51 protein-coding genes and 1 other annotated feature (1 of these 52 only partly in view) are annotated in these 57671 nt (G+C 41.6%); of the genes, 37 read left to right on the top strand and 14 right to left on the bottom strand.

Translation table 11 applies throughout. The features are described 5' to 3' along the window. Positions 1 to 1629: the 5' portion of a cytochrome c/FTR1 family iron permease gene (locus tag AAEY93_RS08010; protein ID WP_233768629.1), read on the bottom strand. 372 nt of this gene lie to the left of the window's left edge; only the first 1629 of its 2001 coding nucleotides appear in the window; it begins with the start codon at positions 1627 to 1629; the stop codon falls past the left edge of the window. 668 nt (positions 1630 to 2297) lie between these two features. Between AAEY93_RS08010 and AAEY93_RS08005 the strand changes: the two genes are divergently transcribed. Next, positions 2298 to 2909 carry a flagellar brake protein gene (locus tag AAEY93_RS08005; protein ID WP_351075978.1) on the top strand — a complete coding sequence of 204 codons (612 nt, stop codon included), beginning with the start codon at positions 2298 to 2300 and terminating at the stop codon, positions 2907 to 2909. Between the two features lie 178 nt (positions 2910 to 3087). Here the strand turns inward: AAEY93_RS08005 and AAEY93_RS08000 are convergent, their stop codons facing one another. Together AAEY93_RS08000 and gltB are read right to left on the bottom strand one after the other, a co-directional pair. Beyond that, a complete protein-coding gene (locus AAEY93_RS08000) occupies positions 3088 to 4494 on the bottom strand; it encodes a glutamate synthase small subunit GltD family protein (RefSeq protein ID WP_351075976.1) in 1407 nt (468 codons plus the stop codon). Between the two features lie 4 nt (positions 4495 to 4498). After that, positions 4499 to 8947 (bottom strand): glutamate synthase large subunit, encoded by a 4449-nt coding sequence (gene gltB / locus AAEY93_RS07995; protein WP_335687916.1) that lies wholly within the window; start codon positions 8945 to 8947, stop codon positions 4499 to 4501. Between the two features lie 523 nt (positions 8948 to 9470). Between gltB and mnmL the strand changes: the two genes are divergently transcribed. The 3 genes from mnmL to oxyR all read left to right on the top strand — a co-directional run bounded on the left by mnmL (position 9471) and on the right by oxyR (position 12211). Beyond that, positions 9471 to 10439 (top strand): tRNA modification radical SAM protein MnmL/YtqA, encoded by a 969-nt coding sequence (gene mnmL, locus AAEY93_RS07990; RefSeq protein ID WP_124012248.1) that lies wholly within the window; start codon positions 9471 to 9473, stop codon positions 10437 to 10439. A gap of 291 nt (positions 10440 to 10730) precedes the next feature. Next, the gene (locus tag AAEY93_RS07985; protein ID WP_124012247.1) at positions 10731 to 11096 is read left to right on the top strand and encodes an Hpt domain-containing protein; all 366 of its coding nucleotides are present in this window, start codon (positions 10731 to 10733) and stop codon (positions 11094 to 11096) included. A 191-nt stretch (positions 11097 to 11287) separates the two neighbouring features. Then, a complete protein-coding gene (oxyR, locus tag AAEY93_RS07980; protein ID WP_101034519.1) occupies positions 11288 to 12211 on the top strand; it encodes a hydrogen peroxide-inducible genes transcriptional activator OxyR in 924 nt (307 codons plus the stop codon). A 602-nt stretch (positions 12212 to 12813) separates the two neighbouring features. Here the strand turns inward: oxyR and AAEY93_RS07975 are convergent. Both AAEY93_RS07975 and mutH read right to left on the bottom strand, forming a co-directional pair. After that, complete coding sequence (locus AAEY93_RS07975; RefSeq protein WP_232772184.1) at positions 12814 to 13839, bottom strand: adenylate/guanylate cyclase domain-containing protein; 1026 nt, start codon at positions 13837 to 13839, stop codon at positions 12814 to 12816. A gap of 233 nt (positions 13840 to 14072) precedes the next feature. Further along, the gene (gene mutH / locus AAEY93_RS07970; protein WP_124012246.1) at positions 14073 to 14741 is read right to left on the bottom strand and encodes a DNA mismatch repair endonuclease MutH; all 669 of its coding nucleotides are present in this window, start codon (positions 14739 to 14741) and stop codon (positions 14073 to 14075) included. 818 nt (positions 14742 to 15559) lie between these two features. Here mutH and rppH point away from each other — a divergent pair. From rppH to AAEY93_RS07955, 3 genes are all read left to right on the top strand, one after another. Next, on the top strand, positions 15560 to 16078 hold the full coding sequence (gene rppH, locus AAEY93_RS07965) for an RNA pyrophosphohydrolase (protein WP_101034833.1): 519 nt from the start codon (positions 15560 to 15562) through the stop codon (positions 16076 to 16078). Positions 16079 to 16102: 24 nt separating this feature from the next. Next, a complete protein-coding gene (gene ptsP, locus AAEY93_RS07960) occupies positions 16103 to 18343 on the top strand; it encodes a phosphoenolpyruvate--protein phosphotransferase (RefSeq protein ID WP_124012245.1) in 2241 nt (746 codons plus the stop codon). Between the two features lie 88 nt (positions 18344 to 18431). Continuing rightward, the gene (locus AAEY93_RS07955) at positions 18432 to 19232 is read left to right on the top strand and encodes a sulfite exporter TauE/SafE family protein (RefSeq protein WP_124012244.1); all 801 of its coding nucleotides are present in this window, start codon (positions 18432 to 18434) and stop codon (positions 19230 to 19232) included. Between the two features lie 77 nt (positions 19233 to 19309). On the opposite strand, the gene AAEY93_RS07950 is transcribed toward AAEY93_RS07955, so the two are convergent. Continuing rightward, a complete protein-coding gene (locus AAEY93_RS07950; RefSeq protein ID WP_101034524.1) occupies positions 19310 to 20161 on the bottom strand; it encodes a thymidylate synthase in 852 nt (283 codons plus the stop codon). A 245-nt stretch (positions 20162 to 20406) separates the two neighbouring features. Here AAEY93_RS07950 and nhaA point away from each other — a divergent pair, with 245 nt between their 5' ends. The 5 genes from nhaA to AAEY93_RS07925 all read left to right on the top strand — a co-directional run bounded on the left by nhaA (position 20407) and on the right by AAEY93_RS07925 (position 23727). Beyond that, the gene (gene nhaA, locus AAEY93_RS07945; RefSeq protein WP_124012243.1) at positions 20407 to 21642 is read left to right on the top strand and encodes a Na+/H+ antiporter NhaA; all 1236 of its coding nucleotides are present in this window, start codon (positions 20407 to 20409) and stop codon (positions 21640 to 21642) included. Next, complete coding sequence (locus AAEY93_RS07940) at positions 21578 to 21967, top strand: hypothetical protein (RefSeq protein ID WP_124012242.1); 390 nt, start codon at positions 21578 to 21580, stop codon at positions 21965 to 21967. The genes nhaA and AAEY93_RS07940 overlap by 65 nt, the downstream gene beginning before the upstream one ends. Before the next feature lie 105 nt (positions 21968 to 22072). Continuing rightward, positions 22073 to 23002, top strand: a complete 930-nt coding sequence (nhaR, locus tag AAEY93_RS07935) for a transcriptional activator NhaR (protein WP_124012241.1) — start codon at positions 22073 to 22075, stop codon at positions 23000 to 23002. A gap of 22 nt (positions 23003 to 23024) precedes the next feature. Then, complete coding sequence (locus tag AAEY93_RS07930) at positions 23025 to 23273, top strand: FAD assembly factor SdhE (RefSeq protein ID WP_101034528.1); 249 nt, start codon at positions 23025 to 23027, stop codon at positions 23271 to 23273. A 37-nt stretch (positions 23274 to 23310) separates the two neighbouring features. Beyond that, the gene (locus tag AAEY93_RS07925; RefSeq protein ID WP_124012240.1) at positions 23311 to 23727 is read left to right on the top strand and encodes a protein YgfX; all 417 of its coding nucleotides are present in this window, start codon (positions 23311 to 23313) and stop codon (positions 23725 to 23727) included. A 35-nt stretch (positions 23728 to 23762) separates the two neighbouring features. Here the strand turns inward: AAEY93_RS07925 and nadB are convergent, their stop codons facing one another. Beyond that, entirely contained in the window at positions 23763 to 25376 is a 1614-nt protein-coding gene (nadB, locus tag AAEY93_RS07920) for an L-aspartate oxidase (protein WP_124012239.1), read from the bottom strand. 233 nt (positions 25377 to 25609) lie between these two features. Between nadB and rpoE the strand changes: the two genes are divergently transcribed. The 12 genes from rpoE to AAEY93_RS07860 all read left to right on the top strand — a co-directional run bounded on the left by rpoE (position 25610) and on the right by AAEY93_RS07860 (position 36183). Further along, positions 25610 to 26188, top strand: coding sequence for an RNA polymerase sigma factor RpoE (gene rpoE, locus AAEY93_RS07915; RefSeq protein ID WP_011638383.1), 579 nt, complete (start codon positions 25610 to 25612; stop codon positions 26186 to 26188). A 26-nt stretch (positions 26189 to 26214) separates the two neighbouring features. Next, entirely contained in the window at positions 26215 to 26832 is a 618-nt protein-coding gene (locus AAEY93_RS07910) for a sigma-E factor negative regulatory protein (protein WP_124012238.1), read from the top strand. Between the two features lie 41 nt (positions 26833 to 26873). Further along, a complete protein-coding gene (locus tag AAEY93_RS07905) occupies positions 26874 to 27806 on the top strand; it encodes a MucB/RseB C-terminal domain-containing protein (protein WP_124012237.1) in 933 nt (310 codons plus the stop codon). A gap of 198 nt (positions 27807 to 28004) precedes the next feature. Then, positions 28005 to 28475: a SoxR reducing system RseC family protein gene (locus AAEY93_RS07900; protein WP_164839552.1), complete on the top strand. Its 471-nt coding sequence runs from the start codon at positions 28005 to 28007 to the stop codon at positions 28473 to 28475. Positions 28476 to 28808: 333 nt separating this feature from the next. Continuing rightward, a complete protein-coding gene (lepA, locus tag AAEY93_RS07895; protein ID WP_101034534.1) occupies positions 28809 to 30599 on the top strand; it encodes a translation elongation factor 4 in 1791 nt (596 codons plus the stop codon). Between the two features lie 188 nt (positions 30600 to 30787). Continuing rightward, the gene (gene lepB / locus AAEY93_RS07890; RefSeq protein ID WP_124012664.1) at positions 30788 to 31702 is read left to right on the top strand and encodes a signal peptidase I; all 915 of its coding nucleotides are present in this window, start codon (positions 30788 to 30790) and stop codon (positions 31700 to 31702) included. Next, complete coding sequence (gene rnc, locus AAEY93_RS07885; RefSeq protein WP_124012235.1) at positions 31702 to 32382, top strand: ribonuclease III; 681 nt, start codon at positions 31702 to 31704, stop codon at positions 32380 to 32382. The genes lepB and rnc overlap by 1 nt, the downstream gene beginning before the upstream one ends. After that, a complete protein-coding gene (era, locus tag AAEY93_RS07880) occupies positions 32379 to 33383 on the top strand; it encodes a GTPase Era (protein WP_351075957.1) in 1005 nt (334 codons plus the stop codon). The genes rnc and era overlap by 4 nt, the downstream gene beginning before the upstream one ends. A gap of 45 nt (positions 33384 to 33428) precedes the next feature. Continuing rightward, entirely contained in the window at positions 33429 to 34142 is a 714-nt protein-coding gene (recO, locus tag AAEY93_RS07875) for a DNA repair protein RecO (protein ID WP_164839450.1), read from the top strand. Positions 34143 to 34253: 111 nt separating this feature from the next. Next, the gene (gene pdxJ, locus AAEY93_RS07870; protein ID WP_101034537.1) at positions 34254 to 34991 is read left to right on the top strand and encodes a pyridoxine 5'-phosphate synthase; all 738 of its coding nucleotides are present in this window, start codon (positions 34254 to 34256) and stop codon (positions 34989 to 34991) included. After that, positions 34991 to 35377, top strand: coding sequence for a holo-ACP synthase (acpS, locus tag AAEY93_RS07865; protein WP_124012232.1), 387 nt, complete (start codon positions 34991 to 34993; stop codon positions 35375 to 35377). Before pdxJ ends, acpS begins: the two co-directional genes overlap by 1 nt. A 284-nt stretch (positions 35378 to 35661) precedes the next feature. Next, entirely contained in the window at positions 35662 to 36183 is a 522-nt protein-coding gene (locus tag AAEY93_RS07860) for an Mpo1 family 2-hydroxy fatty acid dioxygenase (RefSeq protein WP_351075992.1), read from the top strand. Positions 36184 to 36243: 60 nt separating this feature from the next. Here AAEY93_RS07860 and AAEY93_RS07855 read toward each other — a convergent pair whose 3' ends face one another. Then, positions 36244 to 37524, bottom strand: a complete 1281-nt coding sequence (locus AAEY93_RS07855; protein ID WP_101034540.1) for an HlyC/CorC family transporter — start codon at positions 37522 to 37524, stop codon at positions 36244 to 36246. 153 nt (positions 37525 to 37677) lie between these two features. Beyond that, on the bottom strand, positions 37678 to 38466 hold the full coding sequence (locus AAEY93_RS07850) for a cytochrome C assembly family protein (RefSeq protein WP_101034541.1): 789 nt from the start codon (positions 38464 to 38466) through the stop codon (positions 37678 to 37680). Positions 38467 to 38747: 281 nt separating this feature from the next. On the opposite strand from AAEY93_RS07850, the gene ffh reads away from it, so the two are divergent. The 8 genes from ffh (at position 38748) to AAEY93_RS07810 (ending at position 45555) form a co-directional block, all read left to right on the top strand. Continuing rightward, entirely contained in the window at positions 38748 to 40121 is a 1374-nt protein-coding gene (gene ffh / locus AAEY93_RS07845; protein WP_124012231.1) for a signal recognition particle protein, read from the top strand. Between the two features lie 229 nt (positions 40122 to 40350). After that, positions 40351 to 40602 carry a 30S ribosomal protein S16 gene (gene rpsP / locus AAEY93_RS07840; protein ID WP_101034542.1) on the top strand — a complete coding sequence of 84 codons (252 nt, stop codon included), beginning with the start codon at positions 40351 to 40353 and terminating at the stop codon, positions 40600 to 40602. Positions 40603 to 40623: 21 nt separating this feature from the next. Continuing rightward, positions 40624 to 41154, top strand: coding sequence for a ribosome maturation factor RimM (gene rimM, locus AAEY93_RS07835; protein WP_101034543.1), 531 nt, complete (start codon positions 40624 to 40626; stop codon positions 41152 to 41154). A gap of 15 nt (positions 41155 to 41169) precedes the next feature. After that, positions 41170 to 41916, top strand: a complete 747-nt coding sequence (trmD, locus tag AAEY93_RS07830) for a tRNA (guanosine(37)-N1)-methyltransferase TrmD (protein ID WP_101034544.1) — start codon at positions 41170 to 41172, stop codon at positions 41914 to 41916. Positions 41917 to 41949: 33 nt separating this feature from the next. Further along, positions 41950 to 42306 carry a 50S ribosomal protein L19 gene (gene rplS / locus AAEY93_RS07825; protein ID WP_101034545.1) on the top strand — a complete coding sequence of 119 codons (357 nt, stop codon included), beginning with the start codon at positions 41950 to 41952 and terminating at the stop codon, positions 42304 to 42306. 366 nt (positions 42307 to 42672) lie between these two features. Next, positions 42673 to 43764 carry a 3-deoxy-7-phosphoheptulonate synthase gene (locus AAEY93_RS07820; protein WP_351075945.1) on the top strand — a complete coding sequence of 364 codons (1092 nt, stop codon included), beginning with the start codon at positions 42673 to 42675 and terminating at the stop codon, positions 43762 to 43764. 11 nt (positions 43765 to 43775) lie between these two features. Continuing rightward, a complete protein-coding gene (gene tyrA, locus AAEY93_RS07815) occupies positions 43776 to 44915 on the top strand; it encodes a bifunctional chorismate mutase/prephenate dehydrogenase (RefSeq protein ID WP_101034547.1) in 1140 nt (379 codons plus the stop codon). Positions 44916 to 45210: 295 nt separating this feature from the next. Then, the gene (locus AAEY93_RS07810) at positions 45211 to 45555 is read left to right on the top strand and encodes a hypothetical protein (protein WP_101034548.1); all 345 of its coding nucleotides are present in this window, start codon (positions 45211 to 45213) and stop codon (positions 45553 to 45555) included. A gap of 177 nt (positions 45556 to 45732) precedes the next feature. On the opposite strand, the gene AAEY93_RS07805 is transcribed toward AAEY93_RS07810, so the two are convergent. Next, a complete protein-coding gene (locus tag AAEY93_RS07805; RefSeq protein WP_351075941.1) occupies positions 45733 to 47679 on the bottom strand; it encodes a chorismate mutase in 1947 nt (648 codons plus the stop codon). Between the two features lie 58 nt (positions 47680 to 47737). Further along, positions 47738 to 47859 (bottom strand) — a sequence feature (Phe leader region). A 124-nt stretch (positions 47860 to 47983) separates the two neighbouring features. Then, positions 47984 to 48337: a ribosome hibernation-promoting factor, HPF/YfiA family gene (hpf, locus tag AAEY93_RS07800; RefSeq protein ID WP_101034550.1), complete on the bottom strand. Its 354-nt coding sequence runs from the start codon at positions 48335 to 48337 to the stop codon at positions 47984 to 47986. A 517-nt stretch (positions 48338 to 48854) separates the two neighbouring features. Between hpf and AAEY93_RS07795 the strand changes: the two genes are divergently transcribed. After that, positions 48855 to 49520 carry a cytochrome b/b6 domain-containing protein gene (locus tag AAEY93_RS07795; RefSeq protein ID WP_124012228.1) on the top strand — a complete coding sequence of 222 codons (666 nt, stop codon included), beginning with the start codon at positions 48855 to 48857 and terminating at the stop codon, positions 49518 to 49520. A gap of 135 nt (positions 49521 to 49655) precedes the next feature. Here AAEY93_RS07795 and AAEY93_RS07790 read toward each other — a convergent pair whose 3' ends face one another. Then, complete coding sequence (locus tag AAEY93_RS07790; protein WP_124012227.1) at positions 49656 to 50105, bottom strand: c-type cytochrome; 450 nt, start codon at positions 50103 to 50105, stop codon at positions 49656 to 49658. A 300-nt stretch (positions 50106 to 50405) separates the two neighbouring features. Here AAEY93_RS07790 and trpR point away from each other — a divergent pair, with 300 nt between their 5' ends. After that, on the top strand, positions 50406 to 50684 hold the full coding sequence (gene trpR / locus AAEY93_RS07785; protein WP_101034553.1) for a trp operon repressor: 279 nt from the start codon (positions 50406 to 50408) through the stop codon (positions 50682 to 50684). A gap of 301 nt (positions 50685 to 50985) precedes the next feature. Here the strand turns inward: trpR and AAEY93_RS07780 are convergent, their stop codons facing one another. Beyond that, the gene (locus AAEY93_RS07780) at positions 50986 to 51363 is read right to left on the bottom strand and encodes a hypothetical protein (protein ID WP_101034554.1); all 378 of its coding nucleotides are present in this window, start codon (positions 51361 to 51363) and stop codon (positions 50986 to 50988) included. 249 nt (positions 51364 to 51612) lie between these two features. Continuing rightward, entirely contained in the window at positions 51613 to 52173 is a 561-nt protein-coding gene (gene slyD / locus AAEY93_RS07775; RefSeq protein ID WP_124012226.1) for a peptidylprolyl isomerase, read from the bottom strand. 718 nt (positions 52174 to 52891) lie between these two features. Between slyD and thrA the strand changes: the two genes are divergently transcribed. From thrA to thrC, 3 genes are read left to right on the top strand one after another with little or no spacing between them, the layout of a single operon-like run. Next, positions 52892 to 55360, top strand: coding sequence for a bifunctional aspartate kinase/homoserine dehydrogenase I (gene thrA / locus AAEY93_RS07770; protein ID WP_124012225.1), 2469 nt, complete (start codon positions 52892 to 52894; stop codon positions 55358 to 55360). After that, entirely contained in the window at positions 55357 to 56316 is a 960-nt protein-coding gene (thrB, locus tag AAEY93_RS07765) for a homoserine kinase (protein WP_206191822.1), read from the top strand. Before thrA ends, thrB begins: the two co-directional genes overlap by 4 nt. 48 nt (positions 56317 to 56364) lie before the next feature. Then, positions 56365 to 57648: a threonine synthase gene (thrC, locus tag AAEY93_RS07760; protein WP_124012224.1), complete on the top strand. Its 1284-nt coding sequence runs from the start codon at positions 56365 to 56367 to the stop codon at positions 57646 to 57648. Positions 57649 to 57671: the final 23 nt, after the last annotated feature.

Here is a 57671-nt window from a genome sequence, read left to right as displayed (position 1 = left end):
ATAGAACAAAATGGTTTCAAATACTTCTCGATATACCGAAATAAAGGCCAATCCAGTCAGTCCCCATAAGGTTCCGGTGTTTAAATGACGATCGACATTCTTTTTAAGGTAACTTTGCCATTTTGAACCTTGAGTTTTACTGTGCATCCAATAGCCTACATAAAACAGTACTAACGCGGCTAACAGTGCTGCACCACCTTCCATTACCTCCCGAGATGCACCGCTAATGCTGATGAGGTTATCTGCCGCCCACCAGGTTAATACGCCAGCGGCTAATGCAGATATCCAACCAAAATGAACAAATTTAATAGCGTCATGACGTTCGGTTTTGATTAACACTGTCATTAAGGCAATGATCACCAATAGGGCTTCTAAGCCTTCGCGTAACAGGATAATTAACGCCGCCGAAAACATAGCGTTATTTGATAGTGATTGTCCGGTTAAGACAGTGTCGGCTTGATTGAGCTGTGTCAGTATGCTGCTCAACTGTTGATTTACCAGCGTGTTTTGACCTGTTGTTTTCAATAAGTTTCTAAAATTAAGCAGCTTGGTTTCGATTGATTTACGCAGACCACTGTCGTGAGCATCTAAATTGTTTTCAATTAATTCAAAACCATCTAAGTAAGCACTTACCGCCAAGGTTTGTGCTTGTGCTAATTCATTAGCTTGATAGGCTTTTACTGCTGCCTGCAAGTTTGTGCGCGTTACCGAAATAGGTGACTCTGCATGTTGGAATAGCAACTCAGGTTGTGAGCGTAATCGTTCTAGTTGACTGCGATCAATGCCGACATTTTGCTGAAGTAATTGTGTTGGATTACTATTGACCCATTGTTGTAATTCAATATTAGCATCTTGCTTAATGTGCTTCGTTGTGACAGCCGTTGGCTCAAAAGCTAAGCTGCCAACATAGAAAGTCAGAGACCAACGCTGTTGATCATTTAACTCACTAAAAGCACGCATAGCACTGCCATCTAAGCCATCAGAAATCGCATCAAAAAGTCCCAATAACGAACGATTTAATGCCCGTTCTTGGTCAGTAAAATTAGTCGGCTGAGGTGATAAGGATTTAGCGAGTGGCCCATTCCCTTGGCCTAAATCACCATGACAGCTTGAGCAATTTTCAATAAACAGTTGCTTAACATTATCTTTGGCTATCAGCTGTGATGGCAGTACTAAGGCGGGAGACTGGCTTAGTAACTGTTTGCGAATTTTTTGACTAAACTGTTGAATAACATCCAGTGATGATTTGTCTGCTATGGCTTGTTGTAATTGAAGTGCATCTGTCATTAACGAATTTGGCTTATCATTAGCGAGCAGGCTGGTTTTTTCTATGATGATACTGGCGAATTGCTGCATTTCAGCAAACTCATCGGCATTATTAATTTCTCCTGCGCTGATGGCTTCAGAATAATCCACACCAATGTATTCCGCTAATTGGAGAATTTGTCGTGTTTGTTTTAGGCGATCTTGAGATGTCTCTGGTGATATCTCTTGTGACGTGACTGCCGGACTTTGCGCCCATAATGAGGTTGAAAACACCGAACTAATGACAATTAGTAGGCACTTATTGAAGACTGAAGATGTAAGCTGTTGTCGCCATAACGTGATGCTGCTTAAGAAAGTATTCAAGGTATTGCCTTAATAGGAATGAAAGAATTATTCTGTAAACTAATTGAATAAATGATAATGATTAGCATTCTACTTTCTTGTTGGCGGCTTATCAATCATTCTGAAACTGTGCTGGTGAGGGCGGTTAGTGGCAACAAGGGTTATCTGCGAGATTATTGTGGATAGAAAATAATTTAATAATCAGTTTTTGGTTATTATTTATTTTTGAAACAGCGGGTTATGTTTTTTATGGGTGGGTGAGGTGATTCGCTTTGTGACGGATTGATAAACCGTAGTCAGTATCCATTATCACTGTTTAGTATAAGTAACCTCTACTTGAGATAATAACCGCTGATTAAATAGGCCTTTGTTCTGCTGTCGGCATTGACTAAAATAGACACCTAATTTTGCAGCTTGTTAGCAAAACGAATGACATGGTTGATATGACTATCCTGAACATATTTGACCGTTACCTAGTTTCCCTAGCTTTTATTGTGAGTTGAGATTAACTAGAATCAACAAGGCTATTATTATTTTTGAGCTACATCTGATATGTTTACATTATTGATTTTTATGTTTTTTTTGATAAAAAAGAGCGCTATTATGACGAGTTACACTATGGCAGGTAAATGATGAAAAACCCCATAAGCGTTACGTTGTATGAAGACCTTCGCCTGATTGACATAGGCATGGAATTATTCATTGAGATTCATTTTGCCAATGGTAAAACCGTGCAATCACGTTCGAGCATGATTGGATATCAACTGGAGCGTTTTATCTTGATTGAGTATCCAAATAAAGGTTTTTCTGAGGCTTATCAGTACATGCTAGCTAACGCTGAAATTGTTGTCAGAGCGATAACTAATAGTGGCTTTAAAGACATTATTGCTTTTAAGTCGACCATATTATCTGTGGTAAATCATCCGATTAAAATGTTGTGTCTTAGTGTGCCCAAAGCCATCACCAAGAAAAAGGTCAGAGATCAGCCCAGAGTCAATATAGAGCAAGCCGTGTTTGTTATTCACAACGAGAGTAAAGTTAGCGCTACCATGGTTGATTTTTCATTTTCGGGTTGTTTACTGACATTAGATGCTAACGCCGTGAGTATTGAGCAGGGCGAGCAAATGCATGTGGCTATTTCGATTAATACTGATCTTTCTGGCATCTTAACTGGCAGTGCGGTTAAAATTCAACATGTCGACGGTATACTGCATGTTGGGATTAAATTCTCAGATGAACATCCTGAGTTAACCGACAATATTTTCAGTTATTGTTTGGTGAATTCGACTAAACAATCGTGATCTAAAATGAGTCATTTTTGCAAAAAAAGATGAAAAAAAGCGCATCAGAAGATGCGCAAAATTCACAAGCAAACACGTTATGGCGACTTTTATTATCAAGCTAACTTATTAACTTATTAACTTGTTAACCTTTGAACGCTACCCTTTAGCCCATTGCAGGCTAGAGGTTAGTAAGTCGTTAATTTAAATAATTTAAAATACCTAATGCAGCGTCTCGGCCTTCAGCTATTGCTGTAACAACTAAGTCAGAACCCCGCACCATATCACCACCGGCAAACACTTTAGCATTAGTGGTTTGGAAAGGATTATCATCTGTTTTATTAGCTTTAACTAATCCCCATTCGTTGGTTTCGATACCAAACTCACTAAACCAAGATGCAGGACTTGCTTGGAAGCCAAAGGCAATGATCAGCGCATCGGTTGCTAATACTTGCTCACTACCTGCAATGATTTCAGCGCGTTGACGTCCGCTGGCATCAGCTTCGCCCATTTTGGTTTCAACGCACTCAATACCGACCACATGACCATTTTTAGCTTTAATTGCCACAGGTTGACGATTAAATAAGAAATTGACCCCTTCTTCGCGGGCATTTTTTACTTCACGACGTGAACCGGGCATGTTGGCTTCGTCACGACGATAAGCACATGTGACACTTTTAGCACCTTGGCGCACTGCGGTACGTAAACAATCCATCGCAGTATCACCGCCGCCCAATACAACCACATTTTTACCTTCAAGGCTTAAATACGGTGTAGCGTCGTCTTGAGTGCCCATAATATGATGCGTATTACCGACAAGATATGGCAGCGCTTGGATCACGCCTTGCGCTTCTTCATTGGGCAGTTTCGCTTTCATGGCTGTGTAGGTACCCATACCAAGAAAGACAGAATCGTATTCGTCTAATAGACTCTGAAAGCTCACATCTTTACCAACGGTAATCCCCAATTTAAATTTAATCCCCATGCCTTCAAGTACTGAACGGCGAGTCGCCATCACCTCTTTATCAAGCTTAAAAGAAGGGATGCCATAAGTAAGCAACCCCCCAATTTGAGGATATTTATCATATACCACTGCTTGCACGCCATTGCGAGCCAACACATCAGCACAACCAAGACCTGCAGGACCGGCTCCAATAATGGCAACACGCTCTGTGCGTGGTGTCACCTTGGTCATGTCGGGGCGCCATCCTTGTGAGATAGCGGTATCGGTAATGTATTTTTCAACACTACCAATAGTGACAGCACCAAAGTCATCGTTTAAGGTACAGGCACCTTCACATAAACGGTCTTGTGGACACACTCGTCCACAAATTTCAGGCAGAGTATTGGTCTCATGTACCAAGTCTGCCGCTTCCATAATACGACCTTCTTCTGCCAGTTTTAACCAGTTTGGAATGTAGTTATGCAGTGGGCATTTCCATTCACAATAAGGGTTACCACAGTCAAGACAACGGTCTGCTTGTTGCTTGACTTCAGGTTGCGTATACGGCTGATAAATTTCAATAAATTGTGTAGCACGTTTTTTTGCTTCATGTTTAACGGGGTCTACTCGACCCACTTCGATAAATTGAAAGTCATTGCTCATAATGTTACCCCGCCTTTACCACTAATTCCGGACTCTTCTGCTCAATTTTTAGCAGGTCGGCAACGGCAATATTCTTTGGTTTTACTAATACAAAACAATCCAACCAGTTTTCAAAATCACTTAATATCAGGTTGGCATGCTCACTGCCTGTTTCAGCATAATGAGTTTCAATTAACGATTTTAAGTGTTGTTGGTGGATTTTTGATTCTATTTTATGGGTGTCGACCATTTCGGTGTTAACCCGGCGATTAAAACGACCAAATTGGTCGAATACATAGGCAAATCCGCCTGTCATCCCCGCGCCGAAGTTGACCCCCGTTTTACCTAAGATAACCACGATACCGCTAGTCATGTATTCACAGCAATTATCACCAGAGCCTTCAACAACCGCGATGGCACCAGAATTACGAACCGCGAAACGCTCACCCGCTTGTCCCGCTGCAAACAATTTACCGCCCGTAGCACCATACAAACAAGTGTTGCCCATGATGGCGCTGCGTTCACTTTGGAACGGGCTACCAATAGGGGGGTGAATTACGATCTTACCGCCAGACATCCCTTTGCCAACATAGTCATTGGCATCGCCGCAGAGCTTAAGTTCAAGGCCTGGACTGTTCCACACGCCGAAGCTTTGACCTGCGCTACCACTAAAGGCAAGTGTTAACGGCTGTTTTGCCCCTGCCACGCCTACGGTAGTTGCAATATAGCCTGACAATGTTGCACCCACTGAACGATCGGTATTATTGATTTGATATTGACAAGAGAAAGGCTCTCCAGTATCAACCGCTTTACGACAATCTGCTAATAGGGTTTGGTTTAACTGACCTACGTCTGACGGTGGGTTAGTTTCTTTCCAAGTGAGTGACGAGTTTGGCTGCACTTTAGGTTTATATAAAATCGGCGCTAAATCTAAACCTCGTTGCTTATCTGTTTGACCTTCGAGCGTATATAACCAGTCACTACGTCCGATCAGATCGTCAAATTTTGTCACGCCTAATGCCGCCATCCATTCACGCACTTCTTGAGCCACAAACTCAAAGTAGGTCATCACACGTTCTGGTAAACCGTGGAAATGGTTTTCACGTAAGTTTTTATTTTGGGTTGCCACACCGGTTGCACAGTTATTGAGGTGACAAATACGTAAGTATTTACACCCTAACGCAATCATTGGCACCGTACCAAAACCAAAGCTTTCTGCCCCGAGTAAGGCGGCTTTAATCACGTCGGTACCCGTTTTTAAGCCACCATCAACTTGCAGGCGAATTTTATGACGTAAGCCATTTTCTACCAGCGACTGATGCACTTCAGCTAAGCCTAGTTCCCAAGGTGATCCGGCATACTTAACCGAGGTAATTGGGCTTGCGCCAGTACCGCCGTCGTAACCGGATATGGTGATCATATCGGCATAGGCTTTAGCGACACCCGTTGCAATGGTGCCAACCCCTGGTTCAGAAACCAGCTTGACCGACACTAAGGCTTTTGGATTGATTTGTTTTAAATCGAAAATCAGCTGGGCTAAATCTTCAATTGAATAAATATCGTGGTGTGGTGGGGGTGAAATTAACGTTACGCCAGGACGAGCATGACGCAGCCCTGCAATTTCAACACTGACTTTATGACCAGGCAACTGACCACCTTCACCGGGTTTAGCCCCTTGGGCCACTTTAATTTGCAGCACATCAGCGTTAACAAGATAGTGCGCTGTTACCCCAAATCGGCCAGATGCAATTTGTTTAATGGCAGAGTTACGCTCGCTATTGAAACGACGCGCATCTTCGCCACCTTCACCAGAGTTTGAGCGTCCACCAAGACGATTCATCGCAACGGCTAAGGCTTCATGAGCTTCAGGGCTTAAGGCACCAATACTCATGGCGGCACTGTCAAAGCGAGAGTAGAGCTTTTCAGCTCCTTCAACGGTGTCTTGTTCCACAGCGTCAAGTTGACCTTTGATGCCAATTAAGTCACGTAACGTTGCCACTGGGCGGTCATCAACTAAGTGAGTAAACTTTTTATACTCAGCATAGTTTTTGTCTTTAAGTGATGCTTGTAGGGTATTGACTACGTCTGGATTAAAACAGTGGTATTCACCGCCTTCAACATACTTTAATAACCCACCTTGAGGTAACGGCATATGCGCGCGATACGCAGCAGTATGAAGTATCTTTTGGTCATCGGCGATATGGGTAAAGGTAACGCCTTCAATACGGCTAATGACGCCTTTAAAGCATAATTCAATGACATCACTGGCTAAACCCACGGCTTCAAATTGTTGACTACAACGGTATGACCCCACAGTGCTGATACCCATTTTAGACATGATTTTACGTAAGCCTTTTTCAATGCCAAAACGGAAGTTAAGCAATAAAGGCGTTACATCTTCTACTTGACGTGATTTCGCCATTGCAGAGATAGATTCATAGGCAAGGTAAGGGTAGATAGCTGTCGCGCCAAAGCCTAGCAGCACCGCAAAGTGATGCGGGTCACGGGCCGATGCCGTTTCAACAATAATGTTGGTGTCGCAGCGTAAACTTTTATCCACTAAACGTGTCTGCACAGAACCCACAGCCATAGCGGCAGGGATGACTTGTGCATTTTTCGCTACTGCACGATCAGACAAGACTAATAATGTTGTGCCACTGCGCGCTAGGCGTTCTGCTTCATCCGTTATACGACGGATCGCCTGCTCTAGGGTTTCGTGGGTATCATAGTTTAAATCAACCATATTAGCGCGATAGTTGGTGCTATCTAAGCCAAGCAGTTGATTAAAGTCACTGAATAATAAAATCGGCGAATTAAACATCACTCGGTAAGCGTTGCCAGTGGTTTCGCTAAATAGATTTTGCTCGCGGCCTACACAAGTGGCTAATGACATCACGTGTTTTTCACGTAATGGGTCAATTGGTGGGTTGGTGACTTGAGCAAATTTCTGACGGAAATAATCATACAATGAACGCGATTTTTTCGACAATACTGCCATGGGAGTATCATCACCCATTGAGCCGACGGCTTCTTCACCTTTACTGGCGAGTACCCAAATAACTTGCTCTAATTCTTCACGAGTAAAACCAAACTGTTTTTGGTATTGCAGCAGTGTTTTAGCATCAAAGCCACTTGAACCTTGTTTGCTGGGAGGCATTTGCTCAGCAGGAACTAGGGTTTGACTGTTTTTAGCCATCCATTCTTTATAAGGATGACGACGTTTTAAGTCGTTATCAATTTCAAAAGAGTGATGTAAATGACCGTTCAAGGTGTCCAATACTAATAATTCACCCGGCCCTACACGGCCTTTTTCAATCACTTCATCGGCTGCATAATCCCAAATACCGACTTCAGAGGCTAAGGTTAGGATACGATCCTTGGTTATAACGTAACGAGAAGGACGTAGGCCGTTGCGATCAACCGCACAGGCAGCATGGCGACCATTAGTCATTACAATGCCAGCAGGGCCGTCCCACGGCTCCATGTGCATTGAGTTAAAATCATAGAAAGCTTTTAACTCGTCGTCCATCTCTGGGTTTGATTGCCATGCTGGTGGAATAAGTAAGCGCATGGCTCGGTATAAATCCATCCCACCTGATAACAGCATTTCGAGCATATTGTCTAAAGAAGAGGAGTCTGAACCTGTTTCGTTAACAAAGGGTGCCGCTTGTTGTAAGTCGGGCAATAAAGGCGAATTAAACTTATAGGCACGCGCTCTAGCCCATTGACGATTACCGGTAATGGTATTGATTTCACCGTTATGGGCAAGATAACGAAACGGTTGGGCTAATGGCCACTTGGGATGTGTGTTGGTTGAAAAGCGCTGGTGAAATAAACAAATGGCACTTTTCAAACGTATATCTGCTAAGTCTGTGTAAAATGACGGCAGATCGGCTGGCATCATTAACCCTTTATAGACAATCACTTGCCCAGAAAGACTGGCAACGTAAAAGTCTTCATCATCAGTGATTTGCTGTTCAAGTCGGCGACGCGCCATATACAAGCGACGTTCAAGATCTTTTTCCCGCCAGCCAACTGGCGCGTTGATCAATACTTGATAAATCTGTGGCAAGCTTTCCCGACCAATCTCCCCCAAAACATCAGGATTAATCGGAACTTTACGCCAACCAGCGACACTTAACATTTCTCGTTGTAGTTCTTTTTCTAAGATAAGTTTGGCTTCATCAGCGCGTTGTTTATCTTGGCTGAGAAATAGCATACCCACGGCAAAATTTCGGCTCAAATGCCAATCATTTTCTGCCGCAATAGCTTTAAAAAACCCTGTAGGCATTTGCATTAATAGACCGCAGCCATCACCTGTGCGTCCGTCCGCTGCAATACCACCACGATGCTTCATTCGATCGAGACCATGAATCGCAGTACGCACAATGCGGTGACTCGCGTCACCATCCATTTGTGCAATTAAACCAAATCCGCAATTGTCACGCTCAAAACTGGGATGATACAAGCTCATACAAAAACCCCCTAAACCTCTACTAGAATACGACTCGGGGTAAATTCAAAGAATATCCATAGATATGCACCCGAACCATTCAAAATAAACTGAGATTGAATAAAGGTCAAACCAAAAAAATGCAACAAACTGAAATCTAAATACTCATAAAACGTAATACGCTACCAACCTTACGTTAACGTAAACTGTGATATATCACCTATAACCTTATGAATAAAAAGAATTTTAGAAAATGATAAAATAATCAGCTACTTTTTTGCAACAACAACAAAGAAGTGTTTTTGAAACAAAAATAGTGAATTTTATTTCAAACACAGTTTTTGAGTAAAAAATTATTCTAAATGACTAAATATTCATATCGAGTGTTTTGTAAGTTGATTAAATGGTGTTAACTGTTTTTAGCGTTAGCGCACAAGTTTACTGCCAGCGCCAATAGATAAACTATTTTATTGATTTAGCACCAAGACAGGTGTGTATCGGTTGACTAAACTGGCGAACTTTAAAGTAATGTTGAGAGTAAATTTTGGGTTTAGATGACTACGTTAATACATTTGGTTTACATTGCAAGCAACGTTATGGCCAACGCATAAAAAAATTAACTATAGATGCCCAATTTACTTGTCCTAATCGAGATGGCACCTTAGGCGTAGGCGGTTGTACTTTTTGTAATGTGGCTTCATTTAGCGGAGAACAAGACAGTGCTCAACCCATTGCAGTGCAATTATCCGAAGGAAAAATACGTGCCCAGTCAGCCAAAAAAAGTGTGCTTCCCACTGAAGTAGCCCCAGCGTCGACAGCAAAATATATTGCTTATTTTCAGGCCTATACCAGCACTTACGATGAGTACAAAGTACTCAAGCAAAAATATGATCAAGCCGTTGAAGATACCGATATTGTCGGGCTTCATATTGGTACTCGTCCTGACTGTGTGCCTAATGAAGTACTTGATTTATTGGTTGAGTATCAACAACGAGGCATCGAGGTGTGGCTGGAGCTTGGTTTACAAACGGCCAATAATCAGACCTTAAAGCGGATTAATCGTGGCCATCAATTATGCCAATACCGTCAAACCGTTAAAAAGGCTCGTGCTAGAGGGATTAAAGTGTGCACCCATCTGATACTAGGCCTCCCAGGAGAAACTTCCGTGGACTACTTTAATAGCTTACAAACCGTATTAGGGATAGGTGTTGATGGGCTAAAACTGCACCCACTACATATTGTAGAAGGCAGTATTATGGCAAAACAATGGCGTTATAATCCCATGCCATTGATCGGTCTGGACGAGTATGCTTCAGAGGTCGCAAAACTGATCCGTCACACCCCAAAAGACATTATCTTCCATCGCGTGACCGCTTATGCAAAAAAACCAATGTTGCTTGCGCCTGATTGGTGTGCTTTTCGTTGGGATGGTCTTGTTGCGATTGTTAATGAGTTACGAGACTTTGGCGGCCAAGGTAGCGCTTTAATGTGTAGCCAAAGTAAAACGGTTTAGTGTTAGAGATATCGATAGATTGGTCATGAGTCAGCTGAATACGATCAAAATAAAGGTCGGTTTTTATGACGTAATACAAGGGTGGTAACGATTATTTACTCATTATTGAATAAAACATTACCAATATGAGGTATTTTTAAACATTGGTAATACCAGTTGATCAGTTGTGTTAGTAAAATGTAATATTTATAATTAAATCGCAGCTAAATATTGGCAAGCCTTGCATAGGGTATTTTACTCGGTATCATATTTAAAATTCTAGAAAGTTATATTATTGATAGAGGTGCCTTTATGGCCACAACGCAGTTAGACTCAATATTGGATCTCAATACGCTTGAGCAATATATCAGTGCCATTGGTGCTGGAACGTTATTGAAAAGCGTAGTGTTATTCGAGCAGCTAATGCCTGAATATGTCAGTAGCCTAGTGAAAGCTGGCGATGCAAATGATAAAGATACGTTATGTGCAGAAGCCCATAAATTTAAAGGCGCTGCGGGATCTGTTGGCCTTAAACGCATTCAGCAATTCTCACAGTTATTACAGCACGGTGAAGAAACCCAATGGGACACTGAGCATAAAGTATGGCTTGCTGTAATTGTTGACCACGCCGCTGAAGATTTACAGCAATTGAAAGCCTATTTAGAAGCAAAAGCGTAATTGTCCGTCATGTAGGTAGCATAATGGATAGATATTAACCTCCATTAGTGCCTAAAAGCGCTTTTTTGAAATGCCTCTTATTAAAGAGGCATTTTTTATGGGCGTCTATTGACTATTACACATAGACGTCTTGTTATTTCGCCCGTTTTAATTCACTATTTGAATTAAAATAGATAAGGGCAATCGTTTATATGAAAAATCTTCCAAGCCTCAAAAACCTTTATTACTTGGTTCATTTACACCAAGAACAGAATTTTAATCGCGCAGCCAAAATGTGTTTTGTCAGTCAATCTACACTATCTAGCGGCATTCAAAATCTTGAAGAGCAACTGGGTTATCAGTTAATTGAACGCGACCATAAATCGTTTATGTTTACCGCCATCGGTGAACAGGTGGTGGAACGTGCTCGAAGTATTTTAACTAATGTTGATGATTTAGTAGAATTGGTTAAAAATCAAGGTGAACCTATGACCGGTGAGGTCCGCTTAGGGTGTATTCCGACTATCGCACCTTTTTTACTCAGTCGAGTGGTCAAGTTATGTCAGCAAGACTACCCTAAACTCAGTTTGTTATTAAAAGAAGACACAACTGAACGCTTATTAGGAGCGTTAGCAAAAGGGGAGTTAGATCTATTGATACTCGCTTTACCTGTCGACACAAGTGGTTTTCACAGCATGAAAGTCGGTATCGATCCATTTAAAATAGTAATGCATAAAGAGGTATCGCAACAATTTTTGCAACCGATTGATTATCAAAAAATGCCCGATGAAAGTATTTTTTTACTGCAAGCAGAACATTGTATTACCGGACACGCGATAACGGCTTGTCAGCTTGGTAATAGCGCTAAAATCAATCCATTTGCTGCCACGAGTTTGCACACTTTAGTGCAGATGGTAAACAGCAAACTGGGGACCACTTTTTTACCGCAAATGGCAATTGATACCGGGATTTTAACCGACACAGATCTTGTCGCAATGGATCCACCGGGTGAGGCACCCTATCGTGAGATTGGATTGGTTTGGCGACAAACGACTAGCCGGATTTCAACGTTTAGAACCTTAGGCCTAGCGATACAGCAAAAACTGCTCGCACAATCATTACCGAACAAACATTAACTAGGGTTGAGACATGGGATAAGTCGATAACAAAAGGTTTATTTACAGTCTCAATATCACACTGGCCAGTTGTTTTACTAACAAGGCGCACCCAGGGGTTAAAAGCCCCATCAACGGATATCTTTTACCCATAAGTCTATGCACAGAGCAGGGCTAAGAGCATTTGATAACCGTTTATTATGCCAAGTTGAGGTTAATTAACCTCAACGCGAGGGGATAGGTGGTGAATGTTATCGACATCAGCACAGTGGCAAGTCTTGTTTAGCAAACTTTCATTGTCTGCAAACAAGGTGCATTAACAAGCGTCTGTCGGTATAAGTGATTGCAGTAACCTAAACTCTCTTCACGCAACCTTGGGCCGTTTGATAACTGTTTATTATGCCGAGTTGAGGTTAATTAACCTCTATGTAAGGTGATAGGTGGGAAAATGTTAGCAACATCAGCACAGTGGTAGGTCTTGTTTAGCAAACTGTCATTGTCTGCAAACAAGGTGCATTAACAAGCGTCTGTCGGTTATAAGTGATGGCGGTAACGTAACCCTATTTACACAAGCTTAGGCCGTTTGATAACCGTTCAATGTCGCGAGTTGAGATTAACTCACCTTAACGAGGGGGATTGGACTGTATCGGGGCAACACCATAGACTTGAGTAGGAAGTTGCTTACCTTTAAGTATTATTGGGCCTAAGTCAGTGAGCTTATATTTGCTGTTTTGTTGCTCAAGCCGATGCACCACATCTCCTGATAACAACATCCTTTGACCTAATGGATTACATTGATCTTGTAGCCGCGCCAAGGTATTAAGGACATCACTAAAAAAGCTAATTTCTTGTTTATGTACGCCAACCACCGCGGCTACCACTTGACCACAATGTGCAGCAGATTTGAATTTAGGCACAAACCCATATTGCTGTTCAAAATACTGTCTTTGCCACTGTAACTGCTGACAAAACTCAAAATAGATATTCATGCACCTATCTTGTTTAATGCCTTGTTCTAACGGCCAGTGAATTAATACGGCATCGCCCATATAGCGGTAAATTTCAGCTTCATTATCTGTCACCGTGTCCGCGAGCAAACTGAAGCTATCTTGAATTAAACGACTAAAACGATAATCACCTAAGGTCTCTGCGTGGGCCGTGGATGACACCATATCAATAAATAAGAACAATTGTTGCTCGTAACGTGGTTTGTGGTATTTACCCAAGCCAATATTAAGTAATACTTTGGGGCCAACCAAGAGTGACATTTGTTCAATAAAAGCTAATCCGACCCGCACCACGACAAGATACACCACTAACGCCTGAAACGATGGGCTGTAAATAATGTGGACGGTGATCATTTGCCGTAACGTTAACATGTGGTTTTCAATCGCCCACATATTTAAAAACTGAGTGACATAGGCCAATGTGGTCGCGCCGAGTAGTAAAAATAACCCTTTAAACACGACGGAGAACAGATAAGGTAGGCGGCTGATGGCGCTAAAGTCTGCAATTAAATTCGACATCCAATGCAAACTGCCAAATATAAACCCCATAAATATTGCTAGTGTGGCTAAATCAGCGTTACCAATAGCCCATTCGGGCAACTGCGATGACTGTGAGTAGCGAAAAAAAACGAAAGAAGCCATTGCTACACACCAGGCAAAAATAGCGAACAATAATTTTTGAGTTTGACGGCGTGCTTTCACGGAGTATGTGGTTGCCTAAATGACCTAGTATATAAGGGTGGTAGTCTATAGAAGTTTTACTTACATGTGATAGTTTATTTGTGATTTAGATCAATAGAAGTGAAAAAATAAGTGCTCTAACGCAATCTTTTTCCAATATTGCTAACAATACCAAGGATTGTTATCGCAACAGATTATGAAAATGCATTGGTTAAAATCTGTTGAGTAAAATCAATTTTGAGATAAAACCCTCGGGGGTTTGATAATTGAATACTGCCGTCTTCGGCGATGCTTTCGGTGAGTATTTGACTATTAGCTGCTTTTGGACGTAATTGAAGTACTTCACCCTGACGCGCGGTAATTTTATCAACCTGACCTAGCGCAATGAGCTCCATTATCTCTTCCCAATCTTGTTGTAATTGTTTGGCTTGTTTAGTGTTGGGTTGCCACAGTATGGGGGTACCTATACGACGATCTCCCACCGGAATGCTTCGCTCCCCTTCAACCGGTATCCATAAAACCCGCTGCAGTTTATGATAAACCACACTGTTTTCCCAGGTCATACCCTGAATGTTTGTCAGTGGTGCGACTGTGACATAAGTGGTTTCAAGTGGTTTGCCTTTATGACCGATAGGGATCGTTTTGAGTTCAACCCCTAAATGGAGAAAGTCTTGCTCAGGTTTTGATCCCGCGAGCGCCCCTAATTCAGATTCAATAAGTTGGCCCACCCAACCTTTATCTCGGCGTAAATCCACCGGCACCAATATACGATTATCGGCTGCGATGTCAGCTAAACGAATACCTGCCATGTTGTGCGCTCTTTCCATTAATTCGCTAAGATTTAAGGGCGATGATTTAGCCATGAATGAGTCTTTGCCTCTGGGTAAATGGATTAGTCGACAATCAAAATCAACAGGTTATGCTATCAAGTAATATTCATCGATACCAAGTTTAGTTAATGTATAAAAAGGTCATAAATTTATACAAGGTTATTAATTTATAATAAGTTTAGTGAATTATCCACGAGCAGGTTATAAAGTAAACTATTATTGGTCACTTCAAACAGCTTGATTGAATTTAGTTCCAAGTTACTGTTTAATATTATATTTTTAATGTGTCGTTGTTTTTTTAATATACTTGTCCCGAGTTACACTCATTTTCCCCCTGTATTTCACACATACTTATCCACAGATTTAATGGATAACTGTCATAAAATGTGTCTTTAACTGATTAAAAACACCAAGTCAACGCAATAAAATGGCTTTTTAAGGGGTTTAATTTAAAATAAGCCTTGTTATTTGTGTATAACTTAAGTTGCTAAATGAGTGATTACCTATCTTAATTAGGCTTGTATGTTTTTTGTACGATAGTGGCGATCGGATATTTTGATAGTTTGTAAATATTTATAAATCATTGTTAATATAGTTTTATTTATAGTTATGTGCTGTTTTTCTTAAAAAAATCTCAATGGTTTTTTACCCTGTTATCAAGCCTCACTAAAGTTTCGAACAGAGATATCCACAGATTTTGTGGATAATCCACAGAGTGGCTTTAATCAATTGTTGATAATTCTGACTTATTAACATTGTTATTCAATTATCCACAGTAAATAGAGGTTTGCCGATAGGCATGCTTTGTGAAACAATCAGACGATATAAAAATTGCTATTTTCGGAGTCCATGTGATTGATAGCGACGGCTTTCGCGCAAATGTGGGCATCATTATCTGTAATAAATTTGGACAAGTTATGTGGGCCAGACGTTTTGGTCAGCATTCATGGCAGTTTCCACAAGGTGGGTTAGATGATGGCGAGTCACCAGAAGAAGCCATGTATCGAGAGCTTTACGAAGAAGTGGGACTCAGACCTGAACATGTTCAAATTCTAATGTCCACTCGTTCTTGGTTACGATATCGTTTACCTAAGCGTTTGGTTCGCCAAGAAAGCAAACCTGTTTGCATTGGCCAAAAACAGAAATGGTTTTTACTACAATTGAAAGGTCACGATAATACCATTAACTTGAATTCTTCTGGTCATCCTGAGTTTGATGATTGGCGTTGGGTCAGTTATTGGTATCCTGTTCGTCAGGTAGTGTCTTTTAAACGCGACGTATATAGAAAAGTAATGAAAGAGTTCGCATCGACGACATTAGCGCTACAAACGCGCGAGTTTAGTAAAAAACGAAGCAAACAACGGAGTTAACTGATTTCAAAGAGGATTGGAACAGTGTTAAATATGCTCAGGGATATCACTCAAGCTGTTGCCAGAGCAAGCAGCCTTGAAAGTGCATTAAATATATTAGTGTCACAAACTCGATTAGCAATGGAGACCCATTGCTGTTCTATTTATATCCTTGAAAAACAAAATCTTGTCTTATCGGCCACTGAAGGGTTACAACAATCTGCTGTGGGCAGAGTCAGCATGCCAATATCAGAAGGCTTAGTCGGCTTAGTTGCAGAACGTGAAGAAGCTATCAATCTCGCTGATGCACGTATTCATCCTCGTTTTAAATTATTTCCCGAAGCAGCAGAAGAAGAATATCGCGCATTTTTGGCTGTGCCGATTATTTTTCAAAAACAGCTTGTCGGCGTTATTGTCGTACAGCAACCTGAAGCCCGTCAGTTCAGTGAAAGCGAAGAAGCATTTTTAATGACCTTAGCCGCTCAACTCGCAGTGATTGTGCGCAGTTTGAAGCACAAAGCGTCAAATACCAGTGTACAACAACAAGTTGTTTTCAGTGGTATTAATGCATCTAGTGGTATTGCGATTGCTCATGGCCTGGTATTAGGTGGTGTTATTTCATTGGAACAAGCCGAGGTGGCTTGTGCCAATATTGATGTTGAGATTCAGCGCTTAAAGTCGGCTATGCAGCGTTGTAAAGACATCCTGTCGTCAATTTCGCAACGATTCGAACAAGAAAAATCGGCTGATGTTGCGTCTATTTTTACCGCATTTCAGTTACTGTTGGATGATTCTAGCCTTGGTGGCGAATATGCCCGTGAAGTCGCTTTAGGTTGGCAGGCTGAGTCTGCAGTAAGCCGGGTTTCATTACGCTATATCCAACAGTTTCTAGAGATGGAAGATCCTTATCTAAAAGAACGCGCAAGCGATATTCGCGAACTTGGGCAAAAGCTACTACGACAGCTTATAGAGCCAGGCAGGTTAGTATTAGAGCCTGAAAAACCGGTAATTTTAGTCGCCAAAGAGGTGGATGCCACTTTACTGGCTGAGTTTCCTCGTCAAAAGCTGGCGGGTATTGTTACTGAGCGTGGTGGCGTTAATGCCCATGCGGCCATTTTAGCGCGTGCGCTGGGTGTACCAGCCATTGTTGGTGTTGATGATGTTTTATCAGTAGATATTGATCAAAAGCTATTAGTTCTGAATGCCAATCGTGGTCAGTTATTGGTGTCGCCATCGCCTGCAGTGATTGAAGAGTACCAACTACTGATCGATGCAGATGTCGAAAAGCAAAAACAATTTTCTGCGGAGTTGAGTCTACCTTCTGTAACCACAGATGGTGAGCGGATACATTTATATCTCAATGCTGGACTATTGAGTGGTATTGATTCTGAAATCGCTGAATGTGCTGATGGTATTGGGCTGTATCGAACCGAAATCCCCTTTATGTTGCATCAACGCTTTCCAAGCGAAAGAGAGCAAATCAATGTATATCGTCAAGTATTAAGTGCAGCAGGTGATAGACCTGTTGTGATGCGTACTTTGGATGTAGGCGGCGATAAACCGTTGCCGTATTTTCCGATTAAAGAAGACAATCCGTTTTTAGGTTGGCGTGGTATTCGTTTATCTCTTGATCATCCTGAGTTATTTTTAGTGCAATTGCGTGCGATGTTGCAAGCCGCTGGCAATGGCAATCAATTGAAAATATTACTGCCAATGGTCAGTAATCTCGATGAAATAGATCAAACATTAAGTTATTTAGAGCAAGCGTTTACTGAACTAAACCAAGAATTAAATACCCGTTTGGTTAGGCCTCAAGTCGGCGTTATGCTTGAAGTACCCGCATTATTGTATCAGTTGCAAGATGTGGCGAAGCGGGTCGACTTCGTATCGGTTGGCAGTAACGATTTAACCCAATATTTACTGGCCGTCGATCGTAATAATCCTAGTGTGAGTTCACTATTTGATAGCTATCATCCTGGTATTCTTCGAGCCCTTAAACGAGCCGTCGATGAGTGTAAACAGTATGACTTGGATGTGAGTGTTTGTGGCGAACTTGCTGGTGAGCCTTATGGTGCATTACTTTTGGTGGCAATGGGTTATAACAAACTCAGTATGAACCAGGGCAGCTTAGCCAGAATAAATTTTTTACTTAGACGAGTATCAAAACAAGAATTAACTGAGTTGTTGGAGTCTATTTTACAACAGTCAACGGGTAACCAGGTTCGAGGGTTATTAGCACATTTCTTGCGAAAACATGATTTATCAGATTTAGTTAACATAGATTAGTCATACGATTGGAGCGGGTTGGGAAATGCTTAGATGATCTTTCGTATGGTTGATAATATAGTCAAACGTCATTTTTAAGGATGTCATCGTGGATAGTTTGCTGCAGGTATTTTTAATTTGCCTTGTTTTAGGTTCCGTAGTGGGTTTTTTAGCTGGGTTGTTAGGTATTGGTGGCGGGTTAATTATTGTGCCTGCACTCTTGTACATTTTGCCCTCAGTCGGGATCGATTCGACACAAATCACTCATGTTGCTATCGCTACATCACTGGCATCAATTATTTTAACCTCAATGTCTTCAGCTGCTGCGCATCACAAACGCGGTAATATACCTTGGGAATTGTTTAAGCCTATTTTCCCTGGCATTGTTATTGGATCGTTAGCATCGGCATTTGTTTCTGAACAAATTGCATCGGATGATTTACAACAGACTTTCGCTATTTTTGTCGTGTTAATGGCAGCACAAATGGCGTTTCCGTTTAAAGTCAAAACAGGTGGCAGTCTGCCTAGTTTTGCCGTGTTATTAACCATCTCAACGGCGATCGCGTTAATTGCTGGCTTAATGGGCATTGGTGGTGGGGTATTACTGGTGCCATTCTTGAGCTATTGCGGTTTACAAATGCGCCAAGCTGTGGGGTTTTCATCGGCTACCGGAATGCTTATCGCGGTATCCGGTACCATTGGCTATATCATTGCGGGCTTTGATGTCCCCAATTTACCTGAGGGTTCGGTAGGGTTTATTTATCTACCGGCATTAATCGGGATTATTATTAGCTCAATGCTGTGTGCGCCTATGGGCGTAAAAGCGGCAAGCACTTGGCCAACACCAGTATTGAAAAAGATCTTTGCTGGTTTGTTAGTCGTAGTGGGATTGAAACTGTTATTGAGTTAACCTCAGTCAGGTTATAGACACGCCTTTGTTCAAGTATTTGAGCAAAGGCGTTTTTTTATTAATTAATAACGCCGTTATTACACCGCGAAAGGATACTTAATGGCGTCGTGATGCTCGTAACCTTCAACGCTAAAATCAGCTAAGGTCACCCAGGTTTCAATGTCTTTTAGGGTTTTAATCTTTGGATTAATTATCAACTTAGGAGAGGCAAAGGGCTCACGTTTAAGCTGAATATCCCGCATTGAGACAAGTTGATCTTCGTAAATATGAGCGTTAACAATTTTATGGTATGCCTTACCGGGCTTATGACCCGTTATTTGGGCCATTAAAGCCAACAATACATAGACTTGTACCATGTTGAAATTCAATCCTAGAGGGACATCACAGCTTCTCTGGGTACTATTGAGATACAGGGTATCACCGAGTAATGAAAAGTGATGCTCGTACATGCATGGACGCAAGCAACCTAGGTCAAATGCGCCTGGGTGAAAGAAGGTTAAAATCTCAGCGCGATTGTCTATGCCATTAGTTAAATCATCGACGATTTGTTGCAGTAAATCGACGTGGCCACCATCATGTTTTGGAAATGCACGTCCTAAAGCGCCATAAATGAGCCCCATATCGTCGGGCCCTTTGCGGTTTGGGTTATCTAGCCAAGCTTGGTTTAGATTGGCATTGGCATCCCATGTTTTAGTGCCTAATGCTCTAAAATCGGCAGCATTTTGATAACCGCGTAAATAACCAAGGACCTCTGCGATGGCCGATTTCCAGAAGCTTTTACGTGTGGTGACTAACGGAAATTGATTGTTTGCAACATCATAAACGAGATCTGCATTTATCACGGTTAAGCATTTTTTGTTAGTGCGAGCATTATTGACCCATTCGCCTTCATCGACAATACGCTGGCACAGATCTAGATATTGTTTCATGTATTTAAATCCTTTTCTCTTTTCGAGATTATACCCAAATGATGGTTAATTAACACGACCTAATCTGTAGATAACGCGTTAATCAGAATTAAGCATCACCATGTCAGCATTACTTACAATAAGACGGGAAACCGTCTTATTGCAGCTTGTTACCTCGGTAATTCCGAGGTAACATCAAGAAAGAATCGATTATTATTGTTTGAGTTTTCTCTATAGACTGAGCGATTGTTTTTTAGGAGTGTTATATGGAACGTACAATTAAAAACTTCTTAAGCCAAGAGTCTGCTGGTGGCATTTTATTAATGATCGCAGTGGCATTGGCGATGATTTTCGCCAATTCACCTTTAGCTGACGTATATCAAGGTTTCTTAGGCACAGAAGTACAGCTTCGAGTAGGTGATCTTGACATCGATAAGCCACTTTTACTGTGGATTAACGATGGCTTGATGGCATTATTCTTTTTATTAATCGGCTTAGAAGTGAAGCGCGAACTACTTGAAGGGGCGTTGTCGAGTGTGGCAAAGGCATCCTTACCCGGCATTGCTGCTATCGGTGGCATGGTATTTCCGGCATTATTTTACTTGGCATTTAACTACTCTAACCCCGATACTCAGATCGGATGGGCTATTCCTGCTGCCACAGATATCGCCTTTGCTCTAGGTATTATGGCATTACTTGGCAGCCGAGTTCCGGTGGCGTTAAAAGTGTTTTTGTTGGCGCTGGCAATTATTGATGATCTCGGGGTGATTGTGATTATTGCGCTGTTTTACAGTACTGATTTATCCATGCTAAGTTTGATTATTGCCGCGGTGTCGATTGTGCTTATGATCGCACTGAACAGAAAAGGGGTCAGTTCGATCCTGCCTTACGGTTTACTTGGTTTTATTTTATGGGTTGCGGTATTGAAATCTGGAGTACATGCGACATTGGCCGGCGTAATTATTGCGTTTTGTATTCCACTTCGTGCTAAAGATGGTTCATCTCCTTCTGAGTCGCTAGAGCATAGCTTACACCCATGGAGCACCTTTATGATCCTGCCTGTGTTTGCTTTTGCTAATGCTGGTTTGTCATTAACGAATATGTCATTGAGTTCATTTGCGGAACCTATTACGCTAGGGATCATCATTGGTCTGTTGTTAGGTAAGCCTGCTGGGGTGCTTTTATTTAGTTATTTAGCGGTAAAACTGAAACTCGCTGAGTTACCTCCGGGAATTGGCTGGAGACACATTACGCCTGTTGCCGTTATGTGTGGGATCGGATTTACCATGTCGGTGTTTATTGCTTCCTTAGCATTTGAACATTCACCTGCTGCATTTGGTGACTATGCAAGGTTAGGGATTTTAACTGGGTCATTATTTGCGGCGGTGATTGGTTATTTTTGGTTGGCTAAGGTACTGCCTAAAAAGGAGAGTTATCATGAAAAAAGTGACTGTAATATCGGGTCTGTTTGTGACCATGATGTCGATGCCAACATTGGCTGATTCATTTAACGTGTGTCAGCAATCACCAGAATCATTAACCTGTCAAAGTTATCTTGAAGGTGTGGTTGATGGGGCATTAATGTATCGCAATGATGCGACCGCAAATCGAATTGATCCCAATGATTATGCCTCCAGAGCATTAAAGTTTCGGGCAGGGAAACGTTATCAAAAAGCGTATTTAAATTATTGTTCCAGCCATGTTCCGGTGAAGTCAGAAATCGTTTCGGCATTAGCGGAACAAGTCTCACTGAACAATGTTACTAACAGTGACGAACTGGAGTCAGTGATTAACAGCTTATTAGATTGTCGCCCTAGCCAACAGTAAGGTTTATGTATTGAACAATACGCCGCATAGACACTGCGTATTGTTCAATATTATTTTTAATCAATCATATTTGGTTGTAGTGATTTTGTTAGGTTATTTATTACTATGCAGCATTTAAATTATAACCATTTATATTATTTTTGGATGGTGCAAAAGAAAGGCTCTGTGACTAAAGCCGCTGAAGTATTATGCCTTGCTCCTCAGACGATTACGGGTCAGATACGCTCATTGGAACAAAGATTGAAAGGGGCGGTTTTTAAACGTGTAGGACGTAACTTGGAGGCCACTGAACTGGGCGAGTTAGTCTTTCGTTATGCCGATAAGATGTTTAGCCTTAGCTATGAAATGCTCGATATCCTTAATTATCAAAAAGATAATTCATTGTTGTTCGAGGTAGGGATTGCTGATGCATTGTCTAAGGCCTTAGTGAGTCGAGTGTTGTTAACCGTTATTCCTAACGATGGTTCGGTAAATTTAGCGTGTTATGAATCAACTCACGATAGCCTTATTGAGCGTTTACGTGAGCATAAACTGGATATGATTTTATCGGATTGTGCTGGCGCTTCATTGAAGTTTCCTGAGATTTTGTCGAAAAAACTAGGTGAGTGCGGTGTGAGCTTCTTCTCTGCTGAACCTATCTCATTACCGTTTCCTGATTGTCTTGAACAGCGAAAATTACTGATCCCGGGTAAACGAACGTCATTGGGACAACAATTACATGGTTGGTTCGCCGAAAAAAATCTTAATGTGAGTATTTTAGGCGAGTTTGACGATGCAGAAATGATGAAAGCTTTCGGTTATTTTAATCGAGGTATTTTTGTTGCGCCGTCTATTTATCGTCATGATATACTGTCACAAGGTATGGTATTACTTGGTGAAACAACCGATATAAAAGAAGAATACCATGTGATGTTCGCCGAGCGAATGATCCAACATCCGGCGGTAAAGTCATTGCTGGCAACGGATTTTAGTGATCTATTTGCTGGACGAGATCAGTCCATAAAAGATTTAGGCAACCGTATAACTAGCTTGTGATATTGACATCAGGAGATTTGTGTTGGAATTAATGAATATAGCGCGTGTACGCTGGGCATGTCGTCGCGGAATGTTAGAATTAGATGTGTTGCTTCAACCTTTTATTGAAGCCCAATATGAAGCAATGACAGACGAAAATAAAAATACTTTTATTCGTTTATTAGAATGTGAAGATCCTGAATTATTTGCTTGGTTTATGGGGCATGAACAATGCCAAGATCCACTGCTAGCTGATATGATAGTCAAAGTCCGTGGAAGAGCAGCACCTTAACCCGCCGATTGACTCCTTGCTCAACACGAGCACTCAAATGCAACAATTTGCGTTGAGTGCTTCGTTTTTACAGCGTGGGGCGTTAATCGTCTCATTAGCGGTTGTGTTAAGCAGTTTTTTAGCTTGGCCCAGTTATCCCTCCCTGATATACCAAATTATCCAAACGTTACTTTTTATTGCCACAATACTGATTTTCATTTTCGAATGGCGCAGAGTGTCTCGCTGGCGTTGCTTGTTGTCTCTGGGCAACAAACAGGCTGGCACCTTATTATATGGTGTTGAGGGTCAATCGGATAACGTCAAGCTTTGTAAAAAACCGTTTATTAGCCCATTACTGTGCATCATTTTTTTGCAGTACACTAAAACCGAAGAGCGTCGGCTATTGCTGGTGTGGAGTGATATGGTAGACGACACAGCATATCGTACTCTGTGTCGCCTGTTATTGAGCCAATAATTGAGCCATTCAGACTGGTTTAATCTTGATAGTGTTTAACGGCTTGGCTGCAATATTGTCGGTTTAGGATTATCGATTTGATCAGGATAATCTGCGTTATAATGTAGGCCTCGACTTTCTTTTCGCTCCATTGCACATCGAATAATCAACTCCGCGACTTGGACTAAATTACGCAGTTCTAATAGATTATTGCTGACTCGGAAGTTTGAATAATATTCTTCAATTTCTTGCTGAAGCATCAAACATCTTCTTAGTGCCCGCTCTAAACGTTTGTCTGTGCGCACTATGCCAACGTAATCCCACATAAAGAGCCGCAGCTCGTGCCAGTTATGGGCAATAACCACTTCTTCATCAGAGTTAGTCACCTGACTTTCATCCCACATCGGTATTGGACTAGGCATAGGAATCTTATGTAACAGACCTTCGATATCTTGTGATGCTGCACGGGCAAAGACTAAACACTCCAGTAATGAATTACTCGCCAGTCTATTGGCACCATGTAAGCCGGTGTAAGCCACCTCACCAATGGCATATAAGCCATTAATATCAGTTTGACCATGAAGATCCGTCATTACGCCGCCGCAGGTATAGTGTGCCGCTGGCACGGCAGGAATAGGATCTTTGGTAATATCGATTCCGAATGTTAGACAACGCTGATGGATGGTCGGGAAGTGCTTAATGATAAAGTCCGCCGGTTTGTGGCTTATGTCTAAATAGACACAGTCAGATCCTAAGCGTTTCATTTCATAATCAATGGCGCGGGCGACAATATCGCGAGGGGCGAGTTCACCTCGTTCGTCAAAGTCAGGCATAAAACGACTGCCATCAGGGCGACGTAAATACGCACCTTCACCGCGTAACGCTTCTGATAATAGGAAGTTTCGGGCGTTGGGGTGAAATAAACATGTCGGATGGAATTGATTAAATTCCATATTGGCGATGCGGCAACCCGCACGCCAGGCCATCGCAATACCATCACCGCTGGCAATATCGGGGTTAGAGGTGTATTGGTACACTTTTGAGCTGCCGCCAGTTGCTAACGCAACAAATTTTGCTCTGATGGTTTCAACATGTTCTTCATCACGATTCCATACATAAGCACCAAGCACCCTGTTACCTGGGCGAGCCAATTTGCGCGTGGTAATTAAGTCAATCGCATTGTAACGTTCTAGTACTTGTATGTTTGGGTGATCGATAGCTTGTTGTTGTAATGTAATTTGCACCGCTTTACCGGTGGCATCAGCAGCATGTAAAATGCGCCGGTGGCTATGTCCACCTTCACGGGTCAAGTGATAATGGGCTGTGCTATCGTCACCGGTAACGGTTTCTTCTTTATCAAATGCGACACCACAATTAATTAACCATTCCATTGCACTTTTTGCGTTTTCTGCGGTGTATGTCACTACAGATTTGTCGCATAATCCAGCTCCAGCGATTAAGGTGTCGTTTACATGTGATTCAATTGTGTCATCTTCATCAAAAACAGATGCAATTCCACCTTGGGCGTACAAGGTTGACCCTTCTGATAGTGGGCCTTTAGAAAGAAGAATTACTTTTGATTTTTCAGCAAGATGTAGTGCTAAAGTTAGTCCTGCAGCGCCGCTGCCGATGACCAAAATGTCAGATTGGTGTTCAACTGCTTGTTTCATCAGGTATCATGATATGGTTTAGTGGTTTGATCATAGTAAAACAAATTTCTTTAGCAGGGTACTTTTACAGCGTATTTTATTTGATTTTGCTTATATATTTTATTTATAAGTAAAATAAATTAACTTTTTTTAATTCAATATCGAACTTTCTTCATATCAGTAGGTCTATTTATATGAACAGGATTCGAGCGACTGAGTAATCAGTGTGACAGATTTAGGAGTAGTCAGCTCGGATGAGTGGACAATATAGTGATCAACAATTAGTTGAGCGAGTGCAGCAAGGCGATAAAAACGCATTTAACCTGCTAGTGCTGAAGTACCAAAATAAAGTGATGAGTTTAATTTCCAGATATGTGCGCAATCAAGCGGATGTTGCGGATGTGACACAAGAAGCCTTTATTAAAGCCTATAGAGCGTTAGCCAATTTTCGGGGTGAAAGTGCATTTTATACTTGGTTGTATCGCATTGCGGTAAACACTGCAAAAAACCATCTTACGTCGCAAGGGCGCAGAGCACCTGCAAACGATGTCGATATAGAAGATGCAGAATATTATGAAGGCAGTGATGCGTTAAAAGAGTTTGCATCACCAGAGCGATTACTAATGAAAGATCAAATGAGTAAAGTGATCTTTGATACGCTCGATACTCTGCCTGAAGAGTTAAAAATGGCCATATCGCTCAGAGAGCTAGAGGGAATGAGTTATGAAGATATTGCCAATATAATGGATTGTCCCGTCGGTACGGTAAGATCTCGAATCTTTCGTGCTCGAGAAGCAATCGACAAACAGCTCCAGCCTTTGCTGGAAAAGTAATAGCCTTAATCTTAGATAGGTGAATAATGCTTAAATCAAGTCAAGAGTGGGTATCTGCATCAGTTGATGGCGAAGTTGATGATAAAACATTGGCACAACTTTCTGCTGACGTTGATTCACATGATGAATGGCAACGCTATCACATGATAGGCGATGCAATGCGCGGTGAGACACCGGCAACCATTGACTTAGACCTTTTTGCTAGCATCGCAGCAGCAATTGAGCTTGAGCCAACAATTATAGCGCCTCAAGCCAAGCAGAGTGAATTAGCCGAGCAAGCTGGAACACAACAGCGAGCTGCATCGGGTTCAAACGTGGTACCATTTTTCAAACAGTTTGGCCAATATGCTATTGCTGCAACGGTTGCCATGGTTGCCATTGTTGGAGTACAAAACTATGATCAAAGTAATGATCCAGAGTCACCATTGCCAGTATTAATGACACGTCCTTTAGTGGGTAGTGTGTCTCCGGTAAGTTATCAAACTGGTGCAGTGAAAAATCAACAAAATTATTCTGATCAACAAGTGATAGAACAGCGTCGCCGTATTAATTCTTATATTCAAGATCACATGCTGCAACAACGTTTAAACCCAGGTGTTGCTGTTGATGATAATCGCGTGCAAGATGCTGCGGTAAATCCATAATCCATCGGCAGAAACCTTGTCTTACCATTTTAGGAGTTAGCTTGCGCCTTATCCTGCTAGCACTGTTAGTGTTAACCTTTCCAACACACGCTGAAGATGATTTATCTGCTAAAGCTTGGCTTAATAATATGAGCCAAGCAATGCGCGTTAAGCAATTTAAAACCTCTATTATTCAGCTACAAGCCGATCATATTCGTCCGCTTGTTTACATTCATGGCATTGTCGATAATAAAGAAATCGCATTACTTGAATACCTAAATGGCCCGCCTAAAAGTGCTGTTAGAGTGGGTAATACGGTTACGTTTATAGAACATGACCAATCGGCTTATAGCGTTCAAGCCCCTCGTATTCAGGGGATTTGGCCTGCTGCTTTAGCGGGAGACTTACACCAGCTCGAAAAAGGCTACCAATTTGTAAAAGGTGGCCGCGGACGTATTGCTGGACGCCCTGGGCAAATGATCCGTTTATTGGCTAATGATGATAATCGTTATGACGCTCAAGTGTGGATCGATATGGACACTTATCTGCCATTACGTTTTGATACCCTTAATAAAGACAAACAATTACTTGAACAAACCATGGTCATTGAGCTGATTGAATTAGCCGAGCCTGCGAAAATTTTAATTGAAGCCGCAAAGCAAGAGTGGCCAGCAGTAATGAACCAAGCGGAACGCACTGATGGCAAAAACTGGCAATTTACTTGGTTACCAGAAGGATTTGATGTCGTTGTTCGCGATCATCATCGGTTGATTGGTAGTCACGAGCCCGTTGAGTATGTTGCCTTAACAGACGGATTGGCTAATATTTCTGTTTATGTTGCGCGAGCGGGAGACAATCCAATGCCGAATGAATTACTTATTCGTAATGGGTTATCTATGGTCGTTGTTAAAGTCGGTACGCTTGAGGTGGTTGCTATTGGTAAAGTGCCTTCAGAGACCTTAGACAAAATTGCCAATAGTTTAGTGTTGAAATAAACCTTAGCTTATTGATTTGTAAGCCGTGACATGATGCTATTGTGTTGCGGCTTACGTGTTTTTATGATGAGCCATGAGCGATATAGCTTAGGCAATAACTGACTTAGCCAATGATGGTCATTGTGCTAAAATACCAACATATTTATTGGTCGAGTGTGTTAAATGAATAAGCATATATCTGAGTCATCTACTTCTTCAATGATGGAAGAAATTGCCCGCGTGGTTGATTATCAACAAGGCTGGGTCACAGTTGAAGTAGAATTAAAAAGTGCTTGTAATCATTGTGCCAGCAGTGAAAATTGCGGTACTTCAACCATCGCCAAGGCCTTTTCGGTTCATACTCAGCGTTTTTCATTACCCAGTGATAAACCTTGCCGTAGCGGTGATTTGCTTAAAATTGGCTTGCCTGAAAGTGTGATCATCAAGGCGGCTGCATTAGTCTATTTGTTGCCATTATTAGGCATGTTTCTATCGGCCATTATTGGGCATATGCTGGCCGCGGGTTTAGGGCTAAGTACCAATGGTTTTGCAATGGCTTTTGGGGCTTCAGGGGCGTTGGTAGCATGGTTTGTCGGCAAACACTTTGCTACCCAACTTGAAGCACTCGCTACGCCTGTGATCATCACCTATTTAGGCCAAGAAGTAGGGATTATTAGCGCGACTCGTTAGTCAGGGGTCATTAGTGATTGTTCATGAGATATTATGACGATATATTTTCGGTGCAGTTTGAATGATCATTAACGATAGGCATACTGCTCAATCGCACTAGCATTCTGCTCAATCGAACTAATTCTGCTCAATCGAACTAATTCTGCTCAATCGAACTAAGAGTATGCTGATCTAGCCATTAATCCCATCAAGAGATGCTTAAAAACTGCTTTTTATGACCAATAAATATACCCAAACAGATACTATTAATTAATCTGATTGGTATTACCCCCCTAATCAGGTACACTTTGTCACCTTAATTTTCATCATTTTAGTAGTAGTCATTGCAGCATAATGAAACACATTAGAAACTTCTCGATTATTGCCCATATCGACCATGGTAAATCAACTTTATCCGATCGCCTTATTCAGGTATGTGGCGGCTTAACTGACCGTGAAATGGCTGCACAGGTTTTAGATTCAATGGATCTAGAACGTGAGCGTGGCATTACGATTAAAGCCCAAAGTGTCACCCTAGATTACCATGCAAAAGATGGTAAAACTTATCTACTTAACTTCATTGATACACCTGGCCACGTAGACTTTTCTTATGAAGTTTCACGCTCTCTGGCTGCTTGTGAAGGTGCATTGTTAGTGGTTGATGCTGGTCAAGGCGTAGAAGCTCAGACATTAGCAAACTGCTATACCGCACTAGAGATGAATTTGGACGTTGTTCCAGTATTAAACAAAATTGACTTACCTCAGGCTGAACCTGACCGTGTCGCCGCTGAAATTGAAGATATTGTTGGTATTGCTGCCATCGATGCAGTGCGTTGCTCGGCAAAGACAGGGGTGGGTGTTGATTTAGTATTAGAAGAAATTATTGCCAAAATTCCACCTCCAGAGGGTGATGAGACTGCACCATTACAAGCGCTGATTGTCGACTCATGGTTTGATGCATATCAGGGTGTCGTGTCTTTAGTCCGTATTAAGAATGGCGTACTTAAGAAAGGTGACAAATTCAAAGTGATGTCCACAGGACAAAACTATAACGCCGATCGCATCGGGATTTTTACACCAAAAGAAAAAGACAAAACAGAGCTTCGTGCCGGTGAAGTGGGTTATGTGATTTCTGGTATTAAAGAAATTCATGGTGCGCCAGTGGGCGATACCTTGACCCATGCAAAAAATGGTGCAGATAAACCTCTACCTGGGTTTAAGCGCGTTAAGCCTCAGGTTTATGCCGGTGTATTCCCAATCTCTACCGATGAATATGAGAGCTTCCGCGATGCGTTGAATAAATTAAGTTTAAATGACGCATCACTGTTTTTTGAACCTGAAACATCCTCCGCGTTAGGTTTTGGTTTCCGTATCGGTTTCCTTGGTCTACTCCACATGGAGATTGTGCAGGAGCGCTTAGAGCGCGAATACGATCTCGATTTGATCACCACAGCTCCCACCGTAGTTTACGAAGTTATTATGAACAGTGGTGAAACTGTTTATGTTGATAATCCATCGGATTTACCTGCGCTGAACAACATCGAAGAAATTCGTGAACCGATTGTTGAAGCCAATATATTAGTGCCAAAAGAGTACTTAGGTAACGTGATTACCTTGTGTATTGAAAAGCGTGGTTCACAAACTAATATGGTATATCACGGTAATCAAGTGGCGGTTACTTATCACTTACCGATGGCTGAAGTGGTCATGGATTTCTTTGACCGTCTTAAGTCAACGAGTCGTGGTTATGCATCATTAGAGTATAACTTTATTCACTTTGAACCTGCGGACATGGTGCGATTAGATATTTTAATCAACAGCGATCGTGTTGATGCGTTAGCGATGATTATTCACCGCAGTAATATTCGTCATCGTGGTTTAGCTTTGGTTGATAAGATGAAAGAGCTGATCCCTCGACAAATGTTTGATATTGCGATTCAGGCCGCTGTTGGCAGTCAGATTATCGCTCGTTCAAGCATTAAAGCGTTGCGTAAAGACGTTACCGCTAAGTGTTATGGTGGCGACGTTTCGCGCAAGAAAAAACTGCTTAACAAGCAGAAAGAAGGTAAAAAACGCATGAAGCAAGTCGGTAACGTAGAGGTGCCACAAGAGGCATTTTTAGCGGTTCTGAAGCTAAATAATTAATAATAATTAATTAAGTTAATGTGCAGAATAACGCCGCGTATTGCGGCGTTATCGTTATTTTCACGATATATTATGTAACACTCAACTGGGTGAATGTTTGTACGTTTATCACCATACTTGATTGAGTTATTCTAAGCCTTGGCTCAAGCCATATGGATCCAACACACCCAGCAGGAGATAAATTAGTAATGGCAGCCTATTTTTCGCTTATTTTAGTGCTCGTAACCTTAGTCAGCGGTCTTATTTGGTTAATTGATGTGGTTTTTTTCGCGCCTAAACGCCGTGAAAATTTATTAGTTGCACATGCCAATTCGACGGAGTTGAGTGCCGATGCCATCGATAAAATCATTCGTGAACCTGTGCTAGTTGAAACTGCGCATTCTATTTTTCCGGTGATCGCGTTTGTGATGATTTTACGGTCATTTATTTATGAGCCATTTCAAATCCCATCGGGTTCTATGATGCCAACATTGTTGGTGGGGGATTTTATTCTGGTAGAGAAGTTTAGTTATGGGTTACGCGATCCAGTATGGCGCAGTAAACTCGTTGAAATTGGTGAGCCAGAACGCGGCGATGTTTTTGTCTTTAAATACCCAGAAAACCCAAAAATTGACTATATAAAGCGTGTAGTCGGATTGCCGGGTGACAAAATTATTTACCGTAATAAACAGTTAATGATCCAAGGTCCGTGTGACACAGGCATCGATTGCCCAGCACCAAGAGTCATTGCTCATACTGAAATTAATCGGGGTGAGTTTAGCCAGGATAATGTGCCGCTTATTCGGTTAAGTGAGCAATTAGGCGACGTTAAGCATGATATTTTGATGAACCCGTCACGTCCTGATTTTAGACAACACTTTTATCCTCAAGCTGGCCTTCCTGTGGGTGAGTTTTTGGTGCCTAAAGGCATGTATTTTGCGATGGGTGATAATCGCGATAACAGTACCGATAGTCGTTTTTGGGGCTTTGTACCGGAAGAAAATCTTGTCGGAAAAGCTGTCGCCATTTGGATTAGTTTTGAATTTGATAGTAAGCCGAGTGATTGGTTACCGACGTGGGTACCGACCGGCGTGCGTTTTGATAGAGTAGGTGGAATACATTGATGGAACCCATTAAAAATTTGCCGCGTTTGTGCCGTACTTTAGGTTATGAATTTAGTAATATTGAATTACTTATCCAAGCACTAACACATCGTAGCGCAGCAAATAAACATAATGAGCGTTTAGAGTTTTTAGGCGATTCGATTTTGTCGATAGCCATTTCAGATGCCTTGTATCATCAGTTTCCAAAGGCGACTGAAGGTGATTTAAGCCGCATGCGCGCCACCTTGGTTAAAGGTGACACGCTGACATTAATTGCCATAGAATTCAAACTGGGTGATTATTTGTATTTAGGCCCAGGTGAGCTCAAAAGTGGTGGCTTTAGACGCGAATCTATTTTAGCTGATGCAGTAGAAGCCATTATTGGTGCGGTCTACCTCGATGCTGATATTGAAGTTTGCCGTAAGCTATTACTATCATGGTATAAAGAGCGTTTAGCTGAGATAAAACCGGGTATTAATCAAAAAGATCCGAAGACAATTTTGCAAGAACACCTACAAGGTTTTAAAAAGCCATTACCTGATTACCAAGTTGTAGCGGTAGACGGTGAAGCTCATGACCAAACCTTTACGGTAGAATGTCGAATTAGTGAATTAGATAAAGTTGTCACTGGTGTGGCAAGTTCAAGAAGAAAAGCTGAGCAGCTTGCTGCAGCTCAGGTATTGGAGCTACTGAATAAATGATCAAGAAAACAGACTTGCCAGCAGGTGATAGCCAAGAACCTAGCTTAGATGAACTGCTGGCAAGGATGAACCAAGCAGCACCAATCGCCACGGCGAAATACGATGTGACCTATTGTGGCATGGTAGCCATTGTCGGTCGTCCTAATGTGGGAAAATCGACTCTTTTAAACAAGTTACTTGGCCAAAAAGTCAGTATCACGTCGAAAAAACCCCAAACGACTCGTCATCGTATTATGGGCATTCATACTAATGGCCCAAGTCAAATTGTATTTATTGATACCCCAGGCCTGCACATTGAAGAAAAACGCGCGATTAACCGCTTAATGAATCGTGCTGCTGCCAGTTCATTAGCCGATGTTGCTATGGTTATTTTTGTTGTGGATGGCATGACGTGGACTGCCGATGATGAGATGGTGTTACAAAAAATCCAACATCGTAATGATGATCGTAAAATCATCTTAGCCATTAATAAAGTTGATAATATTAAAGATAAAGAATCATTATTCCCTTATTTAACTGAATTGGCTAAAAAGTTTGATTTTGATGAGATTTTGCCAATATCAGCCACCAAAGGCACCAACGTGCAGCGCATTTTAGATATGGCACGAGAATCATTACCTGCAGCGCCATTTTACTTCCCTGAAGATTATGTGACTGATCGCTCGCAACGATTTATGGCATCAGAAATTGTCCGTGAAAAACTGATGCGTTTTCTAGGCGACGAACTGCCATATGATGCGACAGTAGAAATTGAACAGTTTAAAATGATGGAAAATGGTGTTTACCAAATCAACGCGTTGATTTTAGTTGAACGTGAAGGCCAAAAACGTATGGTCATTGGTAATAAAGGTGAGCGAATTCGGACTATTGCCACTCAAGCCCGACTCGACATGGAAAAATTATTTGATAATAAAGTGTTTCTTGAGGTATGGGTGAAAGTGAAATCTGGCTGGGCTGATGACGAACGCGCATTGAGAAGTCTAGGTTATGGCGAAGACTAAATCGTCTTTAGTATTTTTGATTATTTGCTTTTAGGCATGGCCACCATGAAACGTGGCTATGTGCTTCATCATCGTCAATTTCGAGAATCGAGCGTGATTGTTAATTTGCTGGTCGAGGGCGTTGGACGTGTCGATGCCATCACTCGAGTCGGTTCAGGTAAACGGTCGATTAAAAGTATTTTACAACCTTTTCAACCGCTAATAATCCAATTTAGTGCTCAATCGGAAGCCAGAAACCTAGGTTTAAAAACCATTACCCAAATTGAATCAGCAGCACCAGCTATACCTTTAAGTGGTAATAGTCTGTATTCTGGTTTTTATCTAAACGAGTTATTGGTTCGTCTATTATCGGTGGAACACCAAGCTGAAGGGTTATTTTTAGACTATCACCGTGCGTTACTGGCGTTAGCCAAACAGTTTTGCTCAAGTCACCTGCGTTATTTTGAAATGGCACTGTTATTAGAGCTAGGTGCATTGCCATCTCTTGCCCATGACACTCAAGGTGACTCATTAGATTGCCGTTGTCACTATCGGTTTATTGCACAAAGTGGTTTTATCCCTGTGGTAACAACCCAAGCGTCATCTTTTTCTCATGGCAAAGGCTGTTTATCTGGCTCAATGTTGCTAGCATTGGCATCGCAAGATTTACAACCTGAACAGTTTAATCAAGCCAAAGGGTTAATGCGGTATTTACTGACGCCATTGCTGGGTAATAAGCCACTATTAAGTAGGCAATTGTTCGCTAAGAAAGCCGATTAGTATAGAGAATTTCGTAAACTGAATACGCAAACCGAGCACGATCTCATTCGTGTCTAAACCTTGGTGAGCATATGTCGTTATTGTGTTATTTATTACCTTAAGGAGCTCGATGTGAGCGGAATACTGTTAGGCATTAACATCGATCATATCGCGACACTGCGTCAGGCTCGCGGTACTCACTACCCCGATCCGGTGCACGCCGCGGCAGTGGCAGAGCATGCTGGTGCAGATGGCATTACTATACATCTACGTGAGGACCGACGTCATATTCAAGATCGTGATGTGTATTTGTTAGCAAAAACATTGAAAACGCGAATGAACTTTGAGTTTGCTGTCACGGAAGAAATGATCGCCATTGCCTGTGATATAAAACCTGCTTACGCTTGTTTAGTGCCAGAGAAGCGTGCAGAGCTGACGACTGAAGGTGGTCTTGATGTTGCTGGTCAGTTAGAGAAGGTTAGTTTAGCCGTCATCCGTTTAGCCGCAGCAGGCATTAAAGTGTCATTGTTTATCGATGCTGATAAAAGCCAGATTGATGCCGCCGTTGCTTCTGGTGCACCCTATATCGAAATTCATACGGGTTGTTATGCAGATGCCAAAACCGATGCACAACAGGCTGTTGAATTAGCTCGTATCATCGAAATGGCAAAGTATGCCCATAGCCAAGGATTGGTCGTCAATGCCGGTCATGGTTTGCATTACCATAATGTTAAAGCGATTGCGGCAATACCAGAGCTTTATGAGCTTAATATTGGTCATGCTGTCATAGCAAGGGCGGCAATTGATGGCTTAGACACTGCCGTTAGAGACATGAAAGCATTGATGCAAGCTGGGCGTAGAGGCGAGTAATGGCCATTGTGGGAATTGGGACTGATATTGTTGAGATAGAGCGCATTCGCGAGCAACAAACTCGCTTGGGTGACAAACTGGCCAAAAGGGTGTTAACGCAAGCTGAGTTAGCTGTGTATTGCGCTTCTACATTACCGGAGCGTTACCTTGCTAAGCGTTTTGCTGCTAAAGAAGCTGCTGCCAAAGCCTTAGGTACTGGGATTGGACGTGGCGTATCATTCCAGCATATTCACACCAGCAATGATGAATATGGTGCACCTTTGGTGACCTTCACTGAGGGGGCTGCCAAAAGGTTAGCTTTGTTAGGTGGTGTAAAAGGTCACTTGTCTATTGCTGATGAAAAACATTATGCCATCGCAACCGTCATTTTAGAGTCAGCTGATTAGCGCCATCGGCTGACTAACTATCGTTAACAATGAACCGCCTAGAAATTAACCATTCCCATAGCTGCCATCCGCAGTAATCTTAGTCAATCTTCAGCCCTAAATCTTCAGTGTTAAATCTTCAGTCTCAAATCTTCAGGGATAAATCTAAGCCTGCATCAAGGTTAAGCGACAAATGTTTTATGATGTTATTTACTCAGTAAATAAGCTAAATTAACATTAGTATCGAATAGGGACATTTATATGAGCTTGGATATTCGTGATAATCATAAAGATATGGAGCAATGATGAAATCGGCAGTAGAACAACTTTCAACTTATAAAAGTGTGCACTTAAACCCACAAAATATAAAGACGCATTTTGTTGGTGTGCCGATGATTGTTTGGTCGGCATTTCTAATGCTGGGGACACTTCGCTTTGCATGGCAAGATTATCAAGTCAGTCTAGCGATGATATTAGCTGTGGTGGTGTTGTGCTACTACATGGCGCTTCACATGCGCTTAGCACTTGGTCTAGTCTTGTTTATTTTGCCGGTGTTATATACCACCGAGCAGGTTGTTCATACTTCACACCCATTTATGATTGCCATGGGTATTTTTGTGATCGGTTGGATTATTCAGTTCATTGGCCATAAGTTTGAAAAAGCTAAGCCTGCTTTTATGGATGATCTCAATCAACTACTGATAGGACCATTTTTCTTGATGGCAGAATTGTATTTTATGCTAGGTTTGGAAAAAGAGTTAGCCGCCGAAATAACCCCAATAGCACATGAAAAACGCCGTGCGTTGGAGGCTAAACGTCATCCTTAGCGATGAGGCATTAACCGCAATAAAAAAGGCGCATGCTGCGCCTTTTTTATAAGTGATAACCTATTCGTTATCATCAATGAGCTGTAAATTACTCGGTAACACTCTGACTGTTTTAATCATATTATCCGCAACATCGATGACATCTATTTGATAATCAACTATGCGTAAACTAGTATTTGCTACTGGGATCTCTTCGAGGAATTCAATAATCAGACCGTTTAAGGTTTTGGGACCATCAATCGGCAAGTTCCATTTCATTTCTTTATTAAGATCACGAATGTTAATCGTGGCATCAATGATGAAACTACCATCTTGCTGGATATTAATGTCTTCACTGGCAGTGCTAAGCATCGAGGTTGTAAAGTCACCGACAATCTCTTCCAGAATATCTTCCAAGGTTACTAAACCCTGAATATCACCGTATTCATCGACAACAAGCCCAATGCGTTCTTTATTTTGTTGGAAATTAGTCAATTGTACGTTTAGTGGTGTGCCTTCAGGAATAAAGTACAATTCTTTGACCGCACGTAATAATGATGACTTGCTGAATTGTTCTTTTGATTGCAAGCGCAATGCATCACGTAAATGAATAAATCCTACAGCATCATCAATATTGTCTCGATACACCAGTACTCTGGTGTGCGGACTTTGCACCACTTGCTTATTAATCAACTTAAAATCGTCATTGACGTTAATGGCATAAATATCTGAGCGTGAAATCATAATGTCTTCGACAGTGACTTTTTCTAAATCTAAAATCGACAGTAACATTTCTTGGTGACGCTGTGGGATGAGCGCGCCGGCCTCATGCACAACGGTGCGCAGTTCTTCTTGGCTTAATGCATCATTTGTTTTGACGGTTTTTATACCCATCAAACGTAAAAATATCGTAGTAATTAGGTTGATTGCCTTCACTAATGGTGACAGCAAGATTAATAACCAACCTAATAGAATGCTCGAGGGGAATGCAATACGTTCAGGGTGCAAAGCGGCAAATGTTTTGGGTGTCACTTCAGCAAACACCAGTATCACAAGGGTCAATACACCGGTTGCAATCGCAACGCCCATATCGCCAAATAAACGCATTCCAATAATCGTTGCTATTGCCGATGCCAGAATATTAACCAGGTTATTACCGATGAGAATGAGCCCGATGAGTCGGTCAGGGCGATCAAGCATTTTTAACGCACGAATCGCGCCTTTGTGTCCATTAGCCGCAAGGTGTCGTAAGCGGTAACGGTTGAGGCTCATCATTGCAGTTTCCGAGCCGGAAAAGTATGCAGACATTACGATTAAAACCAAAAGGAATATAAGGAGTGCGCTGGTAGATATAGCGTCCAAAAAAGGGGCCCCATGAAGTGGTGTGAAATTGACCAACAGGCCGAATTGTCATTAATTTAACGGCCATTATTTATTATTGGCCGTTAGTGTCAAGTTATCTTGTTAATCTATCAATACAATAGAATAAGTTAATGAACTTATAAACGGTTAAAATTAGTTTAATATCAACTCTTTAACAATTCTCGCACCAAAATAAGCCAGTGAAAGTAAGCTAGCGCCAGAGAGACTATATATCACTGCGGTACGGATTCTACAGCCAACAGTATATTGTTGCCACAACATAATCGCGTAAACGATCCAAGCGATCATGGATAATATGGCCTTATGCCCTTTACCGTCGCCAAACATATCGTCTAAAAATATAAACCCAGTCACGAGTGACAAGCTCAATAAAATAAATCCAATAATGATGAGATGGTAAAGCTGTTTTTCTACCGTCATTAATGGCGGCATTGCAGGGCTCATCATCATCTGCTTTTTCTTAAGTTTATTTTGGATTAACCACAGTTGAATGGCGTACATTGCCGCTATCATCAAAGCACTGTAAGCCATGAGTGATAAAATAATATGAGCCAGAATTTCAGGGTGCAAATCAAAATGAATAATATATTGCGGTGGTAGTAACCATAAAAGCGCTACCGATAAAATTGAGCAGGCGTAAACAACGGGTACAACAATGATGACTTTAAGTTTCGGCATCGTAATGGTAAACGTTAATGCAATAATCCAGTTAACCAATGAAATCACATTGGTTAAACTAAAATTTTGTCCATCGACGGTAAAAATTGCATTTGAAAGTGCAAAACCATGCATGATAACGGCAATACCAGAAGCCACCATGACAGCTTTACGATTCGGCCCTTTTACGTGAAAAAGTCGGCTCGTCACTAAAACTAACGCTAAGCAGTAAAAAAGCATAGCTGCCGCTGAAAAAATAACCATTTAGAATCAACCTATCATAGTAGTTAATGCTGAAAAACTGCGCCCTGATGGTTGAACAATACTACCAAAGCATCACATTTTCATTATTTGTATTAGATTAACATGATCATGGCCTAATATGGCAGTGACCTAAGACGCAAAATTTAACAGTTTCCTGCCTTTAGGGGCAATTAATTTACGTAAAGTTGATTAGTGTTTAAGTTCTTCGTGTTGCAAGTATCGTAATTTAGAGTGGCTTGGGTATAATGGGCTCAATTATTGATATGCTTAAAGAGCCGCCAATGTTTGAAAATTTATCTGACAGACTGTCAAGCACACTAAAAAACATTAGTGGCCGTGGTCGCTTAACAGAAGACAACATTAAAGAAACCCTGCGTGAAGTGCGTATGGCGCTGCTTGAGGCGGATGTCGCTTTGCCTGTTGTCAGGGATTTTGTTAACAGCGTAAAAGAACGCGCTGTAGGACAAGAGGTGTCAAAAAGCTTAAGCCCAGGGCAAGCTTTTATCAAAATTGTTCAAAACGAACTTGAAAAAGCCATGGGCGAGTCGAATGAAGCCCTCGACTTAGCGGCAATACCACCGGCTGTGATCATGATGGCGGGTCTTCAAGGCGCGGGTAAAACAACGTCGGTTGCCAAATTAGGTAAGTTTTTACGCACACGTCATAAGAAATCTGTACTTGTGGTGAGTGCTGACGTTTATCGTCCAGCGGCGATTAAACAGCTTGAAACATTAGCCGCAGAGGTTGAGGTTGAGTTCTTTCCGTCTGATGTTAGCCAAAAACCCGTTGATATTGCTAAAGCAGCAATAAGCTATGCAAAATTAAAATTCATTGATGTGGTGATTGTCGATACAGCGGGTCGTCTGCATGTTGATGAAGCCATGATGGATGAGATCAAGCAGCTGCATGCCACTGTCAATCCTGTTGAGACGCTATTCGTCGTTGATGCAATGACGGGGCAAGACGCGGCCAATACGGCTAAAGTATTCAATGAAACGTTGCCTTTAACGGGTGTCATCTTGACCAAAGTTGATGGCGACGCTCGTGGTGGTGCTGCGTTATCTATTCGCAGTATCACGGGTAAACCGATTAAATTTCTGGGTGTCGGTGAAAAAACCGATGAATTAGAACCTTTCCATCCTGACCGAATTGCTTCACGCATTTTAGGTATGGGTGATGTACTGTCTTTAATTGAAGAAGTTGAACGTGGCGTCGATAAAGACAAAGCGATGAAGTTGGCTTCAAAAGTGAAATCAGGTGGCAGTTTCGACTTAGAAGATTTTCGTGAGCAATTACAGCAAATGAAAAACATGGGCGGAATGATGAACATGATTGAGAAACTTCCTGGTGTGGGGCAATTACCACCAGAGGCATTGGCTCAAGTTCAAGACGGTAAGATGACTGGACAAATGGAAGCCATCATTAATTCGATGACATTTAAAGAACGTAAAAATCCAGATTTGATTAAAGGATCTCGTAAACGTAGAATCGCCTTAGGTTCTGGGACTCAAATTCAAGATGTAAACCGCTTGTTGAAGCAATTTACCCAAATGCAGAAAATGATGAAAAAAATGTCTGCAAAAGGTGGAATGAAGAAGATGATGCGCGGAATGAGCGGAATGTTACCTCCAGGAATGAAGTTACCTGGTCGATAATATCAGCATCTTTCAAGTACAAAATTAGTTAATCTTAAATTCAATCAGTAGGTTAGGTTATGCTGTTGACTTTATTGCAACAAAACTGGTGAGTTAAAAAACATCAGATTTGGTTGCATTAGTTCAAAAGTCAGGTAAAATCTTCCCGCTTTCTTTCTGGAACTCTTCGCGAACACGGAGTTCCAGTTTTTATTTTTGCTTCTGGCAAATCATTAGAGGAATAAAACGCATGGTCACCATTCGTTTGGCTCGTGGCGGCGCAAAAAAGCGTCCATTTTATAATATCGTTGTTGCTGATAGCCGCAATGCTCGTGACGGTCGTTTCATCGAACGTGTAGGTTTCTTCAATCCATTGGCTCGTGGCCAAGAAGAAACGTTACGTTTAGATCTTGATCGTGTTGAGCACTGGGTTGCTACTGGCGCTGCAACATCTGAGCGTGTTGCAAAACTGATTAAAGACGCGCGTAAAGCTACTGCTTAATCGCGTATAAGGTATAGATAGATGAGTAGTAACCAAGAACTCGTTGTACTGGGTAAATTAGGCTCCAGTCATGGTATTAAAGGTTGGCTAAAAATCACTTCCTATACCGATTCTGTTGAAGGTATTTTCGATTATTCGCCTTGGCTAATAAAAGAACAAGGCGTTTGGCGTGAAGTTAAGGTCGCTCAGTGGCGTTTTCAAGGTAAAGCTGTTGTGGCTGAACTTGAAGGTGTCGCTACCAGAGAAGATGCGCAAATGCTCACAAATTGTGAAATTGCGATCAACCCTGAGCAAATGAAAGAACTCGATGATAGTGAATTCTATCATCGTGATCTTATTGGCTGCGAAGTGACCAATATAAACGGCTATAACATGGGTATTGTTGAGCAGATCGTGGAAACAGGATCAAACGACGTATTACTGGTTAAAGCTAATGCCAAAGATGCCTTCGGCAAAGCGGAACGTATGATCCCCTTTGTCCCTGAGCAGTTCATCAAACAGGTGGATCTGCAAGGGAAACAGATTTTAGTGGATTGGGATCCTGACTTCTAAGTCGAGGTACAACATATGTGGTTAGGGGTAATCACCCTGTTTCCAGAGATGTTTCGTGCTGTTACAGACTTTGGGGTCACGGGTCGAGCCGTGAAAAACGGCCTGCTTGAGTTGCAAACGTGGAATCCTCGAGATTTCACCCATGATAGACATAATACTGTGGATGACCGACCTTATGGTGGTGGACCTGGTATGTTGATGATGGTGCAGCCCTTGCGTGATGCTATCCATGCAGCTAAAGCAGCTGCAGGTGATAGGGCAAAAGTGATTTATCTGTCTCCTCAGGGACGCAAGCTGGATCAGCAAGGCGTCACTGAGTTAGCTAAATCAGAACGTTTGATTTTAGTGTGTGGTCGATACGAAGGTGTTGATGAGCGCATTATTCAAACAGAAGTAGATGAAGAATGGTCAATCGGTGATTACGTACTTTCGGGTGGTGAATTACCGGCAATGACGTTAATCGATTCAGTGGCTCGTTTAGTACCCGGTGTACTAGGTAAGCAAGCGTCAGCAGAGCAAGATTCTTTCTCTGATGGTTTACTGGATTGCCCTCATTATACTCGCCCTGAACTATTGGATGGTCTTGACGTACCTGCAGTGCTATTAAGCGGTGACCACGAAAAAATTAGACTTTGGCGTCTACAACAAAGTATCGGAAGAACTTTTTTGAGGCGACCAGAATTATTTGAAAATCTAGCTCTGACTGACGAACAAACGACTTTATTAGCGCAGTTCGTGAATGAAACGGACAAGTCCGCATAGTCAATGCTCAGTTAATACTAGGATGGAGTAATTATGAACAACATCATTAAAATGCTCAACGATGAGCAAATGAAAACAGATGTACCTGAATTTGGTGCTGGTGATACAGTAGTGGTTCAAGTACGTGTAAGCGAAGGTGAGAAAGATCGTCTTCAAGCTTTTGAAGGTGTGGTAATCGCTAAGCGTAACCGTGGTTTGCATTCTGCATTCACAGTACGTAAAACCTCTAATGGCACAGGTGTTGAGCGTGCTTTCCAGACGCACAGCCCATTAATTGCTAGCATCGAAGTTAAGCGTCGCGGACGTGTACGTCGTGCGAAACTGTACTATTTACGTGAGCGTTCAGGTAAGTCTGCACGTATCCGTGAAAAATTGGCAACTAAAAAATAGTTACCGATACAGAATAAAGATGCAGTGTTCGCACAACAACCCGCCGAAAGGCGGGTTTTTGTTTGTGGCGCTTTTAAAAATGTAAAATCGAGAAAGCGACAAACGCGGTAAAAGCGAGAAAAGCGCCAGGAGCGGAAAATAAACTAGGCTACGGCTTAGTGCTTAAATAATTTGATTAAAATATCAGTGATGAAGTGATTATTTACGCTTTGGCTAAATAAGCCTTGATCTCATTCATTGCTACAGGCATAGTTGCATCTAAGGTGTAATGGTGTAGCGTTACAGAGGTACAACTTAAACGATCCAATACCTAAAAAATAAATCTATTAGTGACCTTTGGTCAGTCGTCAAAAGAGAGTGATAAGTATGCAACAAGATACCATTAATAATGTGCACATTAGTTCAGAGCAAGTGCTAGTGACTCCTGCAGAGTTAAAGCAAGAACTTCCATTATCAACTCATGCTTATCAATATATTCTTAACGCGCGTAAGCAAGTGTCGGATATTGTCCACAAACGAGATAATCGTGTGCTTGTGGTGACAGGCCCTTGTTCTATTCACGATATTGCAGCGGCAAAAGAGTATGCATTAAAACTTAAAAAGTTACATGATGAACTCAGCGATGACTTTTACATCTTAATGCGAGTGTATTTTGAGAAACCGCGCACAACCGTTGGTTGGAAAGGGTTAATCAATGATCCTGATATGGATGAGTCATTCGATGTGGAAAAAGGACTCAGAATGGCCCGTGAGCTTATGATTTGGCTTGCAGAATTAGAGTTACCTATTGCGACCGAAGCACTTGATCCCATCAGTCCACAGTATTTATCTGAGTTGATTACGTGGTCTGCGATTGGCGCCAGAACCACAGAATCGCAAACTCACCGTGAAATGGCTTCAGGTCTGTCTATGCCTGTTGGTTTTAAAAATGGTACCGATGGTAAGTTAGAAGTGGCGATAAATGCACTTAAATCAGCCGCCAGTAGCCATCGCTTTATGGGGATTAATCAAGACGGTCAAGTTGCGTTACTGCAAACCGCCGGTAATCCTGACGGTCACATTATTTTACGTGGTGGCTTAACCCCTAATTATGATGCTGACAGTGTTGCTGTGAGCGAATCTCAAATTCATAAAGCTAATCTCAGTGCGCGTTTAGTTGTTGATTGTAGCCATGGCAATTCATCAAAAGATCATCAACGTCAAAAAAACGTTTGTGAAGATGTATTTAACCAAATTGAAGCAGGTAATAAATCGATTATAGGTGTTATGCTGGAAAGTAACCTAAATGCTGGTAATCAAAGTGCAGACAAACCCCTTGCTGAACTTAAGTATGGTGTTTCTGTGACTGACGCATGCATTGACTGGGAAACTACTGAAATCATTTTAAAACAAGGCGCTAGCCAGTTGTCTGCAGTATTACCAACGCGTTTTGAGACGCTGCAGGTTGTCAACGGTTAATGGATAAACACATGAATGAAAAAACCACAGCAGGCTTAGAACATCTTCGTGATTTAATTGATGGCGTTGATCAACAATTACTGCATTTATTACGTAAACGCCTCGATTTAGTGGCACAGGTTGGTGCGGTAAAGCACTCGGCGGGTGTGCCTATCTATGCGCCACAGCGCGAAGCGTCGATGTTAGCGAAACGTCGAGATGAAGCGCAAAGCATGAATATCTCGCCTCAATTAATCGAAGACATACTGCGTCGACTTATGCGTGAATCTTACCTAAATGAAAAAGATGTGGGGTTTAAGCAGATTAAGCAAGATCTTGGCCATGTAGTTGTGGTGGGTGGGCAGGGCAAACTTGGGCAGTTATTCAGCCAAATGTTAGTTCTCTCCGGTTATGAAGTGAAATGTATTGATAAAAATGATTGGCAAGATTCCGCCGCTATTTTTGATGGTGCTGGACTGGTCATTGTTACCGTACCTATTAATGTGACCTGCGAGGTGATCCGCGACAAGTTAACCCAATTGCCTGAAAATTGTATTCTGGCTGATCTCACTTCTATTAAAGAAGCCCCTTTAGCGGCAATGTTAGCCGCCCATAGCGGCCCTGTAGTGGGTTTGCATCCTATGTTTGGCCCCGATGTTGGTAGTCTGGCCAAACAGGTGGTGGTAGTGTGCCATGGCCGTCATCAAGAGGCATATCAATGGTTGCTACAACAGATTGAGATTTGGGGTGCCCGTATTGTCGAAGCTGAAGCTGAACGTCATGATAAAGCCATGCAACTTGTGCAAGCTATGCGTCACTTTTCAACATTTGTATATGGCGTAAACCTGTGTAAAGAAGAAGCTGACATTGATAATTTATTACAGTTTAGCTCCCCTATTTATCGTTTAGAGTTAGCCATGGTTGGGCGTTTATTTGCTCAAGATCCCGAGCTTTATGCCGATATTATTTTTGCGCAACCTGGTAGCCAACACGCGATAAGTGATTATCTCGACAATTATCGTGATGCATTAATTATGTTACAAACTGGTAATAGGCAAGCTTTTGTGGAGCAATTCCAACGTGTCGCTGCATGGTTTGGTGATTTTGCGCCGCAGTTCCAACATGAAAGTCGCACCATGTTGCAATCGGTTAATGATATGAAAAGTAGTTAACCTCTGCTCGGGTCATAAACGCTTATCAAACAGCATTTTGCTCCGCTATTAACGCGTTAATGTGTCTTGTTAGTAGAACAAATAGCATGTTTCATATTGCCGACTTTAAATAGACTCATTTTTATTAATTTAACCCATCTTTTATCCTAAATTGAGGTAAGTGAGGCTTAAATGAAGTATTATTAATGGGTGTAAATATTGCGAAATAATGAAACAAAGCTTATGTTTAGCTACACGATAACGTGAATAACGTCGTGTTAGATAGGTAATCTTAGTTACCTTTGGAGGATACCCCATGTCGATGATGCCATCGAATATGCTACCTATTCAACAGGTTGAAGACAATTCCTTAGGGCATTGTCTTTATGGTTTAATGAGTGCTTTTCCATTATTTTTTGTACCCGTATTATTGAGTCTTTGGCTTAATTTGATCCAGAAAAACGTTAATCCAGATTCCGTGCTGGGCAGCCATCTGCGTTGGCAACGCATGAGTATTATTGGTTTATGCCCATTTTTTATTGCGGGTTATTGGATCAGTCCATTATGGCTGAGTTTACCCATGTATATACTGGGTGTTAGCTGGTTTAGTTATCGTATTTTTAAAGGCTGGATTAGCCTTAATGATGGTATTGCTGTTTAAGCAAAGATGATGTGGACAAAAAATGCCGAGATAATATCTCGGCATTTTATTTTGTTGATCTAACCTCAACTTAGGGTAAGAGATGGGCTAAAGCGATAAAAAGGGTTTATTCAAGTTGGCAATATCAAATTTGTCCCTTGTTTTGATCGGCGCTTATTATCCCGAACTGAGGTTGATTTAATCTGTCTGGTATAAGTCATGGATCAGCTCAGCATGGGACAATTGGTCTTGATGCAAAATGATAATGCCATCGCCTTTTAGCTGCTTAACGGCAATGGAATGAGTACCGATCAGTGCAGGGTTACTGCTAAAACTCGTATTAACGATAACAGGTAAATGACTGCGAGATTTCACTTCAACCAGTCCAGCTAAATCGAGGCTTAACTGCTCAGGGTGAGTGAAACTACGTACGCCTGACTCACACAAGCCTAGTTGTTGATTACCGTGGCTAAGGACAGTGTCAGCTGCTTGTAACCAATCATTGACACTCGCCATGGTGTTTCGTTCTAATATTACCGGTAAATTGACTGAACCTATTAAGGTTAACATGTCTGGGTTATACATTTGTTTACCGCTTAAGATCAGCATGTCTGCTAATTGACTCGCAATAATAAATTCTTGTTCTTGATCTATCTGCATTATGCACAATAGACCAGCTTGCTTAATGACCTTTGCATGTTGTTTTAACTGCGGTTCATTGAGTTGTTGTTTCAAATCATTTAATACAATGGCTTGAAAACCTGATTCCTTGATGTTCTTAGCTTGGGTTGCCAGCTCGGTATTATCAATCGGTAAGTTGATTTGGTGCAATGCGCTAAATTGTCCAGCACCTATTTGTAAATGTTGGCAGAACAACTGAGTATCTTGTGATTTATAGTCGCGTGAATGTTTTGCTTGGCTGCTTGGCAAAGGTTTGATCGGCTCTTGTTTTGAACTACCAGGTTCAATCAACAACTGAGCTTGCGATAATTGTGTCGGCTTAACGGTTTCACATGGATAGCAGCCTAATACTTTGATAAAACGGGTAAGGCGTTCTAGCTCTTTAATCGCTTGTTGTACCTCAGTAGTGGCTAAATTGCCATCGATATCGAGGTAAAACATTTCTTCCCATGGCGTACCAGGGATCGGGCGAGATTCTAATTTACTCATATTTAAATTATGTGCTTTCAGTACCAGTAACGCTTCCACTAGTGCTCCAGGTTTTTGTCCTGTCGCCATAATCAAGGTCGTTTTTGCCGGTAGCTGAGAGGGAACCGCTGAGGCTTTTCTGGCGACGACGATAAAACGACTTTGGTTAATTTTTTGGTTTGCCAAACCTTGTTCAATTGCAATCAGCTGGTATAAGGCTCCGCCTTCAGCACTGCCTATGGCCGCCACAGTATTGCTGTCCGCCTCGATAACTTTAGTCATGGCTTCAGCACTACTAGAACAATATTCGAGTTTAATATGGGGATGCTGGCTTAAGTAACGACTGCATTGGCTGATCGGCTGCGGATGAGCGTAAATAGTCTTGATATCAGTTAGTTTGCTATCTGGCTTAGTGAGCAAGCAATGACTCACTTCTATTGTGGTTTCGCCCACAATCGATAGCGTTGTATGTTGCAGTACGTCATACACTTCATTGATAGATCCTGAAGAGGTATTTTCGATCGGCAAAAAACCATAATCGGCATGACCAGATTCGACGGCATTAACAATGTCATCAAAACTTTGGCAACCAAAATCAAGCATTTCTACTTGGCGGCGAGAGCAGTAACGGCTGGCAGCTAAGAAAGAATAAGACCCTCGCGCACCTAAGTAAGCAACGGTATATTGCTGCTTTTGAGTGTCAGGATTTGCTCTGCCGTGAAGATAAGTTTGTTGAAATAAAACTGAGTCTTCAATAATGCTTTGATAAAGGGAGATGACAAAGTGAGCATCGAGACCTTGTTCACGTCCTTGTTGCACTAGTCGCTCAAGCAGTTCTTTTTCTCGTTGCGTGTCTCGTATCGGTCTAACATCAATTTCTTTACTGCGTGCAACATTTAAGCTCAATTGGCGGCGTTTAGATAACAGCTCTAACAGCGCTTTATCAAGAACAGTGATCTGTTCGCGAGTTTGACTTAACTCTGGTGGTTTTTGCATATTGACCTCAATGTAACGCTACAAACTGACGTATTGGAAGATACGGCAGTGTTAATAAGACAAAAAAGCCTCCCAGTTGGGAGGCTTTAGAATTTTCATTTTCGTTTTTACACAGAAAATCCGCCTCCGAAGGTGGGCTGAATAAAAAAGAAAATAAAAAGACTGAGTATTTGTTTGTTCATGGATTAAAAATAAAGCTCTGACAGACGACTGTCAATGTAAATTTATTCATCAAGGTATTAAGTATTTGATTATAGACAAAAGAAAGCGCACCCGAAGGTGCGCTGGTGAAAGATAAATAATATCAAGCGGCGTTTTCCTCCTTATAGACATACTCAAATTCGCTTTCTGTGTCATTTGGTAATGATACATTACGTTGAGCCTGGGGTTTATGGGTCAGGCGATTTAGCTGTTTTTCCAGCTTTTGTCCCATTGCAGTAATCGCTGCGTATAGGTTTTCTCTTTTTGCCTGGGCGAATAACTCTCCACTAGGTAATCCAACTGATGCCTCTATTTTAAACAACTGCTTTTCTTGGGTGATAATAACGTGCGGGTTAATTAAATGGATATCATGTCGACTTAATTTTTCTAATCGTCCTTCGATACGTTCGCGGATAAGGGCAGTGACTTCAAGTTGTTTGCTAGTGATTTTCAGCATATTTCGAACCTTCTTGTTGTTTGCTTAACTCCAGATTACCAAGATTAACCATGTAAATTGTGATCTATGTCACACTTCTGCTGACTGTAACGTTCGGTTGATGCATATTTGATCGCTTAGACATTTTGGACAAAAAAGACCTAAAATATGCTTGTAATGCTGTGTATATAAGCTCATATTTGAATGGATAAGTTAACACTTAATTAGTCTTCAAAGTCATTGTTACTATTTTGGTAACGACAGTACAAGGGATAAGTCTGGCCTATTGCTGTTCACAACTGCACTAGATACACATTCTAAGTGGTATTTTACCGCCATGACAAAAAGGTCTCTGATTTTTTTCATTTCTCTCTTCACTGTGTTCTTTCTCGGTAATCCCCCCTTTATTTGTCCAGTCGTTAGCCACATAAAGAAACAAAATCATCATTATGTCTATTAGTTTGTAAACTACTTGCTTTGTTTATTACTGATGAGTTTATAATTTGCCAGCAAAACAATAGTATTAAGCAGGTTATTAGTGAGTATAGAACAACAAAAAATAAAGGTATGGGATTTTCCTACACGCTTTTTTCATTGGGCAATGGTACTTTTACTCGGTGGCTTATGGTGGACAGCTGACGTGGGTGAGATGCAATGGCATCAAGTATTGGCTTATGTATTAATGGGCTTAATCGGATTTAGATTGATTTGGGGACTTGTTGGAAGTGAGACTTCTCAATTTAGACATTTTGTTGTCTTGCCTAAGCAAGTTATCAGCTACGTAAAAGCTCAACCAAAACCTTCGACACTGGGCCATAATCCATTAGGTGGTTATATGGTGGTCGTGTTGCTAAGCATTCTTGTGCTGCAATTAACCACAGGGCTATTTGCCACCGATGAAATCTTTACCGAAGGTCCATTGATGTATCTTGTGTCGTCTGATATTGCAGGGTGGTTAACATGGCTACATAAAACCAATTTTAATCTTATTCTAGCTTTGGCTGCGCTGCATATCATTGCCGTGATAGTGCATGTTTTTAAGGGCGACAATATACTTAAAGCCATGTTCAGTGGTTATAAACAAATCAACAAGCAGGTAACGTCACCAACATTACGCTCACCTTGGATGGCATTAGTGATTGTATTCGTTATCTTTGCATGTATTTGGTGGCTATTACTCGAACCTGTGGTCAGTTACTTATAAGTTCAGCTTTATTACCAGCCAATAAAACGCCCATATACATGGGCGTTAATCATTTTACTATTGAACTGAGTTGTGGTTACTCAAGCTAAACTTACCAATCAAATGAGTGACAGGCTAACTTAGCGCCTTGTCACGTTAGTCTTTTTTGTAGACATCGTGACACCCTTTACAGCTTTTGCCTGTGTTAGTAAACGCTTGTTTAATGTTGTTTTCATCAGTTGTTTTAGCTGCAACGGCTAAAGCCGCGGCATTATCTTGAAATGCTGTCATTTTGCTATCAAAATCGGCCTTATCTTGCCAAATTTTTGCTAGCGCTTCAGTATCGCCTTTATCAGAACCGGCAATAAAACCTTCATGAGGTATTTTAGACAGTGCTGCAACATTATCAGCACGAGCACTAAATACAGCTGCATCAAAAGGCTTTTTACCTTTTAGCATCGCACCCATATCACCAAAGTTATAAGCAATTAAGCCAAAAGCCGCTTGGCGATATTCAATGGCATCTGCAGTTTCTTCGAAATTGTTGGCAAACACTGCGGGGATCATCATTGCGGTTACTGCAACGGTTAGTAATATTTTTTTCATCGTTATCCTTCACTTTTTTGTGGATGGTACCGGTTCCATTAGCACTAAATACCCACTTAGTTATGCTAAATCTTATGCAACTGTGCTAATACTAAATGTTAGCTAAATTTTTAACACTAAGTTATGAGGGTATTTATCCTATTCTACACAATTTTATTATCACTTTGTGATATGTTTTATCAACAGCTTACAACAGCTCTATTCATTTTTTATGACACGTTGATCGGGAGTAGTTTTGCACATCGGCGTTATTCCTTGGTACAATTGTAATGTTTGGGCATTACTAAAAAGAGAAAAATAATGCGTGCCAATTGGAATTTAGTGGTAGAAAAAATATTAACCCATGCAAACGAAGATGATTTGTCTGTCTTGTTTCATTTATTATTAACTGAAGAAGAGCGGAGTGCGGTGTCTGGGCGTTTGCAGGTGTTTCAAACGTTATTAGCAGGGGAGTTGAGCCAGAGACAAATTGCTGCAGATCATCAAGTGAGTATTGCAACGATTACACGGTGTTCAAATTATTTAAAAAATATGCCGACAAATCAAAAAAACTTAGTCAAAAAATTGATTCTGGATTAGCTAAGATGCAAAGTCATAATCCTACCGCAATACCTTGCTAGTGACGATAATGCTAGAGCATCTTTAAGGTCCAGCTCAATAAACATGGTTAATACTGTAGTGTTTAAAAAAATGGGCTACGGCTCAACAAGAGATATGCATACCCCTTTGAGCCTATCGTATGCTGCGAACTACCAATCCAACACCAATCGACTTTAGTTACCCATAGTTGAGCTTAAGTCGCGAGTGATTAATTTATCAGGTGCTAATACCTTTGTTTTACCAAGCGACGCTATTTTCAAAGCGTCATCACAGTAACCGGTTATTGGCTAATGCCTCGCGGTAATCGGTGATGACGATAACTTAAACGACTTAAGAATAGGTATCCGCCATAGGTGGTTAAACACAAGGCAAAAAGTGTGCTGGAATTTTTTGGGTAGAAATTATAAAGACTCGCGGCTATCAATACATAAATAAATGGCAGTAATCCATAGAGTGTTTCAGGCATAAATCCTGATTTTCGCTTACGTTTAGGATCCGTGCGGCGATTTTTTGATCGTAAAGTATAGATATACGCGCCATATAAGTACACCACCACAGAAGCGATCAGTACATAATTGGGCTCAAGCAGGAAAATACTTACGCAGCCTATAATCATGTAAGTGAAAGGCAGCGATTCGTATAGCGGTTTAATTAACATAAGCACTCCGTCGCTATGTATTAATTCTTATATAGAGGTCAATTAATAAGGATTATGCTGCCTCTGTTGTCCCTAACGGCAGCATAATAAATCTTACTAGTTGATATGATTTATGCTCAGACTATAACCTAAACAAAAAGGCACTGCCTAGTAACTAGGCAGTGCCTTACAACGTTTCAATCTTTCTACTGACAAATAGACATTAAATATGGGACGTACAACTTGGTTGTCTATTTATCCGACGATGAGTTAACTACAGCCACAGCCGCCATTGCCATCACAGCCAGGTTTTTCTTCACCGCATGATTCATGGGCATCATCGTGTCCATGGCTACCACATCCGCCTTCAGCATGGATATGTCCATGAGATAGCTCATCTGCAGTGGCTTCTCTTACAGCGAGAACTTCAACACTAAAGTTAAGTGATTGGCCCGCTAGAGGGTGATTACCATCAACAACAATGACATCGTCTTTTACTTCAGTCACTTGAACCGGGCGTTGACCCATTTCAGTTTCAGCGATAAAACGCATACCTGGAACGATATCTTCGACATCACCAAATGCACTGACAGGAACTTCTTGCTTTAAGCTAGGATGATATTCGCCATAAGCTTGTTCCGCAGGGATCTTCGCCTCAATGCTTTCACCAGCAGTTTTACCTTCTAAAACTGATTCAAGTCCAGGAATTAAATTTTCAGTTCCATGTAAGTAAACCATTGGCTCACTTTCAAATGAACTTTCAACTAATAAACCTTGCTCATCAGATAAACGGTAATGAATAGTGACCGCCGCATGTTTTGTAATTTTCATATCGCCTCCAATTGTAATGTGATCATGATAGCGTATTTTGCTATCAGGCTGCGATGGATAACATCAGTTTTTGCTTATTGAATCACAGCTTTTTTTATTTTGTATTGTGCTGCATGTTTTATGGTACTGATGTTGAAATTAACTCATCTTAATTGTGGTACAAGTTGATAAGACTTTTAAATCATCTTGGTAACACATTTATCGGCAATACTTTAACGGTTACATATTATTCAATCCTTTGTATTTATTGTACTTTATTTATTTTAGCGCCTTTATCGACGTTGACGTTAACGTTAGTTGTTGATAGAGGTAATGGTTATTGATACTCAATTCTCATTTTAAATCTGTTGAATATTCAAAAATCAACTCAAGTTCTAAAATAACTGGTAAATAAAGCGTAAGGAGGGGTTGACAACCTTAGGTAAAAAAAGCAATTCTGTTAGCTGAAGTGGATCAGCTATTTAATCGGATTAAATAATATCGGCCGTTAACATTTAATAAAACAAAGAGAATCATCAAATGTTTACCCTCATGCTTGTTGTAATTACTACCATTACAACCACCACTATTACCATAGTGGGGGCGGGCTGATTTCACCCTAAAAGATTTGCATAACAAGCCCGCTTCTCATCACCTGAAGCGGGCTTTTTTGTTTTTAATTATAGTCATTTGATTTTAATTTAATGTTGTCACTAGTATGAGTGACAAGGAGAGCGACATGAAAGTAATGAAATTTGGTGGGACATCGCTGGCGAATTGGCCTCGCTTTTTGATGGCAGCAGACATTATTGCTGACACGGCTTCGACAGAATCAGTTGCTACGGTACTTTCAGCTCCGGCCACAGTGACTAATGCACTTTTAGAAATGGTCGATATAGCGGTTAAACAACAAGACTATCAACCCGTGTTAGACCATATTGACACTGTGTATAGCGAACTCTTTTCTGACGCAGCAGTATCACTTATAACGGCTCATCAGCATGGCTTACTGGTTGAAAAATTAGCTGCGCAGATGCAAGTTTGGAAAGACAAACTTTACGGCATTAAATTATTGGGCGAATGCCCTGATAGTGTTCGCGCAGAAATAGTGGTCACAGGTGAACGTTTATCTGCTGCATTAATGGAACAAGTTATGCTGGCAAAAGACATCACTTCAGCACAATTAGATCCAGTTGCGTTATTTTTAGCGCATGGACAGCCATTGGAATCGGTCGTCGATATTGCCGTGAGCAAACCTCGTTTTTCTGTTCTGCCTTTAGATCAGTATCGCGTGTGGGTTATGCCAGGTTTCACCGCTGCCGATGTTCATGGCAAAGTGGTGACATTAGGGCGTAATGGTTCTGATTATTCAGCTGCAGTGCTAGCCGCTTGTTTAGATGCCTCTAGTTGTGAAATTTGGACTGACGTTGATGGGGTTTACAATACTGACCCTCGTGTGGTCGCAGATGCTAAATTATTGTCACAATTAAGCTATCAAGAAGCCATGGAGTTATCTTATTTTGGTGCGAAAGTATTACACCCCAAAACCATTGGACCGATTGCTCAATATCATATTCCTTGTTATATCAAAAACAGTTTCAATCCATCGGCTCCCGGCACGCTAGTGTCTAATGACGATGATAAAACCGGTTTGCAAGTAAAGGCTATTTCAAATCTCGATAACCAAACCATGTTTAATGTCTCTGGTCCAGGTATGAAAGGCATGGTTGGCATGGCAAGTCGTACTTTAGCGGCCATATCTCGGAGTGGTATCTCGGTATCTCTTATCACTCAAAGTTCATCGGAATACAGTATCAGTTTTTGTGTGGCTACCCTCGATGCTAGCAAAGCTAAATGGGCTTTAGAGCAAGAGTTTGAACTTGAAATTAAAAGTGAATTACTTGAACCAATTGAGTTACGTGAAGGCTTGTCGATTGTGTCATTGATTGGTGATGGCATGAAAACCCACAAAGGCGTAGCGGCTAAGTTTTTTACTGCGTTAGCTAAAGCCAGTGTCAATATTGTTGCTATTGCGCAAGGATCATCAGAGCGCTCAATTTCAACGGTAATCCAGCAGAAAAAAACCAAACATGCTATTGGGGCATGTCATCAAGCCTTTTTTGATGTACAACAGTATCTTGATGTCTTTTTAGTGGGCAGTGGTAATGTTGGCGCGGGTTTATTAGAGCAAATTAAGCAGCAAAGCGCGATGTTAAAAGAGCAGCACATTAGTATTCGTGTTTGTTGTATCGCCAATTCACGTCAAATGCTGTTAAACAGTGACGGTCTTGAGCTTAGTGAGTGGCAATTATTATTGACCGAAAAAGGCCAACCGTATGATTTACCTAAGCTACTTGAGTGGGGGCAAGAGCAACAATTGCTTAATCCTGTATTGGTTGATTGTACTTCAAGCGAGCTAATCTCAGACCGTTATCTCGATGTAATGAATGCCGGTTTCCATGTCGTTACGCCAAACAAAAAGTCGAACACTCGTGATTATGCTTACTATCAAGCATTGCGTAAAACGGCATTAACTCAACGTCGTCAATTTTTGTATGAAACGACGGTAGGTGCAGGTTTACCCGTTATCGATAACCTTAAAAAACTGATGTATGCGGGTGATAAGCTACATAAGTTTAATGGTATTTTATCTGGGTCGTTATCGTATATTTTTGGTATGTTAGACGAAGGCATGAGCCTATCTCAAGCGACCGCGATTGCCCGCGATAAGTGTTTTACTGAGCCCGACCCCCGAGATGACCTCAGTGGTATGGATGTGGCGCGTAAGGTGTTAATTTTAGCCAGAGAAGTGGGTTTACCTTTAGAACTCGATGATATTAATGTTGAGTCTGTATTACCGGCTCATTTTGATGACTCAGGCGATGTAAACCAGTTTATGGCTAACCTTCCTTCATTGGATGCTGACATCTCTGCCCGAGTTGCGGCGGCAAAAGCCGAGGGAAGAGTACTGCGTTATGTAGGCCAAATCGAAGCGGGCTTATGTTATGTCCGAATTGTTGAGGTTGATGCAACCGACCCGCTATACAGCGTAAAAGGTGGCGAGAATGCGCTGGCGTTTTATAGCCGCTATTATCAGCCCATTCCTTTTGTGCTAAGGGGCTACGGTGCAGGCATCGACGTCACGGCAGCTGGCGCCTTCGCTGACGTATTAAGAACCCTAAATTGGACCCGTGAGGTGGGTCTATGAGTCAGGTGTTAAATATTAGTCAGAAAATGCTAACTGTTTATGCTCCTGCATCAATGGGTAATGTTGGCGTTGGCTTTGATTTGCTGGGTGCTGCATTAGCGCCAGTCGATGGGTCATTGTTGGGTGATAGGGTGATGATTAGCGGCGCTGAAGAAGGTGTTCATTTTAGCCAAGTCGGTCCGTGGGCACATAAGTTACCGGCAGATGGCAAGGACAATATCGTCTATCAATGTGCTGAGTTTTTCTTAGATAAACTTCAAAGACAAGATGGGGTAACCGTTTGTCTGGAAAAAAACCTTCCTGTAGGCAGTGGCTTAGGCTCAAGTGCTAGTTCAGTTGTTGCTGGACTATATGCGTTAAATGAATATTTTGGACTACCGTTTGACCAGCAAGCCTTATTAGGATTGATGGGTGAGTTTGAAGGTAAAATATCCGGTAGCGTACATTATGACAATGTGGCGCCTTGCTACTTAGGTGGCATGCAATTAATGCTTAATTCTCGTGACAAAGCCTGTGCCGTTATTCCTAGCTTTGATAATTGGTATTGGGTGGTCGCTTATCCTGGTATTTCATTATCTACTGCCAAAATGCGGGCATTATTACCTGAACAATATGATAAATCTGTTGCGATTGATTTCGGTCGTCACTTAAGTGCATTTGTTCACGCAAGTTATCAGCAAGATGCTGCACTGGCGATTGAAATGCTAAAAGATGTCCTGGCTGAACCTTATCGAGCGGCGTCGATCCCTGGCTATACCGATGCTCGAGCAGCGTTAACTGAATTAGGCATGCTGACGACAGGGATTTCTGGCAGTGGCCCAACACTGTTTAGTGTGACTGACGATTTAGCCACAGCAGAAAAAGCCAAAGATTGGTTAATGGAACATTATATTTCTGAGTCAGGTGGCTTTACTCATGTTTGTAAATTAGATCAGCTTGGCACGCGCTGCGTGTAACTCACACTCTTTGGTATTATGCATATTGAAATTTAAAAGGTAGTCGCAATGGAATTATATAATTTAAAGCACCCATCGCAGGTAGTTAACTTCAGTCAGGCTGTTCAGCTTGGTTTAGGCCAAGATCGCGGGCTATTTTTCCCGACATCAATCCCTGTATTGGCTGATATCGATGCATTATTGGCACTACCCTTTGCTGAGCGTAGCAAAAAAGTGTTGGGCGCTTGGTTAGCCGATGAGCTAGGGCAGGAAAGTGTTGATAAGCTAGTGGATAAGGCCTTTACCTTTGATGTGCCGCTAAGCAAGGTTGATGAGAAACGTGCCTGTTTAGAGCTTTTCCATGGGCCAACATTGGCCTTTAAAGATTTTGGCGCGCGGTTTATGGCCCAATGCATTGATTTACTTGCTGGAAATAAAAAACTGACTATTTTAACGGCGACATCTGGTGATACTGGTGCCGCAGTAGCAGATGCCTTCTATGGCCTAGATAACGTCAATGTGATGGTGCTATACCCAAAAGGTAAAATCAGCGAGCTGCAAGAAAAGATGTTTACCACCTTAGGCAAAAATATTCATACTGTGGCGGTAACAGCTGACTTTGATGCCTGTCAGGATTTAGTCAAACAAGCTTTTGATGATAGTGATGTTCGTGATGATTTAGCGTTAAACTCTGCTAATTCAATTAATATCAGCCGATTACTGGCGCAAATTTGTTACTACTTTGAAGCTGTCGCGCAAGCCAAACAAGCTGGCTATGATGAGATTGTCATGGCAGTACCCAGTGGTAACTTTGGTAACTTAACCGCGGGTTTATTTGCTAAAGCCATGGGCTTACCGATTAAACGCTTTATTGCTGCCACCAACAGTAATGACACTGTACCGCGTTACCTTGTGGAGGGAAAATGGCAACCGCATAAAACAGTGGCAACCATGTCAAATGCGATGGATGTGTCTGAGCCAAGTAATTGGCCTCGTGTTGAAGCTATCTGCGGGCAAATGGGCTGGCCATTGTCTTTGGTATCGGGTTTAGCGTTGTCGGAGGACGATACCTCGGCGGCGTTAGCAGAACTGTATCGTTTAGGTTATCAATCTGAACCTCATGCGGCCATCGCAGCCCATGCATTAACACTCGGTCTTGATGGCAACGAAAAAGGTATCTTTCTTGGTACCGCCCATCCTGCCAAGTTTAAGGATGTGGTTGACCGTGAGTTATCAATTAATTTGCCCTTGCCTCCTGAGTTGGCTGCGGTTGTAGAAAAAGATATTTTGTCAGCACAGTTACCCGCAGACTTTGAGCAACTCAAAGCACATATGTTTGCTGTATTGAAATAGTCTACTTTTTCAAATGTCTACCA

This window comes from Shewanella sp. CAL98-MNA-CIBAN-0140 (assembly GCF_040309905.1).
Classification (GTDB): Bacteria; Pseudomonadota; Gammaproteobacteria; order Enterobacterales; family Shewanellaceae; genus Shewanella; species Shewanella psychromarinicola.
The sequence above is the reverse complement of the archived record's forward strand: the minus strand, read 5'-3'. Positions and strand labels throughout refer to the sequence as shown.

What these genes read in the sequence shown, in the direction of transcription:
- mutH (WP_124012246.1), bottom strand. Translation starts at nt 14,741, where the DNA reads ATGGCTAAATCATCGCCCTTAAATCTTAGCGAATTAATGGAAAGAGCG.
- AAEY93_RS07820 (WP_351075945.1), top strand. Translation starts at nt 42,673, where the DNA reads ATGCAACAAGATACCATTAATAATGTGCACATTAGTTCAGAGCAAGTG.
- AAEY93_RS07790 (WP_124012227.1), bottom strand. Translation starts at nt 50,105, where the DNA reads ATGAAAAAAATATTACTAACCGTTGCAGTAACCGCAATGATGATCCCC.
- acpS (WP_124012232.1), top strand. Translation starts at nt 34,991, where the DNA reads ATGGCCATTGTGGGAATTGGGACTGATATTGTTGAGATAGAGCGCATT.
- gltB (WP_335687916.1), bottom strand. Translation starts at nt 8,947, where the DNA reads ATGAGCTTGTATCATCCCAGTTTTGAGCGTGACAATTGCGGATTTGGT.
- AAEY93_RS07940 (WP_124012242.1), top strand. Translation starts at nt 21,578, where the DNA reads ATGAAAAAAGTGACTGTAATATCGGGTCTGTTTGTGACCATGATGTCG.
- ffh (WP_124012231.1), top strand. Translation starts at nt 38,748, where the DNA reads ATGTTTGAAAATTTATCTGACAGACTGTCAAGCACACTAAAAAACATT.
- slyD (WP_124012226.1), bottom strand. Translation starts at nt 52,173, where the DNA reads ATGAAAATTACAAAACATGCGGCGGTCACTATTCATTACCGTTTATCT.
- AAEY93_RS07925 (WP_124012240.1), top strand. Translation starts at nt 23,311, where the DNA reads ATGCAACAATTTGCGTTGAGTGCTTCGTTTTTACAGCGTGGGGCGTTA.
- AAEY93_RS07850 (WP_101034541.1), bottom strand. Translation starts at nt 38,466, where the DNA reads ATGGTTATTTTTTCAGCGGCAGCTATGCTTTTTTACTGCTTAGCGTTA.
- AAEY93_RS08000 (WP_351075976.1), bottom strand. Translation starts at nt 4,494, where the DNA reads ATGAGCAATGACTTTCAATTTATCGAAGTGGGTCGAGTAGACCCCGTT.
- rimM (WP_101034543.1), top strand. Translation starts at nt 40,624, where the DNA reads ATGAGTAGTAACCAAGAACTCGTTGTACTGGGTAAATTAGGCTCCAGT.
- AAEY93_RS07950 (WP_101034524.1), bottom strand. Translation starts at nt 20,161, where the DNA reads ATGAAACAATATCTAGATCTGTGCCAGCGTATTGTCGATGAAGGCGAA.
- AAEY93_RS08005 (WP_351075978.1), top strand. Translation starts at nt 2,298, where the DNA reads ATGGAATTATTCATTGAGATTCATTTTGCCAATGGTAAAACCGTGCAA.
- AAEY93_RS07985 (WP_124012247.1), top strand. Translation starts at nt 10,731, where the DNA reads ATGGCCACAACGCAGTTAGACTCAATATTGGATCTCAATACGCTTGAG.
- hpf (WP_101034550.1), bottom strand. Translation starts at nt 48,337, where the DNA reads ATGCTGAAAATCACTAGCAAACAACTTGAAGTCACTGCCCTTATCCGC.
- AAEY93_RS07780 (WP_101034554.1), bottom strand. Translation starts at nt 51,363, where the DNA reads ATGTTAATTAAACCGCTATACGAATCGCTGCCTTTCACTTACATGATT.
- tyrA (WP_101034547.1), top strand. Translation starts at nt 43,776, where the DNA reads ATGAATGAAAAAACCACAGCAGGCTTAGAACATCTTCGTGATTTAATT.
- lepA (WP_101034534.1), top strand. Translation starts at nt 28,809, where the DNA reads ATGAAACACATTAGAAACTTCTCGATTATTGCCCATATCGACCATGGT.
- recO (WP_164839450.1), top strand. Translation starts at nt 33,429, where the DNA reads ATGAAACGTGGCTATGTGCTTCATCATCGTCAATTTCGAGAATCGAGC.
- AAEY93_RS07975 (WP_232772184.1), bottom strand. Translation starts at nt 13,839, where the DNA reads ATGGCTTCTTTCGTTTTTTTTCGCTACTCACAGTCATCGCAGTTGCCC.
- AAEY93_RS07900 (WP_164839552.1), top strand. Translation starts at nt 28,005, where the DNA reads ATGATGGAAGAAATTGCCCGCGTGGTTGATTATCAACAAGGCTGGGTC.
- AAEY93_RS07910 (WP_124012238.1), top strand. Translation starts at nt 26,215, where the DNA reads ATGCTTAAATCAAGTCAAGAGTGGGTATCTGCATCAGTTGATGGCGAA.
- nhaR (WP_124012241.1), top strand. Translation starts at nt 22,073, where the DNA reads ATGCAGCATTTAAATTATAACCATTTATATTATTTTTGGATGGTGCAA.
- nadB (WP_124012239.1), bottom strand. Translation starts at nt 25,376, where the DNA reads ATGAAACAAGCAGTTGAACACCAATCTGACATTTTGGTCATCGGCAGC.
- era (WP_351075957.1), top strand. Translation starts at nt 32,379, where the DNA reads ATGATCAAGAAAACAGACTTGCCAGCAGGTGATAGCCAAGAACCTAGC.
- AAEY93_RS07860 (WP_351075992.1), top strand. Translation starts at nt 35,662, where the DNA reads ATGAAATCGGCAGTAGAACAACTTTCAACTTATAAAAGTGTGCACTTA.
- AAEY93_RS07805 (WP_351075941.1), bottom strand. Translation starts at nt 47,679, where the DNA reads ATGCAAAAACCACCAGAGTTAAGTCAAACTCGCGAACAGATCACTGTT.
- rnc (WP_124012235.1), top strand. Translation starts at nt 31,702, where the DNA reads ATGGAACCCATTAAAAATTTGCCGCGTTTGTGCCGTACTTTAGGTTAT.
- oxyR (WP_101034519.1), top strand. Translation starts at nt 11,288, where the DNA reads ATGAAAAATCTTCCAAGCCTCAAAAACCTTTATTACTTGGTTCATTTA.
- rpoE (WP_011638383.1), top strand. Translation starts at nt 25,610, where the DNA reads ATGAGTGGACAATATAGTGATCAACAATTAGTTGAGCGAGTGCAGCAA.
- rplS (WP_101034545.1), top strand. Translation starts at nt 41,950, where the DNA reads ATGAACAACATCATTAAAATGCTCAACGATGAGCAAATGAAAACAGAT.
- rpsP (WP_101034542.1), top strand. Translation starts at nt 40,351, where the DNA reads ATGGTCACCATTCGTTTGGCTCGTGGCGGCGCAAAAAAGCGTCCATTT.
- lepB (WP_124012664.1), top strand. Translation starts at nt 30,788, where the DNA reads ATGGCAGCCTATTTTTCGCTTATTTTAGTGCTCGTAACCTTAGTCAGC.
- trpR (WP_101034553.1), top strand. Translation starts at nt 50,406, where the DNA reads ATGCGTGCCAATTGGAATTTAGTGGTAGAAAAAATATTAACCCATGCA.
- thrB (WP_206191822.1), top strand. Translation starts at nt 55,357, where the DNA reads ATGAGTCAGGTGTTAAATATTAGTCAGAAAATGCTAACTGTTTATGCT.
- thrA (WP_124012225.1), top strand. Translation starts at nt 52,892, where the DNA reads ATGAAAGTAATGAAATTTGGTGGGACATCGCTGGCGAATTGGCCTCGC.
- AAEY93_RS07810 (WP_101034548.1), top strand. Translation starts at nt 45,211, where the DNA reads ATGTCGATGATGCCATCGAATATGCTACCTATTCAACAGGTTGAAGAC.
- thrC (WP_124012224.1), top strand. Translation starts at nt 56,365, where the DNA reads ATGGAATTATATAATTTAAAGCACCCATCGCAGGTAGTTAACTTCAGT.
- nhaA (WP_124012243.1), top strand. Translation starts at nt 20,407, where the DNA reads ATGGAACGTACAATTAAAAACTTCTTAAGCCAAGAGTCTGCTGGTGGC.
- trmD (WP_101034544.1), top strand. Translation starts at nt 41,170, where the DNA reads ATGTGGTTAGGGGTAATCACCCTGTTTCCAGAGATGTTTCGTGCTGTT.